This window comes from Pectobacterium versatile (assembly GCF_020166435.1).
In the GTDB taxonomy this organism is placed as follows: Bacteria; Pseudomonadota; Gammaproteobacteria; order Enterobacterales; family Enterobacteriaceae; genus Pectobacterium; species Pectobacterium versatile.
Window position 1 is genome coordinate 1 of record NZ_JAINZP010000015.1, and the last position, 57,671, is coordinate 57,671.

Genomic DNA, 57,671 nt, shown 5'->3' on the forward strand with positions numbered 1-57,671 from the left:
AGTCTCGGAGCCAACCGTAACGGTGATCGCGTCACCGACTTTAACATCGTTATCGACTTTACCGGTCACCGCAATGGTCTGCCCAGACTCGGCAGCGTTAATGACGTTATCGGACGTGACATTATCGATAGAGATCGACGCCGTTGGCGCAACCGTATCCACACCGTAAGTGTGCGAGATATTGGCCGTCGTGATATTACCCGCCGTGTCGCGCGTCGTGACTGTCGCACTCACATCGCTGTTCGCAGCCAGCACGGAACCCGGAACATTGACGCTCCAGGTCTTGCCATCGGTATTCACCGTCGTTTGATAGGTTTCGGTGCCGACTTTCACCGTCACCGCATCGCCCGCTTTAACTTCATTGCCAACTTTACCGGTCACCGCAATGGTCTGACCCGATTCACTGGCATTAATCACGTTATCCGACGTGACATCATCGATGGAGATCGAAGCCACTGGCGCGACGGTATCCACGCCATAAGCGTGGCTGGCATTGGCAGTCGTGACGTTACCTGCGGTATCACGGGTGGTGACAGTCGCACTCACATCACCGTTTGAAGCCAGCACCGATCCCGGAACGTTCACGCTCCAGGTCTTACCATCGGTATTCACCGTCGTCTGGTACGTTTCGGTACCGACTTTCACCGTAACCGCATCGCCCGCTTTGACTTCATTGCCGACCTGACCGGTGACCGCGATGGTCTGGCCGGATTCAGCGGCATTGATCACGTTATCGGACGTGACATCATCAATAGAAATTGAGGCAACAGGTGCAACGGTATCAACACTGTAAGCGTGACTGGTATTGGCGGTGGTGACATTGCCTGCGGTATCACTCGTGGTGACCGAAGCAGAGACATCACCGTTTGCAGCCAGCACCGAACCCGGAACATTCACACTCCAGGTCTTGCCATCGGTATTCACCGTCGTCTGGTAGGTTTCGGTACCGACTTTCACCGTAACCGTATCGCCTGCTTTGACTTCATTACCCACCTGACCAGTTACTGCAATGCTCTGACCGGACTCGCTGGCATTGATCACGTTATCGGACGTGACATTATCAATAGAGATAGAGGCTGTTGGTGCAACCGTATCCACGCCGTAAGCATGGCTGGTGTTCGCGGTGGTGACATTACCTGCGGTATCACGGGTAGTGACCGTCGCACTCACATCACCGTTTGCAGCCAGAACAGCACCCGGAACATTGACGCTCCAGGTTTTGCCGTCGGTATTCACCGTCGTCTGGTAGGTTTCCGTGCCGACTTTAACGGTAATCGCGTCACCCGCTTTCACGTCGTTATCGACTTTCCCCGTCACGGCAATCGTCTGGCCGGACTCGCTGGCATTGATCACGTTATCTGACGTGACGTTATCGATAGAGATCGAAGCGACAGGCGCTACGGTATCCACACCGTAAGTGTGCGAGGTATTGGCGGTGGTGACATTGCCCGCGGTATCGAGTGTGGTTACTGTGGCACTCACATCGCCATTGGCTGCCAGCACCGATCCCAGAACATTCACGCTCCAGGTTTGGCCATCAGTATTGACGGTCGTCTGGTATGTTTCGGTACCGACTTTCACCGTCACCACATCGCCCGCTTTGACTTCATTGCCGACTTTACCGGTGACCGCGATGGTCTGACCGGATTCACTGGCATTGATCACGTTATCAGACGTGACATTGTCGATAGAGATAGACGCCGTTGGTGCAACCGTATCGACACCGTAAGTGTGGCTGGTATTGGCGGTAGTGACGTTGCCTGCGGTATCACGTGTGGTCACGGTGGCACTCACATCGCCGTTAGCCGCCAGCACCGATCCCGGAACATTCACGCTCCAGGTTTGGCCATCAGTATTGACGGTCGTCTGGTATGTTTCGGTACCGACTTTCACCGTCACCGCATCGCCCGCTTTGACTTCATTGCCGACTTTACCGGTGACCGCAATGGTCTGGCCGGATTCGGCCGCGTTAATCACGTTATCACTGGTGACGTCATCGATAGAGATTGAGGCAACAGGGGACAAAGTATCGACCGTTACCGCTTCACTTCCGCCCGTACCAGGAATGCCCGCAGTATCGGTGTAGCTACCGTCAGGGATGCTGACGCGGACTTCTCCCTCAAAATTGGCGGCTGGCGTCAATGTCGCCGTCCAGCGAGTAGGATCGTTAGGATCCTGCACTAGATTGGTTACAGAACCATTTGCTACGGTGATATCACTGAGGTCAAAACCAATAATCGGTTTTGTGAAGACGAAACTTACTGTGCCATCACTGTTTATGACAATGGTGACAGAAGGTGGTGTGGTATCCGTTGCCGCAGCCAGCAACGTGGATGAATCTGCGCCATCCAAAACCGATGAGGCTCTGTCAGTAAACGATATGCCCGCGGTATCATAACCAATTGGCGTCGTAACGACCTCGGCCGTCAAATTCAGAACTACCGTTGGATTGAAATGCCCACCGCCGCCGTCACCCGCTTCTCCGGTGTTGTCATTACCCGCGGCAGTCGCTTCTAATACTTGCGTTGGGTCGGCGCCCTGAGCGATAGCATCCTGTATAGCAGCGACATCACTGGCGACATCCGTATTTTGCTGGGAAGACGCGCTGCTTATATCACTCCAGCGGCTATCACGCCCCAGATCCAGCGTCTTGCCATCAGGTAATGTGATTGAAACCGCGCCGTTGGCACCGGTCACCACTTCTTCACCACGGTAAACCCGATCGCCAGCAACCAGCAGCCTCTGACTCCCATCAAGCGCAACGATAAAAACCTGTCCAATAACGAATTTAATAACGCCAATTACACTATTCAAAATACTGTCTCCTTGATATCTATAATTATTTTTATGATATTGCGATATTGCGGCTATAGATCTTGGCTATCATCCTGATAAGGTTGACTTGCTATGTCGTCCTGACTTTTTTTAAAAAAAAGCGTTACGATAGTGCTGTTGTTGAGTGCAAATGCTTGACTCAATGAACGATATAATAAAAAATTCAGAATATTCTTTCCAGAACTTTACTTACTTTGAGTCACTCTTATTTTTCTCGCATTAGTTTTTCCAGAAAAAATAAGTTAAGATATTGATATAAAATGAATAAAATAAAATAAATTCGTTAGACGCTTATATAACACCCCAACATTTTAATAGGAATAATCACAAATAAAGTTCTTTGTGAAGGAAAATTGCTGATGATGATGTGTAAATACCGTTTTACTTTATTATCTTTTATTACCGTTTTTTCCACCGCAACGTATGCCGACACGATCCAAGAAGCAGTAAAAGGCACGCTCTATACACACCCCGAAGTAAGTGCATCCATTAATAGTCGTTTTTCTGCCGAACACGATTTACGAGCGGCAAAAGGGGGATACCTTCCTTCCATCACACTGAGTGCAGGTGTTGGCCGCGAAGAAACCGATAGCCCCTCGACACGCGCTAGCATCAATAAACGCGTTGAACTCAGCCGCCAAGAGTCGAGCATCAATCTGAGCCAAACGGTATTTGATGGTTTTGCCACCTCCAGCGAAGTGGGCAGACAGCGTGCCACCGTCAATTCACGTGCCTATAAAGTCTTAAATACCAGTGAATCGACGGCGTTAGATACCGTTCAGGTCTATCTCAATGTGCTGCAACGTCAGGAGTTTGTCCGTCTGGCAGAAGCCAACCTTGCAAGCCATGAACGTATTTACGATCAAATCAGGCTACGCAGCGAACAAGGCGTTGGGCGATTGGCCGATTTGGATCAGGCTGAAGCACGTCTTGCACAGGCCCGTAACAACGTGCTGACGGAAAAAACCAATCTGGACGATGCCAAAATCAACTACATGAGCGTTGTGGGCAAGGTGCCGGAGAATTTGGTGATGCCCGATGCTTCTGCGATAAAGCTCCCTGCCTCGTTGGATGAAGCCCAGCGCATCATGCTGGCTAACAGCCCAGCACTGAAGTCTGCAGAATCAGATATTGAAGCCACTCAGCAGCAATACGAGACTTCAAAATCAACGTTTTACCCGCGCCTCAACGTTGAGCTCTCTCGCACGATGGATAACAACGTTGACGGGACGCGCGGTCAAAATAATGAGTGGCAGGCGATGCTGCGGATGCGCTACAACCTGTATGAAGGCGGTAGCAGCAAGGCCAACATGGAATCAAAAGCCTATCAGGTAAAAGAAGCTCAGGATGTCCGAAATAATGCCCTGCGCCTGCTGAGTGAAGAGCTCAAACTAGCCTGGTCAGCGTTAAATAACTCGCGTCAGCAACTGCCGATTGCCGCCGAATATGCCGACCGCAGTATGAAAGTGCGTACCGCCTATCAGAAGCAATTTGGCTTGGGAGAAAGGACGCTACTGGACCTGCTGGACAGTGAAAACGAGCTGTTCACCGCACAGCGCCGTCTGGTCGAGGTTCGCTTCATCTCACTCTACACCGAATACCGGATCGCATCCCGTATGGGAGAGCTATTAAACCGTTTGGCGATCCCAGCGCCTGATGCGGGTACCAGCTTGACAAACGTAACCACTCACGCAGAGTTGCCGAGCCTTAATTAATATATTTCATTGGTCAGACGGCGATCAATTATGGTTTATATGCAGGAGAATTACGTTGCGTAAGGAACGTCCAGTTAAATGAAGTTGCATTCAGTACAAGAGACAAATGGTTCTGATAAATCAGTTGCCCAAGAGCCTGCGGTTCATGAACCGCAGATCGCTCATGAGCCCATCGTTCATGAAAATAGTGACCCTCGCAGCCGTCATGACGACCCGTTATTGGATTGCTTGCTGATCCTCTGCACTTTGCAGGGGAAATCCGTCAGCCGTACCACCCTCACCGCCGGGCTCCCCTTAGCCAATCAGCGGTTATCGGTAAAATTGCTCCCAAGAGCTGCCGCACGCGCGGGGTTGCAAGGGCGCGTACTCAAACGTTCTCTGAATAAAATTTCCGAGATGTCGCTCCCCGCGATGTTGCTGTTACGGGAAGGTCGCGCGGCGATTCTGTTAGGCTGGAACGCTGACGGCAGCGCACGTCTGATGCCCAGTGAAACAGAAGGCGGTGAAATTTCCGTTGAGCACAATACGCTGCAACAGAATTACCTCGGTCTGGTGATGTTCGCCCAGCCTCGCCATCAGTTCGATCTGCAAAACCCGTCGCTGATCCCCCGAACCAAATCCTGGTTCAAAGATACGCTTAAGCTTTCGCGTTCGCTCTATCTCGATGCCGTCCTTGCCAGTTTGCTGGTGAACATTATCGCACTTGCCACACCGCTGTTCGTGATGAATGTCTATGACCGCGTTGTGCCCAATCAGGCAACGGCGACACTATGGGTACTGGCTATCGGCGTTACTGGCGCTTTTGTTTTCGATTTAATTCTCAAAACGCTGCGCGGCATTTGCCTCGATATGGCAGGAAAAAAAACCGACCTGATTATTTCCGCCACGTTATTTGAACGCATTACCGGTATGTCGATGAAAGCTCGACCGCCACGGGTCGGGAGCTTTGCACAGAATATTCATGAATTTCAGTCGCTCAGAGATTTTCTTTCTTCACTGACGCTGACGACGCTGATCGATTTTCCTTTTACGCTGCTTCTGCTACTGGTTATCGGCATCATCGGCGGCCCGCTGGTCTGGGTTTCCATACTGGCCTACCCTATCGCCCTGCTGGCAAGCTGGGCGATGCAAAAACCGCTGTCTGCTACCATTGAAAAAACGATGCACCTTGCCAGTGAACGGCAAGCTACGCTGATCGAAACCTTAAGCTGTCTGGACGCGATCAAGGTCAATAATGCGGAAAGTGAACGGCAGCACCTGTGGGAACAGACCATTGGCAGCCTGAGCAAGCTGGAAATGCGGGCAAAGGCGCTGTCTTCACTGGCGGTAAACCTGACGCAGTGGTTCCAGCAATTTGCTGGCATTGCCATGATCGTCGTCGGTGTCTATATGCTGATTAACGGCAAACTCAGTATGGGTGGGCTGATTGCCTGCTACATGCTGAACGGCAGAGCGCTCATGCCGTTGGGCCAACTGTCTGGCTTGGTCAGCCGTTACCAGCAGGCACGTTTGACGATGCAAACCACCGAACAGATGATGCAGCTGCCGCAAGAGCGTAGCGATAACGAACGTCCGCTGAAGCGCGAAAGCATCCGAGGCGGTATCGAATTTCGCGATGTGACGTTTAATTACCCAGAACAAAAAACCAGTTCGCTGCAAGGCATCAGCCTGACCATCGCCCCTGGTGAAAAAGTGGGTGTCATTGGCCGTAGCGGCTCGGGAAAAAGCTCGCTGCAAAAACTGATCGTAAACCTCTACCAGCCTAATACGGGCAATATTCTGATCGACGGCGTCGATGCACGTCAGTTGGATGTCAGCGATTTGCGTCACAATATAGGCTATGTTCCTCAGGATATTCAGCTGTTTAGTGGTTCACTGCGCAATAACCTGATTAGCGGCGCACGCTATGTCGAAGACGAATCCATGCTGCGAGCCGCAGAAATCTCAGGGGTAAATGAGTTTGCTCGCCTGCACCCCGATGGCTATAACCTCCAGGTTGGTGAACGCGGCCAACAACTCTCCGGCGGGCAGCGTCAGGCCGTCGCGATAGCCAGAGCGCTGCTGCTCGATCCACCGATTCTGGTGCTAGATGAACCCACCAGTTCAATGGATAACACTAGCGAAGACCGACTAAAGCAAGCTCTGGCCCCCGTGATTGCAGAGAAAACACTCTTGCTAGTTACCCATCGGGTTTCAATGCTGGCGCTGGTCGATCGTTTAGTGATTGTCGACAGAGGTAAAATTATTGCTGATGGGCCGAAAGCAATCGTGATGGATGCATTGAAGAAGGGGCAGATCAATGCGTCTCGGTAAATATATCAAACGAATCAAACGGTATTTTGTCGGTGGAGATGAGGAAAGCCTACAAACCATGCCAGAAGTGAGTCGGGCAATGGCTGAAGATTCCCCACGTTCTATGCGCTTTACGCTGTGGGCTATCGGTGCTTTTTTCCTGTTTTTCATCCTGTGGGCTGGGCTCGCGGATATCGATGAAGTTACTCGCGGCGATGGTAAAGCGATCCCATCTTCCCGGCTGCAAAAAATCCAAAACCTGGAAGGCGGCATTATCACGGAAGTGTTCATTCGTGAGGGACAAGTCGTCAATGCCGGCGATCCTTTGCTGCGCCTTGATGATACCCGCTTTGCCTCCAACGTCGGTGAAACCGAAGCTGACAGGCTTTCGCTACTGTCGCGAATTGAACGCCTGAGCGCTGAAATTAACGGTCAAGAGCTCGTGCTTTCCGAAGAAATCACGACGCAAGCGCCTAAAATCGCGGCAGGAGAAAAAGAGCTTTATAACAGCCGCCGCCAGCAACTACATAATGAGATATCCGGTCTGGAAGAGCAGTTGATCCAGCGTCATCAGGAACTGCGAGATTTCTCTACCAAGGAAATTCAGTTCCGCAATAGTCTGGGTCTGCTTCAGCAAGAAATAAAAATGTCAGAGCCATTGATCGCAGAAGGTGCCATTTCTAAAGTAGAAGTTTTACGTCTGCGCCGTGCTGAAGTCGAAACCCGTGGTCAGCTTGATTCCATCAAACTCTCCATACCGCGGGCCGAGTCTGCGATTAAAGAGGGCGAGAATAAAATAGAGGAAACGCGTAGCCGCTATAAAAGCGAGGCGTTATCTCAGCTAAGTGAAGCACAAACCAGCCTGAACAAAATTGAAGCCACAGGTAAAGCGCTCGAAGATCGGGTAAACCGAACGCTGGTCGTCTCCCCTGTTCGCGGTATCGTGCAGCAACTTCTGGTGAATACCATCGGGGGGGTGATTCAGCCGGGTAGCGATCTGGTGGAAATTGTTCCGCTGGATGACAAACTGTTGGTAGAAGCGAAAATTCGCCCTCAGGATATTGCCTTTCTACATCCGGGTCAGGATGCCATAATAAAATTGACAGCCTATGACTACACTATCTATGGCGGTTTAAAGGGTCAGTTGGAACAAATCAGCCCTGACACTGTAACCGATAAAGAAGGGAACAGCTTTTATATTATTCGGCTACGGACTGATAAGAATTATTTAGGTTCAGCCGATAAACCCCTTCTTATCATTCCTGGCATGGTGGCCTCAGTTGATATAATCACGGGAAAGAAAACGATTCTCAGTTATTTGTTGAAGCCAATTATTCGTGCAAAAGCAGAAGCACTGCGAGAAAGATAGAAAAAAGGCGCTCAGCAAAGCGCCTTTTTTCTATTTCATTTATCAGTGGTCGTTCATGCTGTGATAAATCTGAGTTTGACTCCGCCCCATGGCTTTAGCCTGATACATGGCAGAATCGGCATTAATTGCCAGCGTCAGAGAATCGGATCCGTGTTCTGGATACAGCGCAATACCGATACTGCATGATATATCCAGCTTTTTCCCATTGATCTCAAAAGGTTTATTCAATGCGTTATGGATTTTATCTGCAACATAGAGTGTATTATCGATTTCCTTAATACCCTGAAGCAGAATAATAAATTCATCACCGCTGCGGCGATATACCGTATCCGAATCCCGAACCGCACCACGCATGCGAGCAGCAGCTTCTTTTAATAGCAAATCGCCGACAGCATGTCCGAATGAATCATTTATCTGTTTAAATTTATCAAGATCGAGAAACATCAGCGCGATTTTTCTGCCCGTTTGTTTCGATAACAGAATCGCCTGTTCCATTTGTTCGGCGAACGTCAGGCCGTTAGCCAATGATGTTAATGAGTCATAGTGCGCCAATTGCCTATAGTGTTCCTCGCTGCGTCGCAACATATCGATAGCATGATATCGCTCTATGGCGATCGCAATCAGTTGTGCCGATTTCTCTATAGAGAAAATTTCGTCTTCGGTCGGCACATAGACTTTACGATGGTAAACACTTAAAACACCTAATATTTCTTTGTTCTGACCGATGATAGGTTCAGACCAACAGGAACGCAGCCCAGCATATAATGCAAGCCCTTTATACAACGACCAATGTGGATGGACAGAGATATCGTCAGCAATGACACGTTTTCCGGTATGAGCAGCGGTACCAAAAGAAGCGACACCATCGGCAATTTTCACGTTGTGAATAGCATTTTTATAAAAACCCGGTAGGCTAGGCGCGGATCCAAGCGTCAAACATTTCTTGTCTTTATCGACTAGCAATACAGAACAAACGATGCGACCAGGATTTTTTTCCTCAACGCTAAAAATAATCGCATCCAAAATATCCTTCAGCGGCGCGCCACTTGATAACAACTCCAATGCACGATTGTATGAATTATCATGATGTTCCTGTGATTTCCGTTCCGTAATATCTAACTTAATGCCGACATACTGAGTTGTGTTACTCGCCTTATTATATATTTTAACGATATTGGCCTTTTCCCAGTACAACTGCCCATCTTTGCGTCGGTTAACGAACTCACCGCTCCAAACATTACCTTTATTTATGGTAGCCCACAGATCTTCATAGACGCTGGCGTTGGTCATACCAGAGTTTAATATATTCGTTTTTTTGCCAATAACTTCATCCGGCATATAGCCAGACATAGTAATAAACTGACGATTTACGTAAATAATTTCACAATTTTCATCTGCGATCATAATTGAGGCAGGACTATATTCCATTGCAAAGAAAGCCATGTTAAGAAAATCTTGTTTTTTCTGATCATTTTTAAAATTTTGTTTGATTTTTCTATTTTTTACAGAAGAAAATAATAACAGTAGTAATAGCATGGTTATTATAATTTCATACACAATAACACTCTCCTCAGGCCCGAGTGGTCCTGATCGTACAAATCACAATGCTGGCAACGAAAAACCCCGGCAACAAACCGCTACCCCACTGATTTTCGGGATTGATGCATTTCCGGAGAGCAGAAAGGAGGAAAGAGAAAACGCTCCATGAAGCGGGAGTATTTAGAAACATAGCAACGTCAGCATAAAGCCCTCGCATATGACTGTGCGCGAATAAAAATAGCAAATTCAAAAGAGTATCTTAATTTAATAGTAGTAATTGTTCGGGTTATAAGCTTTTCTAATGAAATAATAGAATATTCCTAAAGGTACATAGCGATATATTCTGAACGTCAATTTTTTGTAAGCAAATCAATTATACCAATAAGTATCATTGTTTTAATCAATAAAATCTATCACAAAATGATTTTTGATCGTTAACAGTAAACATTATATTTTTTTACCATTAAAAATCAAATAATTAAAAGAAAAAAATAAAATCATTAACGTAAGCGCCTGATTATATATGTCATAATTTGATGCAAAATCTGCGGTGCCCCTCCCCTTCTTCCCTTTGAAATAAAACACCACCATAACAAACAAAAAAAGAATTAAATAACAAAAATAAAACAAAAATCAGCACTTAACCTTACTAATCAGGATTAAAAGTAGGATGATAGCGCAGGTTTTTTTTACACAAAAAATGAAACATTAATAAATATAATGAATTAATATGGCAGAGGGAAATGGGGAACGTACAATAGTACTTTAAAAAATAAAAACCAAGTTAAAACAACATGTTATTACCTATAATTCAAGTTTTAACGCTTCAAAATTCTCAAACGGCTGAGGCCGAGAGAGGTAATAACCTTGGGCTGCATAGGCATGTGATGCCTGCACAATCGCCCACTCCTCCTGTGTTTCGATCCCCTCAATCACTACATAGTTACAAAAGCGTGATAGCAAAGCGATCAACGCAGGAAAAACAGTCTGCCCCTCACCACTTTGTTGCAGGAGAATAAAAAGTTCGCGCGCCACTTTGATGCAGTCATACTGAGCCAGCATAAGTGATGAAAAATTCGCCATACCGCAGCCAAAATCATCCAGCCACAGTGTTTGAGCCTCAGGGAGTTTGGTTAATATTTCTTTCGGCAGCCCCCCCTGATTTTCTACCATTTCGAAACGAATCCATGGCATTGCCGCAATCAGGCGTTTGGCTTCTGGATTATTTTGCAACGCCAATAACGTCATGCCATCAATATTAACGGAGGCAAAAAGATCGTCACGAGTAAATCGAAAATTCCACTGAGATAAAAGTTGCAGTTGTTCTACAATAATTAGCAGACGGGTTTCAACATCTATATTCGCGAAGTATTTTTCAGGAGAGATAAATTTTTTCGGAAAGGTAGGAGAAAAAACGGAAGTTAGTAACTCGATAGCCATTAATTTACCAGATGTTCGATAAATGGGCTGAAAAGTGTACTGTCGTTGACATTGATGCCAGTAATCAGCGCCTAATGGCTCCACGCTTCCCTGTTGGAAAAATCCTGCCCCAACCTGATTAAGATGACCTTCCTGCTGCACTATGAGTTCCGCCATTAAACTGACACTATTAGTTATAAAGTTATATCATATGGACATGCGTCGCTATCGACTCTCCGTATACAAACGTCATCGGCAATACCGATTAAATCGATGTCCATGATATTGCAAAAATAAGTGGTTCAATATCACAACTAAATTTATTTAAATTGTAAATCAATAAATTAAAACACAAGAAACACAGTCGCACTGGCTTATTCGTACAGTTTAAAGCATACGTATAAAACCAATTTAACGAACAGATGGTAATTTTACCCTGTAACCTCACTATTTATGCAGCCAATAGGTTGCATGCTGAAGGTCTCTGAAAACATGCAGAGCCCACAGCAAACCACCTCAGAAGAAAAATAAGGCGAAGAATAATAGGAGTCAGTCTGACAATATATTATCGATCAATGACACTTACGCGTGTCTAAGCAGTGCTCAGCGGGTATAATCTGTGCCCTATTTGTAAGGTAGAAGAACATCATGGCGTTACTCATCACCCATAAATGCATTAACTGTGACATGTGCGAGCCTGAGTGTCCGAATCAGGCCATCTCCATGGGGATGGACATTTATGAAATTGATACCACTCTCTGCACTGAGTGCGTTGGTCACTATGACACACCTACGTGTCAGAAAGTGTGTCCAATCGACAATACGATCGTCAAAGATCCAAACCATGTTGAAGGCAATGAGCAGTTGTGGGAAAAGTACGTGCTTATGCACCATGCCGACAGGATTTGATAATCCATTTTACGCGCGGTCAGCTTTCGATAATCACCGTCGCACAGGCATAGCGTCGTTCATCAGCCAGTGTAACATGGACATGTCTGACACCCATCAGTTCAGCCAACTCTGCCGCTTTAGCAAAAAACCGCAGGCAAGGTTTACCCAGCTCGTCATTAAAAACTTCAAACTGGTTGAACGCGAGCCCATTACGGATTCCGGTGCCGAAGGCTTTTGCTGCCGCCTCTTTCACGGCAAAACGCTTGGCAAGAAAACGGACAGGCTGCTGATGCTGCTGATAGTACGCCCATTCAGCATCCGTCAGAATGCGGCGAGCCAATCGCTCGCCTGAACGTTCAATCACCGCGTCAATACGGGCGATTTCGACAATATCGGTTCCTAGCCCAAGAATCGCCATCAGCGGCGTGCTTCTCGCATCAGGTTCTTCATTTCGGCAACGGCATCCTTCAGACCGCTCATTACCGCACGCCCGATAATCGCATGCCCAATATTCAATTCGTGCATTTCTGACAAGGCGGCAATCGGCTGAACATTGTGGTACGTCAGACCGTGTCCGGCATTGACCTTGAGCCCCTTCGCTGCGGCGTAAGTCGCCGCATCACGAATACGCTCGAATTCATGCTGGCGCGCTTCATCATCTGGCGCATCGGCATACGCTCCGGTATGGATTTCGATATAGGGTGCACCGCTGGCCACGGCGGCATCGATTTGCCGCTTATCCGCATCAATGAAGAGTGAAACCAAGATGTTAGCCTGGCTAAGTCTGGTTACCGCGTTATCGATTTTTTCCTGCTGCCCTGCGACATCTAGCCCGCCTTCGGTCGTCACTTCCTGGCGTTTTTCCGGCACCAGACAGCAGAAATATGGCTTCACCTCGCAGGCGATGTTTAGCATTTCTTCCGTGACGGCCATTTCCAGATTCATGCGGGTTTGGAGCGTGTCTCTCAGGATCCGTACATCACGATCCGTGATATGGCGACGATCTTCACGCAAATGCACGGTGATGCCATCCGCCCCCGCCTGCTCTGCGACAAAAGCCGCCTGAACGGGATCGGGATACGCCGTTCCACGCGCATTACGCAGCGTTGCAATGTGATCGATGTTAACGCCAAGCAGCAGTTCAGCCATGATAAATCCTCGGTAAAGTCATGCACGATACGTGGCAGTTTACACCGATGTCACGGCGTCAGGGTACTGAGGAGGTGGGATTATTTATCAGAAGATGCGGGTTTGGACAAATTAGCAGCAGGAACAAACTGGCGGAACAGTTCACGACTTTTCAGCGGTTTTCCCCCCAGATACGGCTTTAACGCAATGCGGGTGAAACGCTTTGCCGCCTTCAGTGTGCCGACATCTGGAAATTCACGCGACGCCAGCGAACGTAATTCATGCCCGGTAAAACTTTTGTTATCGACAACCAGACTGGCAATAAATCCCCTTTCCTCTCGATACTGATAAGTCATGGTATCGGCCACTGGTTCGCCGCTACCAGCACAATGCAGGAAATCAACGCCGTATCCCAGATAGCCCAGTAACGCTAATTCAAAGCGTCTTAATGCGGGCTCGGGAGAGGCATCCTGTGCAGCAAGATGTTGTAAACAGTGGAGATAATCGAAGAAAAGAGCGGAGTAATTGGTTTCATGTTCCAGCACGCGAGACAGCAGTTCGTTAACGTATAAACCGCTATAAAGCATCGAGCCAGTCAGTGGTAGCGCGAGCGAGACAGGCTCGGCGCTGCGTAATGTTTTCACTTCTCCCCGCCCACTCCAGCGCACCAGCAGCGGAGTGAAAGGCTGTAAACAGCCTTTCAGGCTAGAGCGTCGGGCTCGCGCGCCTTTGGCAAGCACGCGAACTCGACCATCGCTTTCACTAAACAGATCCAGTAATAAGCTGGTTTCGCTATAAGGTCGCCCATGCAAGACAAATGCGCGCTGCCAGCCTTCCATCGGCGTGAACCTTACAAGTCTTCGCTATAACCCAGGCTGCGCAGGGCACGTTCGTCATCTGCCCAACCGGATTTCACTTTAACCCACAGCTCAAGGTGCACCTTGGCTTCGAACATCTCTTCCATATCTTGACGAGATTCGATACCAATGGTTTTAATTTTGGCACCTTTGTTGCCAATCACCATCTTCTTCTGGCCTTCACGCTCAACCAGAATCAGGCCGTTGATGTCATAACCGCCGCGCTCGTTCGTCACGAAACGCTCGATTTCAACCGTCACGGAATACGGCAATTCTTCACCCAGGAAGCGCATCAATTTTTCACGGATAATTTCCGATGCCATAAAACGCTGTGAGCGATCGGTGATGTAATCTTCCGGGAAGTGGTGCGTTGCCTGCGGTAAGTGTTTACGCACAATGCTGGCAATCGTATCGACATTCGTGCCCTTCTCAGCCGAGATTGGAACGACGTCAAGGAAGTCCATCTGTTGGCTGAGGAACTGGATATGCGGCAGCAGCTTAGTTTTATCCGTGACGTTATCGACTTTATTGATCGCCAATAGCACAGGGAGTTTCTGATCGCGCAGCTTATTCAATACCATATCGTCGTCGTCGTTCCAGTGTGTCCCTTCAACAACGAAAATGATCAGCTCAACGTCACCAATTGAACTGCTGGCGGCACGGTTCATCAGGCGGTTAATCGCCCGCTTTTCTTCAATGTGCAATCCCGGCGTATCCACATAAATAGCCTGATAAGGCCCTTCAGTGTGAATACCCATGATGCGGTGCCGCGTCGTCTGGGGCTTACGTGACGTAATAGAAATCTTCTGCCCCAGTAATTGATTCAGTAACGTCGATTTACCGACGTTTGGTCGACCAACAATCGCGACAAAACCGCAGTGTGTCTGTACTTCGCTCATTCAAGCTCCAGTTTTTTCAACGCTTGTTCAGCCGCAGCCTGTTCGGCTTTACGACGGCTCGATCCTGTACCAATGACCGACTCACTAAAGCCGCTCACCTGACAGTGGATAGTAAATTCCTGATCGTGTGCTTCCCCACGAACCTGCACCACCAAATACGTTGGCAGAGGTAAGTGACGCCCTTGCAGAAATTCTTGCAACCGCGTTTTCGGATCTTTTTGCTTATCGCCGGGACTGATTTCATCCAGACGCGTCTGATACCAGTTCAGGATCAAACGTTCGATGGTCTGAATGTCGCTGTCGAGGAAAATTCCGCCAATCAGCGCTTCGACCGTATCAGCCAGGATCGATTCACGACGGAAACCACCGCTTTTTAATTCACCGGGACCGAGGCGTAAGCACTCTCCCAATTCGAATTCACGCGCGATTTCCGCCAGCGTATTTCCTCGCACCAGCGTCGCTCGCATCCGACTCATGTCCCCTTCATCAACCTTGGGGAAACGGTGATACAGCGCATTGGCGATCACAAAACTCAGGATGGAGTCACCCAGGAACTCGAGTCTTTCATTATGTTTGCTGCTAGCGCTACGGTGCGTCAACGCCTGTAACAAAAGATCGTACTGCTGAAAAGTATAGCCCAGCTTTCTTTGTAAACGATTTATCAGGATGGGATTCATGTGTTACCAATAGATCAACGATGCGTCAAAAACAGCAGCATACGGAACAGCCCTGCTTACCAATTCGGTCAAAACTGTTTCGTTTGCATTGGCTCCCATAGGGAGCCTGCCTTTTTGCCCGTCATACTTCGCGTTGCCTGTACGTTAGCGTGGTTAAAACGCTAACGTGTTGTCCTGCAACTCGTACTATTTAGGGCATGTTCTTTCAAAAAGAGCGTTACAGAAAATATTCTACATCGGACAGCATCAGAATGCTGCCTGTATCTTATTTCGGTTAATGCTTACTTTTGATTAATGCTTACTTTGGTTAATGGATACCACCGATGCGACTCAAACGTACGCCGGTAGGCCATTCACCTTCCTGCTTCTCGAAGCTCATCCAGATAGCGGTGGCTTTACCGACCAGATTTCTCTCTGGAACAAAGCCCCAATAGCGGCTATCCAGACTGTTGTCGCGGTTATCACCCATCATGAAGTAGTGTCCTGCTGGAACAACCCATGTCGCAAGCTGCTGCTGCGATTGCTGGTAATAACCACCGAGCTGATCCTGCTGACCCGGCACCAACAGAATATTATGCGTGACATTGCCTAATGACTCTTTGCGTGCGCCCATGCGGGTCCCTTCCACGCTGTTGTCATTAGCGGGCACCTCATAAAATCCGCTGCGCGATTCCAGTCCTGGTTGGTTGAAGGTCTGAACAAAATCGCTAGGCTGTACGTTACTGTATGTGACCGCCAATGCGGTATCACACGCCTGCTGTCCCTGACAGGATGGACGAATCGTCACCTGCTTGGTTATCGGGTTATAGCTAACGCGATCGCCCGGTACGCCAACCACACGCTTGATGAAGTCCACTTTAGGATCGGACGGGTATTTAAACACCACAACGTCGCCACGCTTCGGGTGACCGGTTTCAATCAGCGTTTTTTGCGTGAAGGGTTCTTTAATACCGTAGGCAAATTTCTCCACCAAAATAAAATCACCGATCAACAGCGTCGGCATCATCGAACCCGATGGAATTTGAAACGGCTCATAAATGAAGGAGCGCACAACCAATACCAAAGCGACAACCGGGAAGACGGACGCTATCGTCTCAATCCAGCCTGGTTGTTGAATCGCTTTCGATGAAACCGCGCCATCAGCCAGATCGGCACCGCTCATCGCAGCAAATTTCTTCCGGCGAGCGGGTGCCCAGACGAAACGTTCTAAACACCAGACAATCCCCGTGACCAGCGTCACCAATGCCAGAATTACGGCAAACATATTGGCCATGCCAACTCCTCAGAATTTATTTACTGTCTTTGCCGACGTGCAGAATTGCCAGAAACGCTTCTTGCGGCAGTTCGACGTTGCCGACCTGCTTCATACGTTTCTTACCGTCTTTCTGTTTCTGCAACAGTTTCTTCTTACGGCTGACGTCGCCACCATAACACTTGGCCAGTACGTTTTTACGCAATTGCTTAACCGTAGAGCGCGCAATAATGTGGTTACCAATAGCGGCCTGAATCGCGATATCAAACTGCTGACGTGGAATCAGTTCTTTCATCTTTTCGACGAATTCACGGCCACGATATTGTGAATTATCACGGTGAGTAATCAGGGCCAGTGCATCAACACGCTCGTTGTTGATTAATACATCAACGCGCACCATGTCTGATGCCTGGAAACGCTTGAAGCCATAATCCAGCGAGGCATAACCACGAGACGTTGATTTCAGGCGATCGAAGAAATCGAGTACCACTTCGGCCATCGGGATTTCATACGTCAACGCAACCTGATTACCGTGGTACACCATGTTCGTCTGCACACCGCGCTTCTCAATACAAAGCGTAATTACGTTGCCCAAATATTCTTGAGGCATCAGCATGTGACATTCGGCGATCGGTTCGCGCAATTCCTGAATATTGTTCAGCGGCGGCAGTTTAGACGGGCTATCCACATAGATGGTTTCTTTAGCCGTCGTTTCTACTTCATACACTACCGTCGGTGCCGTGGTGATCAGCTCCAGATCGTACTCACGCTCCAGACGTTCCTGAATGATCTCCATGTGCAGCAGACCCAGGAATCCACAGCGGAAACCAAAGCCCAGTGCGGTCGAGCTTTCTGGCTCATAGAACAGGGAGGCATCATTGAGGCTCAGCTTGCCTAACGCATCGCGGAATGCTTCATAGTCGTCGGAGCTAATCGGGAACAGGCCCGCGTAGACCTGAGGTTTGACTTTCTTGAAGCCCGGTAACGCTTTTTCAGCCGGATGACGCGCCAGCGTCAGGGTATCCCCGACTGGAGCACCCAAAATATCTTTAATGGCGCACACCAACCAGCCTACTTCGCCGCAGTTCAATACATCGCGGTCAATCTGCTTCGGTGTAAAAATCCCGAGACGGTCGGCGTTATAAACCTGACCCGTACTCATCACCTTAATTTTGTCGCCTTTGCGCATCGTGCCGTTTTTAATACGCACCAATGACACAACGCCAAGATAGTTATCAAACCAGGAATCAATAATCAGCGCCTGCAGCGGTTCATCTGGGCTGCCTTCCGGCGGCGGGATATCACGCACTAAGCGATCCAGAACATCGGGCACGCCAATCCCCGTTTTTGCGGAGCAACGCACCGCATCGGTAGCATCAATGCCGACGATATCTTCAATTTCCTGAGCAACACGATCTGGGTCGGCAGCAGGCAGGTCGATCTTATTCAGAACCGGCACCACTTCGAGATTCATATCCAGCGCGGTATAGCAGTTAGCCAGCGTTTGAGCTTCAACACCCTGCCCAGCGTCAACGACAAGCAGCGCGCCTTCACAGGCGGCGAGCGAACGGGAAACTTCATAAGAGAAGTCGACATGCCCAGGCGTATCAATAAAGTTTAACTGGTAGGTTTGGCCGTCTTGCGCTTTATAATCCAGCGTGACGCTTTGCGCTTTAATCGTTATTCCGCGTTCGCGTTCCAGATCCATGGAATCCAGAACCTGCGCAGCCATTTCACGCTCGGTTAGACCGCCGCAAATCTGAATGATACGGTCAGATAACGTCGATTTACCGTGGTCGATATGGGCAATAATGGAGAAATTTCGTATATGCTTCATTATAAAAATTTTTCTACCTTGATATTCCTGAAATTCTTGCCGATGGGCATGCGCATAGGTGAAAACAGCAGCGATGTCATTCCACCTTAATCGCAGCATTCTACATGCGAGAAGCCTGAAAACCTAGTCATGTCCAGTGCATTCCCCTTGATTATGACGGTTTTATTTGGAATAGCAGAACAACAAGAGGAAAGCAGGAAGTAAAGTGTCATTACGTGGCAAACATCGTGTCGAAAGATAACAAACAAGTAAGCAATGTTTCCGCGCCGCGCGCCGTTTACGCTCGGGTGAACAGGTCAATTTTGTAAGAGAGTACCCGGCAGCGCGATTTGCAGGATAACGGGTTCATAACGTTTATTCTTACCTAGCTGCTTCGCCCAGCGCTTCACGCCGATAAACGCCACGCCACCGCCTAGCAGCGCGCCAATAACCGCAGCCAGATCGGTGCCGAACAGCGTTTGGCATATCACTGCCCCGAACAGCAACCCAAAAAGCGGGACAACATAAACCAGAGCAGCGGAAAACAATAACCGCCCTTCAGAAATACCCAGCTCCACTTTTTGTCCGACTTCCAAAGGCCGATCGTAAGGAACGTACAGCGTATTTTCGGCAGAGAGCCCAAGCTGACTTAATAAACCCGTTCCACACGACGAGCGGGATTTACAGGTGCCACAGCCCGCGCTCGGCTCACACTGCAGCTCCGCAATTCCATCCCGCCATGAAACCACTGTCGCCCACTCTTTGATCACGGTTGCGCCTTCAAAATAATGCTGTCAGCCACACGTTTAGCCGTAGAAGGAGGAATATCGCCGACAACGGTAATCTCTCGGTTGCCTTTCATGACAGTGTGGATCGAACGTCGTCCCGTGAGCACAGACTGTTCCTCGCTCACGTCAGAAGACGGGCTAATGTTAATCGAAAAGCTGAATAAACCATCGCTATACAGACGTGTTTCAATAGGAATGGACGAACCTGGCAATACTTTTTTGTTGTGCGACAGTTCTTTCATCCCAGCAGGCAGCCATTCTGGCACCCAGGTAAAATCACCTTTTTCCGCAGCAGGCGCGGGTAGCGCAGGAGGAAGTTTGATTCCTTCCAGCGGACGCATCACGCTCACCAGATCATCGTCAACAATCAATGATGTCGTTAAGAATTGCTCCAACCGTTTGTCGCCATTGCGATCCTGTAAATCAATGCGCAGTGGAAGTTTGGAGTCCGCATCAATCCACACCGTATAGCTGTAGCGTGTGCCATCGCGTGAGATGACCCGAATGCCTGATGCCAGACGATCGGCAATGCGTACCCGTCCATCAGCAGGAACAAAATCATAATAGGGCGATAGTTTCTGAAAATCAGCGAAGACCAGAGAAGGGAGAGAATCAACGATATGATCGCTGGTGAGCGTAAACGGCTCAAAACCAGGATCGAAATAGCTGATTTCATTACCACGCTGTACGATCTCGCGTCGCGGTCCGTCCATAAACAGCAACTGCGCTAAGGCACGGTTGTTGACTACAGCATGACGATACCGTACCGACTCGAAACCTTGCAGGGTTATGTTAATAAAGGAAATTTCGTAATTCAGAGAACGAGTAGCGCCATTCATCTGTTGCAGCAACGCGCCCGGCTCAACATTCTGAGCCGGGGCGAAAGTAGAATAAAACAGACTGCCAATCAGAAAACAGGCGGCGGACCAAACACGCTTCATTACCGGGGCTGTGTTCCTAATGATTGAGTACCGGGAACCTGAATTGCCGCTTGCTGATCGTCCTGCGGCAGAGCGTGCTCGGCATGCAGCCGACGCTGTAATTCGTAGTCCTGCAAAATGGCGTTAAGGCGATTGCGCTGCATATCGGATTTTTGCTGACCGCTGTTAGGGGCAACATTTTCTGACGGCACGCCCAGACTCACTGGAGAGGCGGTGCCCATAGCAGGTAAGGTGCTGAACACGCCGGATTCCACAACATGTTCAGAAGCATTACCCTGCTGGTAATTTTGTACGCCGACAATCACCGCTAAAGATACGCAGGCTGCGACACCGACTTGCGTCAGTTGGCTGCCCCACGGGCGGATTTTGTGCCAGAAAGGCATCTTCGTCCACTCAACAGGTTGTGGCTGAGATTCAGGCTGCGCTTGTGGAACCAAACGAACAGGTTCTTTTTCGATTGCAGCGGCAACGCGAGAAGCGATGTCCAGGTGGATCACGTTTTCACTCACATCACCACGCATCACATCACGAATCAGATGATAACTTTGCCAACTTTGCTGCAACGCGTCATCCCGTGACAGTGCGCCTAACAGTTCGGAATCTACTGCTTCGCCATCCATTAAAGCGGAAAGTTTCTCTTTCTGCATACCGACACCCTTACCTTGTCAAATCCATCATTAGTCATGCGGATAGCTGAAAACGCTCGCTAGCGCTGAATAAGCGGTTGTACTTTATTATCAATCGCTTCCCGAGCCCGGAAAATACGAGAACGAACAGTGCCGACGGGACAATCCATAATCACGGCGATCTCTTCGTAGCTTAAACCGTCCAACTCACGCAGCGTAATCGCTAAACGTAAATCTTCCGGTAGAGACTCGATAGTTCGGAAAACGATGCTTCGTAATTCCTCTGACAACATTAAATTCTCAGGGTTCGATATTTCTTTCAGTGCGCCCGCATTTTCATAGTTTTCCGCGTCATTAGCATCAATGTCGCTGGACGGCGGACGGCGGCCCTGAGCTACCAAATAATTCTTGGCCGTATTCACTGCGATACGATACAGCCATGTATAGAACGCACTATCGCCGCGGAATGACTCTAACGCGCGATAGGCTTTAATAAACGATTCCTGTACCACGTCCGGCACGTCCCCTTGGGGAACATACCGCGATACCAGGCTCGCTACCTTATGCTGATAACGAACGACCAACAAGTTAAACGATTTTTGATCGCCTTTTTGGACTCGCTCGACCAGAACCTGATCTGCCAGTTGCTCGCTCATCCGAGGTAATCTCTACTCAAACCGTTCTCCACGCGTAAAATAGTACTGCCAGCTATATCAATCATATTTAGAGCAAGCTCCTAATTAGAACCAAGACATTCAATAAAGTTCCGGGTCATCATTTTTCTTTTGCTTAGCGCCGTTACTCGTCTTTGCGATGCGTACCTATGACGCATTCTCTTCATCTGAGGCTCTACGCTCCTCCGAGGATGATACGATAAATCCGGGGCCTTCGCACGATTCAGCATGCCCCTTCCTTCGCTTATTTATAGCGTAGAGATGGGGATAAAAACCAATACAGCAATCAGCCGTTGGGTGCTACCATCGGATTTCCTCTTCTTTTTGCATCCACGACACGACCATGCAAACGACCACTGAATACGTCTGTGATGTTTTAATCATTGGCAGCGGTGCTGCCGGGCTTTCACTGGCGCTGCGTCTGGCTTCACAAGCCAACGTGACGGTATTAAGCAAAGGCCCGCTCAACGAAGGCGCAACGTTTTATGCTCAAGGTGGCATCGCCGCCGTTTTCGATGAAACCGACACGATTGACTCTCATATCGAAGATACCCTGATCGCCGGCGATGGCCTGTGTGAACGGGAAGCCGTTGAGTTTATCGCCAGCAATGCCAAACACTGCGTGCAATGGCTTATCGAACAAGGCGTGCTATTCGATACCGAAACCAGCACCAGCGGCGAAGAACGTTACCATCTCACGCGCGAAGGTGGTCACAGCCATCGTCGAATTCTGCACGCGGCGGATGCAACCGGAAAAGAAGTGGAAAACACGCTGGTGCAGAAAGCGCTATCTCATCCGAATATTCGGATTATGGAGCGCTGCAACGCCGTCGATTTGATTACCTCGAATAAGCTGGGTTTGCCCGGCACACGCCGCATTGTCGGTGCTTATATATGGAACCGTGAACGGGAGCGCGTAGAATCCTGCCGAGCGAAAACGGTGGTTTTAGCGACCGGTGGCGCATCCAAAGTTTATCAATACACCACGAATCCCGATATTTCCTCTGGTGATGGCATCGCCATGGCCTGGCGTGCGGGTTGCCGCGTGGCAAATCTGGAGTTCAATCAGTTTCACCCGACCTGCCTGTTCCACCCACAGGCACGAAACTTCCTGCTAACGGAAGCGCTGCGCGGTGAAGGCGCGTACCTTAAACGTCCTGACGGTACACGTTTTATGCCCGATTTCGATGCAAGAGGCGAATTGGCCCCGCGTGACGTGGTCGCCCGGGCGATTGACCATGAGATGAAACGGCTTGGCGCAGACTGCATGTATCTGGATATCAGCCACAAGCCCGAAACATTCATCAAACAGCACTTCCCCACTATCGATGAAAAGCTACAGTCTCTCGGCATCGATCTGACGCGTGAGCCGATACCGATCGTCCCCGCGGCACACTACACCTGCGGTGGCGTGCTGGTCGATCAGCACGGCCGTACCGATCTTGACGGCCTGTATGCGATTGGCGAAGTCAGCTATACCGGTTTGCATGGCGCAAACCGCATGGCATCCAATTCACTGCTGGAGTGCCTGGTTTACGGCTGGTCAGCCGCTGAGGATATTTTGCAGCGCTTACCGCAAATCAAAGCAGTGAAAAAGTTACCGGATTGGGATGAAAGCCAGGTCGACAACTCCGACGAACAAGTGGTGATCCAGCATAACTGGCACGAGTTGCGCCTGTTTATGTGGGATTATGTAGGGATCGTGCGGACGACTAAGCGGCTGGAGCGTGCACAGCGCCGCATTCAACTCCTTCAGCAGGAAATCAATGAGTACTACGCCCACTTCCGCATTTCCAACAATTTGCTGGAACTGCGTAATCTGGTGCAGGTTGCCGAACTCATCGTCCGCTGCGCATTGGAAAGAAAAGAAAGCCGCGGGCTGCATTACACACTGGACTACCCAGAACAGTTCAACGCCCCAACGCCAACCATTCTGGTGCCGTAGTTCATAAAAAATAACTCATAAAAATAGTTCACTCAGCAAAGGCAGACGCAGCAACAAGGCGTCTGCCATCTACATAAAGAGATAAAAATCTTTTGTCAGCCGCTGGAAAGCCGTCGAGTAGCATCTTTCTGCATCACTAATTACCAGTGAGGAATTCACACATTCTCTTTCCTGACGAGATAGCGCCAGCAAAACGCGATGCGCAGGTTTCTCTTCCTGCTCCGATACGCGAAGCTGCTGGTGAACATACCAATTGTTCTGCTGCGCGAGCGGAATAAAAGACCCAGCAACCTGAACCGGCAGCACCACGCAGAAAAGACCTTCAGGCATTAGCAACTGATGAGCACAGCGTAACAGCGCTTCATGGGTTAACAGGGTGGTATAGCGAGCCTGATCGCGCTGAGCCGATCCGCACGCGATCCCCGGCGGGAAGTAAGGCGGGTTACTGATAATCAACGAATAGTCGGCGGCTCGCGTCTCAGCAAAACCGACGATATCCTCAGCATACACCGTGATTCTGTCAGCCCATGGCGAGGTGGAAATGTTCTCCTTCGCCTGCTGGCTGGCGGCACTATCCAGCTCGACGGCGTCAATCCGAACATGCGATTCAGAACGTTGCGCCAGCATCAGCGCGAGAAGACCAGAACCGCTACCGATATCCAGGATCCGCGAGGCTGAAGACACCGGCGTCCAGGCTCCCAGCAAAATACCGTCGGTCCCCACCTTCATGGCACAGCGATCGTGCGCCACAAAGAATTGCTTGAAGGTAAAACCATCCCGACGCAATGTCAGTTTATTATCAGCCTGATGACTCATGAAAATAAGATTCCAAATGCAAACCGCAGTAGCATAGGTGAAACATCAATGCAGGAAAAGTGCCGATGTCTGCTTAAACAGGTGAAGAAACCGGCCAATCCGTCTATAATCGGCGCCCCAAATAGAGGTAGACCATGACTGTAACCAATTTTTCCGAGCTCGATCTTGATGAAAGCCTGTTAGACGCCCTGCGTGACATGGGCTACGAGCGCCCGACCGTGATTCAGGCAGAGGCGATCCCTCCGGCGATGGAAGGCCGCGACGTCCTAGGCTCCGCGCCAACAGGAACAGGTAAAACCGCCGCCTATCTGCTGCCGGTTTTGCAGCATCTTATCGATTTCCCTCGTAAAAAATCGGGTCCACCTCGTATTCTGATCCTCACGCCAACCCGTGAGCTCGCCATGCAGGTGGCCGATCAGGCGCGAGCGTTTGCTGCACATACGCACCTGGATATCGCCACGATCACTGGCGGCGTAGCCTACATGAACCACGCAGAAGTCTTCAGTGAAAATCAGGATATCGTCGTCGCGACGACGGGCCGTCTGCTGCAATACATTAAAGAAGAAAACTTCGATTGCCGCGCGGTAGAAACGCTGATTCTGGATGAAGCGGACAGAATGCTGGATATGGGCTTCGCCCAGGATATTGAACACATCGCCGGAGAAACCCGCTGGCGCAAGCAAACGCTGCTGTTTTCTGCGACGCTGGAAGGGGACGCGATCAAAGATTTCGCCGAGCGCCTGCTCAATGAACCTGTTGAAATCGAATCCGACCCATCGCGTCGGGAACGTAAAAAAATTCTGCAATGGTATTACCGCGCCGACGATCTCAAACACAAAACGGCGCTGCTCTGCCACCAGTTAAAACAGCCTGACGTAACGCGTTCTATCGTCTTTGTACGCAAGCGTGAGCGTGTGCATGAGCTAGTTGCCTGGCTGCGTGAAGCGGGCATTAACTCCTGCTATCTCGAAGGCGAAATGGTGCAGGCCAAACGTAATGAGGCGATCAAACGTCTCAGTGACGGGCGTGTCAACGTGCTGGTAGCAACGGATATCGCGGCACGCGGTATTGATATTAACGATGTCAGCCACGTATTTAACTTCGATTTGCCGCGCACCTCGGACACCTATCTTCACCGTATCGGTCGTACTGGTCGCGCCGGTCGTAAAGGCTGTGCTATCTCTTTTGTCGAAGCACACGACCATCTGCTGCTGGGAAAAATCAGTCGCTACTTGAATGAACCGCTAAAACCGCGCGTCATTGAAGAACTCCGCCCAGAGACGAAAGCACCAAGCGCCAAAACGACGGGTAAACCGTCGAAAAAAGTACTGGCTAAACGACAAGAGAAAAAAGAGAAGGAAAAAGAAAAGGTTAAGGTAAAAGTTCGCCAGCGCGATGCTAAAAATGTGGGTAAGCGTCGTCAACCAACGCAGAAAACCGACGAACCCTCTGCCAAATAAAATTTATATAAAATAGAGATATAAAAAAGGGAGCCTCGGCTCCCTTTTTGTTAAGGCTTGAATTACAGGCTTGCGGTAAAAGTACGAGCGATAACGTCGCGCTGCTGTTCTGGCGTCAGTGAGTTGAAACGCACAGCGTAGCCAGATACGCGAATGGTCAGCTGCGGATAATTTTCCGGATGCTTAACCGCATCTTCCAGCGTCTCACGGCGCAGAACGTTTACGTTCAGGTGTTGACCGCCTTCCACACGCACTTCAGGTTTGATTTCCAGCGGAATTTCACGATACTCGATCTGACCCAGATCGCTCACCGGAACGATTTGATCTTCGCTATAACCTGATTTAGCACACACGCAACGCGCCTGTGATTTTTCTTCATCCAGCAACCAGAAGGAATTGATCAGCGCGCTGTCGTTAGCCTTGGTGATTTGAATACCAGTAACCATAATTGCCTCCGTAAAACGGCGTGTTATTGTCTTAGTTAAAAACTAACTGAGTAAAAATCGCTATCAGCAAAAAACTGCTAAATTTCGTAACGATCGTATAAAACCGTTTGTATCTGCCTCTTATATACCAGCCTGATAACCAGACATCCTTGACTTAAATCAATTTTAAAACCCCACAGCTTAGCGTACTGATGGCAATATATTGTTTTATATCAATTTTACCAACACACCGAATTGCAAATATTTTTGTAAATTTTCAATTTTTTTTCAAAAAAAGGTCATTTCATCCCGACAATAGCGGTTACGGTTTTACCTCGGGACGATAGATCGGTAAGCTACCGACAACACCATTCAACCTATAAAAAAAAGAGTGCATGATGGCGACCTCTCTCACCTGGCATGACGTGCTGGCACAAGAAAAGCAGCAGCCTTACTTCATTAACACCCTTGAATTCGTTGGGAAAGAACGTGCAGCGGGTAAAACTATCTATCCCCCGCAGAAGGATGTTTTCAACGCGTTCCGCTTTACTGAACTGCATCAGGTCAAAGTCGTCATTCTCGGGCAAGATCCCTATCACGGCCCGAATCAGGCGCACGGGCTGTCATTTTCTGTACGTCCGGGCGTACCCGCTCCGCCTTCTCTGGGTAATATTTATAAAGAATTGGCGAGCGACATCCCTGGATTTGAAATTCCACGACACGGTTTTCTACAAAGCTGGGCAGAGCAAGGCGTTTTACTGCTCAACACGGTATTAACCGTTGAAGCTGGACAGGCACACTCGCATGCTAATTTGGGCTGGGAAACGTTTACTGACCGCGTCATCGCGGCATTGAATGAACAGCGGGAAGGCCTGGTCTTTCTGCTGTGGGGCTCTCATGCACAGAAAAAAGGCAACATCATTGACCAGCAGCGCCACCATATTCTGAAATCGCCGCACCCTTCCCCACTGTCTGCACACCGTGGTTTCTTGGGCTGTAAGCATTTTTCTCAGGCTAATCAGCTTTTGGAACAGCAAGGGCTGTCGCCAATAGACTGGACGCCAAGGCTTCCAGAAGAGGCTTAAGCGATAACGGGTTGGTTGTCTTCAAAAAAACGAAGGCGGCCAACTGTCGTTTACAAAGGATGGTTTACAAAGGATGGTTTACAAAGGATGGTTTACAAGGAATTGTTTACAAGAAATAGCTGACTAATGTATTGAGCAAATAAAAACGTTGATTGAATGCAGATATATCGAGAAAGGGATAAATAAGAGTGAATTCGATGATTTGGTGGAGCTAAGCGGGATCGAACCGCTGACCTCTTGCATGCCATGCAAGCGCTCTCCCAGCTGAGCTATAGCCCCACAACGTGTGGAATGTTCGTGATAATCAACCAAACAGAGGGAGTGTTTGGTGGAGCTAAGCGGGATCGAACCGCTGACCTCTTGCATGCCATGCAAGCGCTCTCCCAGCTGAGCTATAGCCCCGTATCTTACAGCATCACCGCAAAGGCAAGTACTGTGCGAACGCGTCGCATAATATGAAACCCGATTCGCAGTGTCAACGGCTAAATCCGGTTATCCGATTAACCGCTGAAAAAGACGCCAAAGGTGAGGAAAAACAGGCGGCGATTTCGATGTCATCTCATCATAAGCACAATAAAAAAGCTGCTAACGATAACGCGATTTATTATCATCATTTCACGTTACGCTTCTGCCTCTTATATAAGCCTCATCACATGCGCTATTTTCCTATGATTGTATTTTCTCTGATGGTATCTGCCTCTGGCATGTTGCCTGTTCGGGCGCAGCCAACCATTCCTGATATGACCGAACAAGCAAAAGCTCAATTTGAGATCAAGCACGTTGAAATGAAAAGCGATGCACAGCATGTCTATCGGCTTTTCATCGCGCAGCCCCGCCAACCCGCACCTGAAGGCGGTTATCCGGTTCTATACATGCTGGATGGCAACGCTCAGTTTCCCGTTGCCGTAAACAGCTACAATGCAAAAAATGGCGCAGCACCGCTGATTATCGCCATCGGTTATCCAATCGATAAACCTTACGATGTTCCCGCCAGAACGCGCGACTACACGCCGCCGACAACGCTCACCGATCCAGATTTTGCCGCAGGCGGCGAAGCCGAAGCGTTTTATCAATTCCTGCAATCCACGGTAAAGCCCTGGGTTGAAACGAACTACGCTGTAAATAAGCAAAAACAAACGCTGGCCGGGCACTCTTTCGGCGGTCTGTTTACGCTCTATACGCTGTTTAACCACACCGAATTTTTCCAGCGTTATGTTGCCGCAAGCCCGTCTATCTGGTGGGGAAATGGCGTTGTGATTCCGGCAAGAACGCCGCTGCTCGCTACACCACCGCTGTCAATAACCGTCACGGCAGGGGCAAATGAAGATGAGCCAGCCAAAACGCAGGCGGGTAAACCCGTTGATGAAAAGCGGGCAGAACGGATCAGCCAAAGAAAAATGGTGGAAAGAGCAACGGCACTGGTCGCACAGCTCAACGAACAAGGCACAAAAGCCGACTTTATTCTGTTCCCCGGTAAAGGCCACGGCGACGTGATCCCCGATGCCATCGGTAAAGCGGTTGCTATCGCCGGTCAATAATTCCCATAGCACGCCATAAAAAAATGAACCCCAGCTTCTGGCCGGGGTTCATTTTATATAACGCTATTCACGCGATAACGATTACTGCTGCGCTTCGCGCTCGGCGATGAACGCCAGTGCTTTATCAATACGCGCCAGCGAACGCTGTTGACCAATCGCGTGCACCGTAACGTCAACGCCTGGAGACTGACCCGCGCCCGTTACCGCAACACGCAGCGGCATACCGACTTTACCCATGCCCTGGCCCAACTCATCCGCCGTGCCCTGAATGGCGTGGTGGATGTTCTCCGGCGTCCAGCTCTTAATCGCAGCCAGTTTCTCGCGAACCAGTTCAAGCGGCTGACGCGCAACCGGGCGCAGATGTTTCTTCGCGGCATCAGCATCAAACTCAGCAAAATCTTCATAGAAATAACGGCAAGAATCCGCCATTTCTTTCAGCGTCTTGCAACGTTCGCCCAGCAAACCAACCAGCTCGCTCAACTGCGGCCCGGTACGGGTATCAATCCCTGCCTGCTCGATATGCCATGACAGATGCGTCGCCACGTATTCTGCGGGTAAATGGTTAATATAGTGATGGTTCAACCATTGCAGCTTCTCGGTATTGAAAGCACTCGCCGATTTGTTCACAGCGTCCAGCGAGAACAGCGATTTCATTTCATCAATAGAGAAGATTTCCTGATCGCCAGAAGACCAGCCTAAACGCACCAGATAGTTCAGCAGTGCTTCCGGCAAATAGCCGTCATCGCGGTATTGCATTACGCCAACAGCGCCGTGACGTTTGGACAATTTCTTACCGTCGTCGCCCAGAATCATCGACACATGCGCATATTCGGGCACGGGTGCGCCCAGCGCTTTCAGGATGTTGATCTGACGCGGCGTGTTGTTGATATGGTCTTCACCACGGATAACGTGCGTGATTTCCATATCCCAGTCATCGATAACGACACAGAAATTGTAGGTCGGTGAACCGTCAGTACGGCGAATAATCAGATCATCGAGTTCCTGATTGCTGAATTCGATCGGCCCGCGAATGCGGTCATTGAAGATGACAGAGCCTTCCTGCGGGTTGAGGAAACGCACAACGTGCGGCTCATTATCAGCATGATGTTCGTGAGAACCACGGCAACAGCCGTCGTAACGTGGCTTATCACCATTTTCCATCTGCTGCTCACGCAGCGCTTCCAGACGCTCTTTAGAACAGTAGCACTTATATGCCGTACCGTTTTCCAGCATCTGGTCAATAACCGCGTTGTAACGGTCAAAGCGTTTAGTCTGGTAGTACGGGCCTTCATCCCAGTTCAGGCTCAGCCAGTTCATACCATCCATAATGGCATCAATCGCGTCCTGAGTTGAACGCTCCAGATCGGTATCTTCAATACGCAGCACAAACTCGCCGTCATGATGACGGGCAAACAACCAAGAGTACAGTGCGGTGCGAGCGCCGCCGACGTGAAGATAGCCAGTAGGACTAGGGGCGAAACGGGTTTTGATTTTCATTTGGGATTACAGCCTTATTACGCAACGGCTGTCGGCATAAACCGACATAAGCTCAGAGAACAAAAGTGGGCAACATTCTATCACTCTGCTTCGATTCCTCAACGCCGTAACATGCCGCACGTGCTTTTATTCTGCTAGCGATAGCAAGATAACAGGCTGAATTGCGCAAGGATGCAGCACCAACGGCGATAAATACGACGCCTTGACTAATTTTGCAACGAACAATCATTTTAGTTTTAAAAAGCGTTGACTCATATTCAAGGATCCCTATAATGCGACTCCACACAGCGGGGGTGATTAGCTCAGCTGGGAGAGCACCTCCCTTACAAGGAGGGGGTCGGCGGTTCGATCCCGTCATCACCCACCACTCTTTACGAAAGTAAAAGTGTCTCGCTGTGTAGAGTAAGAAGATTTGAGATTGGGTGATTAGCTCAGCTGGGAGAGCACCTCCCTTACAAGGAGGGGGTCGGCGGTTCGATCCCGTCATCACCCACCAATCTCATACCAGCTGGTCTTCTTATTAGAAGTTGAAGTAAACCAAGAAGTAAAAGTAGTTCAGAAGTGGGTGATTAGCTCAGCTGGGAGAGCACCTCCCTTACAAGGAGGGGGTCGGCGGTTCGATCCCGTCATCACCCACCACTTCTGCGGGTCGTTAGCTCAGTCGGTAGAGCAGTTGACTTTTAATCAATTGGTCGCAGGTTCGAATCCTGCACGACCCACCACTTCCGCAAAGTGATTCCTCTCTGAAGTAAATCCACAAAACATTATCTATTGCACGTGTCGTGTAGATCGAATTCTATTCGATTTTTCCGCATTAGTTTTCCCAATATTCGATAAAGTACCGCAGCCTTACTCAGCTACGGCACCTAAATATCATGCCAGTACGGCTAAATCTGCTGCGTCAAAACCGCGTAATTTATCAGTCTGTCCAGAACGCACTTTTTGCACCCATTGCGCATCAGAGAGCAATACCCGACCGACAGCGATCAAATCAAACTCTTCGCGCTCCATCCGTGCATACAGATTGTCCAGCGCTGCCGTACCTGAACCTTCACCGCCAAACGCCGCAAAGAAATCCGAGGTCAAGCCCACCGAGCCAACGCTGATTGTCGCCGCGCCTGTCAGCTTCTTCGCCCAACCAGCGAAGTTCAGCCCTTCTGCACCATCAATCTCAGGGAACTCCGGCTCCCAGAAACGTCGCTGGGAACAGTGGAGAATATCCACACCCGCCTCAACCAGCGGTGCCAACCAGTCCGTCATTTCCTGTGGGGAGGTGGCAAGCCGTGCGCTGTAATCCTGCTGCTTCCACTGACTCACACGCAGGATTAGCGGGAAATCCTGACCAACAGCGGCCCGAACAGCGCGGATAACCTCTGCGGCAAAGTGGGAACGCTCACGGATCGTTGCTCCACCAAAAGCATCTGTACGCTTGTTCGTCCCCGGCCAGAAGAACTGATCGATCAGGTAGCCATGTGCACCATGCAGTTCCAGCGTGTCAAATCCCAAGCGTTTAGCATCGGCTGCCGCACGGGCGAAAGCCGCCACGGTATCGGCAATATCTTCTTCCGTCATCACCACACCACGAGGCTCATCGGGGCCAACCAACCCCGACGGGCTCTCAACAGGGGCATCAGGTTCCCAGCCGCGGCCGCGCGTTGAGCCCGTGTGCCAAATTTGTGGACCAATGCGACCACCAGCGGCATGAACCGCTTTAGCCACCGCATCCCAACCAGCCAGTGCCGCCTCACCATGGAAAAATGGAATCCCTGGCGTGTTACGCGAAGCAGGACGATCGACCACCGTCCCCTCCGTCAGAATCAGTCCTACGCCTCCCTCTGCACGGCGGCGGTAATATTCCGCATTCGCTGGGCCGGGAATCCCCTCTTCCGCCATACTTCGTGTCATGGGTGCCATAACGATGCGATTGGGAAGGGTTAACCCTTTCACCGTGAAGGGACTAAACAGAATATCGTCAGACATGGATATTTCCTTTTAGGGTTTAACGCCATAGCGGCGTTGAACATTGATTAAAAACTCAATTCATGCAGTTAAGCAACCCCCGTTAGCGTTGCCTCTCGTAAAGAGAATGCTACTCTGCTTGCACTTATAGATGATGTGTGACATATATGATAAATGTCAATCAACATTTAAATGAAAGGGGAATGGTATGAAATACACCACTTTTGGACGTAACACGGGCTTACGCGTCTCCGAGCTAGCCCTCGGAACAGGAAACTTTGGCACTGGTTGGGGCTATGGTTCTGAAAAAGATCAGGCTAAACAGGTATTTGATCGTTATGCCAACGCGGGCGGTAACTTCATTGATACGGCGGATGCTTACCAGTTCGGTCAATCTGAGCAAATGGTTGGAGAATTCATTGCCGCCGACCGCGATCATTTTGTCGTGGCGACAAAATACACCTTAAGCGCGATGCAGGAAGCTGGGATATCTCGAACTGGCAATAGCCGTAAGAATATGATCTCATCAGTAGAAAACAGCCTTAAGAGACTGAATACCGATCGTATCGATGTGCTGTGGGCGCACTTTGATGACCAATTAACCCCGCTTGAAGAGATTGTTCGCGCTTTCGACGATCTCATTCGATCAGGAAAAATCCAGTACGCAGGTTTCTCTAATTTCCCCGCCTGGCGCATTGCCCGAGCGGACACCATAGCAGAACTGCGCGGCTGGTCGCGAATTGCCGGTATTCAGGTGGAATACAGTCTGGTGCAACGCACCGCAGAGCGAGAACTGCTGCCGATGGCAGAAGCAATGGGGCTGGCTGCAACGCTTTGGTCTCCGCTGGGTGGCGGCCTGCTAACGGGGAAATACCGCCAAAGTAAAGAAGGTCGTCTGATCGGTTTTGGCGGAAGATTAGTACACACCGAGCAAGACACAACCTTGCTGGATGAGGTATTTCGCGTTGCAAACGAGGTGAACGTCATGCCAATACAGATTGCCATCGCCTGGTTGCGACATAAATCCGCCCGCGCCAGCACCAGCCTGATCCCCATTCTGGGCTCCCGCACTCTGGCGCAGTTGGATGATACGCTGGTTGCATTAGGTGTGACGCTAAGTGACGAGCAGGTCGCACGACTGGACGAAGTCAGTGCTATTTCGCTGGGAACGCCACACGATCAGATCGCAGGTACATTACCTAGGGCTCAGGGAGGTAACAGCGCTCATATCATTACTCCGTGGCCACCACGAGCCTAATCTGGCTATTGATGAAAGGCATCATCTATTGAGTCTGGTTTTTCCATACCCTAAGATGATGCCTGACAGAAAAAGGAGAACAGCATGGCCCGTGTATCAAAACAGCAGATGGAGCGTAACCGAGAGGAAATCATCCAGGTTTCTTCACAGCTCTTTCGTGAACGGGGCCTGAACGGCGTCAGCGTGAACGACTTGATGGCCGCGGCCGGATTAACCCACGGTGGCTTTTATGGTCATTTTGCTTCTAAGGATGAGCTCGCTGCCATCGCCAGCCGAAAAGCGTTTGAGGATTCCGGTGTTCGCTGGCAGGAAATCAGCCAGCGCTCAGATCAACATGACTTGCGAACAATCGTGGAACTCTATCTTTCACCCACCCATCGTGACGGCGCGAAAGATGGCTGTGCGATCACCGCGTTAGCCAGCGACATCGCCAGAGAAAGTGAAGACAAGCCAGTGCGTGAGGTTTATCTCAGCGGTGTCAGAGCCATGCTGGACAGGCTGGAGTCCCTATCCACGATAGAAGATAAAGAACAGCGCAGGCTGCATACTCTGGCGCAATTCGCCCTGTTATCCGGCGCGCTCACGTTAGCACGCGCAACGGCTGGCGATCCTTTGTCGGACGACTTTCTTATCGCCGCCAAAAAAGCGCTGCTTGGCGAAGCATAAACATGTTAATGAAGGAGCCTATCGCATCCAAGATAGGCTCCAAACCGCCCCTTTCTTAACAATATCGCCTTTGTGCCATTCATTCCTCTGTTCATCATCCATTCAAGCTAAGCCCCTTTTTCATAACATCTTGTTATTGCATTATTCCCATCCATCATTAGACCGCCGCAACTGCAGTGTTATGCTTATCTGCGTTTGCCCTGTTCACGTAATTTTTTGACAGAAAATATCAAATTTATTGGTTTTCTATTCTGTCCCTAAATCGACGACACTGCCGCACTATATAAACAAGCATTCCCAGCATTACCAATCAGCATTTTTGCTCACTTATGAGGTTGTCTATTATGATTTCTCAGTTGAATCAGTGGTTCACGCGTTTAACCGATCATCCTGATGCAGGTAAACTTTTACTGCGTTTAACCGTAGGTATTCTGCTGCTGTTTCACGGCGTAGCAAAAGTTGAGCACGGCGTAGGCTGGATCGTACAGATACTGCAAGGCGCAGGCCTGCCAGGTTTTATCGCTTACGGCGTATATGTAGGCGAAATCGTTGCCCCAATCCTGATTATTCTGGGCGTGTTTACCCGCGTTTCTGGCCTGATTGCCGCGCTGACGCTGGTTGTTGCCACGCTGATGGTTGGCACTGGTAAATTCTTCACCCTGACTAACGTGGGTGCCTGGGCGCTGGAAGTTGAAGCACTCTATTTCTTTGCGGGCATTATCATCATGCTGGTTGGCAGCGGTCGCTACTCTGTTGCTTCCAATCCCGCTTATCGCTAATCCCCGCTATCCGGCTGGTATTGACGACAAAAGCAAAAACCCGCGAAATTCGCGGGTTTTTTCATGCCTGAGAGCTGCCGATTAGATTTCCCAATCGTGGCTGTAACGCTTGGGTTTAAACTGAATCACATCGCCTTTCTGTAGCCCATGCAGGCTTGCATCATCTTTTGCGACTTCTGCTTCAATCAGCTCCGACTGCTCGCCCAATTTCAGCGACAGACGCGTTAAGGCACCGAGTGGGCGAATATCTCGCACCGTTACCGCCTGATAGCCGTCCTGAGCCTGAACGGATAACGACACTTCATGCGGACGGAACAGAATCGTCTCTTCCGTTTGCGCCACTTTCAACCGGTTACTGTCGCCAAGGAAATGGTAAACAAACTCGCTGGCTGGGTTGTTATACACCTCCGCCGGTGTGCCGATTTGTTCAATCACGCCTTTGTTCATCAGCACGATGCGGTCAGCGACTTCCATCGCTTCTTCCTGATCGTGCGTCACAAATACCGATGTCAGATCGATATCTTCATGTAGCTGAGACAGCCAGCGACGCAGCTCTTTACGCACCTTGGCATCCAACGCACCAAAAGGTTCATCCAGCAGCAGAATGCTCGGTTCAACGATCAACGCACGCGCCAAAGCAATACGCTGACGCTGACCGCCAGAAAGCTGTTCAGGATAGCGATCCCCCAGCCAGTCCAACTGCACCAGATTCAGTAATTCATGTACTTTCTTTTCAATATCACTCTTCGACGGGCGGATATTTTTCGGCTTCATTCGCAGCCCAAACGCCACATTATCGAACACCGTCATGTGACGGAACAGCGCGTAGTGCTGGAATACAAACCCCACGTTACGCTTGCGCACATCGTGGACGGATACATCCTGGCCGTGGAAAATAATACTGCCGCTATCCGGCTGTTCCAGCCCAGCGATAATACGCAGCAGCGTGGTCTTACCACAGCCCGATGGCCCCAGCAGCGCCACCAGCTCGCCGCTGTGGATCGACAAATTAATCTCGTTCAGCGCCCGGAACTGACCAAATTGTTTATTAATATTGCGAATCTCAATGCTCATTTTTGGCCAACTCCTGTTGTTTCTCTATTTGCTTCGTCAATCGGCTCTCACTCCACTGGCGCAGCAGCAGTACGACCAGTGACATAATTAGCAGCAGGATCGCCACGCTGAAAGCCGCAACGATGTTGTACTCGTTATAAAGAATTTCGATATGCAGCGGCAGCGTGTTAGTCAGGCCGCGGATATGGCCGGAAATAACGGAAACGGCACCGAATTCCCCCATCGCACGCGCGGTACACAACACCACGCCGTAGATCAACGCCCATTTCACATTCGGCAGCGTAATGTGCCAGAACATTTGCCAGCCGTTCGCCCCTAGCAACCGCGCCGCTTCTTCTTCCTGCGAGCCCTGCTCTTCCATCAGCGGAATCAGTTCACGCGCAACATAAGGCAGCGTGACGAAAATTGTCGCCAGTACGATGCCCGGCACGGCGTAAACAATTTGCAGATCGTGTTCGAGCAGAAAGGGATGGAGCGAGCTTTGTGCCCCAAACAGCAGCACATACACCAGCCCTGCAACCACGGGCGAAACGGAGAACGGCAAATCGATCAGCGCCAGCAGAAAGCTCTTGCCACGAAATTCGAATTTCGTCACGCACCACGCTGTCGCCAGCCCGAACACCACATTTAACGGCACAGAAATGACGGTCGCGAGTAGTGTCAGCTTAAGCGCAGAGATCGCATCCGGTTCGGTAATCGCATCCCAAAATGCACCGATGCCTTTATCCAGCCCCTGAGTCACCACCATCATCAACGGCAGCACCAGAATCAGGAAAAAGACGACCCACGCGAGTGAAACCAGAATGTAATAGGCTGCGGGCTGTTTTTTTCTTTTAGCCGCGCTGGCCTGAGCGGAAATAACCTGTTCCATGACGACCAGCCTTTACAGTTTCGGTTGAATGCGGCGCTGCAACACGTTAATCAGCAGCAGCATAATGAAAGAAACCAGCAGCATGAACACGCCGATCCCAGTTGCGCCTTTGTAGTCATACTGATCGAGCTTGGAGACGATCAGCAGCGGCAGAATTTCGGTTTTAAACGGAATATTCCCCGCGATAAACACCACGGAACCGTATTCCCCGACGCCGCGGGCAAAGGCCAGCGCAAAGCCCGTCAGCCACGCGGGTAACAGTGCAGGAAGCAGCACATGACGGAAAACCTGAAGCGGGCGTGCGCCAAGGCAGGCAGCGGCTTCTTCCACTTCTTTGGGAATATCGGCCAACACCGGTTGCAACGTTCTGACCACGAAAGGCAGCGTAACGAAGATCAGCGCTAGTGTGATACCAATGCTGGTGTAGGCAATTTTGAACGGAAACAGCGAACCAATCAGGCCATTCGGCGCGTACAACGCCGTCAGCGCAATCCCCGCCACGGCGGTTGGTAGCGCGAAGGGCATGTCGATCATGGCATCGATCACTTTACGGCCGGGAAAAGTATAACGCACGAGCACCCACGCCAGCAGCGTCCCGAGAATACCGTTAATAAACGCCGCAGCCAGCGCCGTACCAAACGAAAGCCGCAGGGAGAAAAGCACCTGGCGGCTGGTTATCAGATCCCAAAACTGACCGAACGTTAGTTGGCTGGCATACAAAAACATCCCCGCCAACGGAATGAGGACAATTAATCCTAAATAGCTCAGGCTAAACCCTAACGTTAGCCCGAAACCGGGAATCACTGAGGAAGAACGTTGTGACATACCGTGCCTTTAATTTTCATACTCACTATCCAGCCAACAACTGCTTGCCGACGCGCGCTACCTGACAGAATTAAGGCGGCAGGTCCTCTGCCTTCTTAACCTGAAAAAAGCCGCTATGGTGATAGCGGCCTTAATCCGTCAGACATTAGAAACTTACTTATTAATCTCTTTAAAGATGGCGTCGAACACACCGCCATCGTTAAAGTATTTTTCCTGTGCCGCTTTCCAGCCGCCGAAATCCTTATCAATCGTCACCAGATTCACCGGTGCAAACTGATCTTTAAACTCTTCAGCAATCTTGGCATTACGTGGGCGATAGAAGTTTTTACCGATAATACGCTGCGCTTCATCGCTGTAGAGGTATTGCAGATAGGCTTCAGCCTGTTTCTGCGTCCCTTTACGCTCAACCACTTTGTCGACAACGGCAACTGGCGGTTCGGCCAGAATCGACAGAGACGGTGTCACGATCTCAAGCTGATCGCCGCCCTGCTCTTGCAGAGACAGATATGCTTCGTTTTCCCATGCCAGCAGCACATCGCCTAGCTGACGTTGCACAAAGCTGATGGTTGCTCCACGCGCACCGGTATCCAGTACTGGCGCATGGCGATACAGTTCAGTGACAAATTTCAATGCGGTTTCATCATTGCCGCCCGGTAGCGCTTTGGCATAAGCCCATGCAGCCAGGAAGTTCCAACGCGCGCCGCCGGAGGTTTTCGGGTTTGGCGTGATCACTTCAACGCCCGGTTTCACCAGATCGTTCCAGTCTTTGATTTGCTTCGGATTACCTTTACGCACCAGAAAAACGATGGTGGAGGTATAAGGTGTGCTGTTGTCAGGCAAACGCGCCTGCCACTTAGGGTCGATCAGCTGCTGGTTCAGGTTTAATGCATCAATATCACCAGCCAGTGCCAGCGTCACCACGTCAGCCTGCAAGCCATCAATCACCGAACGCGCCTGTTTTCCAGAACCGCCGTGCGAGTTTTTGATGGTGATATCTTCACCCGTGGTCGCTTTCCAATGCTTGATAAACGCCGCATTGTATTGCTGATACAGTTCACGCGTCGGATCGTAAGACACGTTTAATAATTCGGTAGCCGCCGAGGCCACACCAGAAAATAACAGCGCTGCCGTAGCAACAGATAACCCCAGACGACGTATTGACATTCTTATCACTCCCTAAACTTAATGCTTGAAAGTATTTAGATAAAATAATGATGAATGTGGCTGGTTAGGCCGTTTATGCGGTTATCGAACTGACAACGACAATATGGGAGTGACAATAGTGGATATAAGGAAGGGGCAAAAATATTGTTTCGCGATAATTTATGCTATCGCGTTATATTGTTAATGGTTATGTAATAGTTTTCAATCTAAGCAATTTTGTTGCAGCGGCAATCTTTTTACGACTGGATATGAGGTAACCCCGATGCCGTGCGGCATCAGGTGAGTACGGTGGAGGATAGGCTTAGAAGTATAGGCTTAAGTAGGTAGGTACCTTTCTGCTCTACTCTTCTTCATCCAGTTGCAAAGCCACGTACAGCAGCAGGCGGTCGTCGAAATTCCCCAAATCTAACCCCGTCAGTTCAGAGATGCGGTTAAGACGATATTCCAGAGTATTGCGGTGAATAAACAGCGCTTTTGCCGTCGCACCAGGTTGAACGTTGTTACGAAACCAGGCACCCAGCGTCCGACGCAGCAGACCATTGCCGTCCATTGCTTTAAGCTTCGAGAGCGGGCGCACCAGCTCGTTTGCCTGCCAACCGCCGCGCAGGCTGTCCAGCAGCACGGGCAACATCAAATCCTGATAGTAATAACAGCGCTGAGCGGGCATACGCTGTTTGCCTACGCTCATGGTCGTTCGCGCCGTGCGGTAAGAACGCGCGATGCTGCCGGAGCCCGCAAAATAGTTCCCCAGCGCCAGCCGTACCCGCAGCCGACTGCTTTCCGCCATACGCGACATCAGCGTATCCACACGACGCCGGTGTTCCTCTGCATCCCAGCGCCCGTGGCTGTTCAGCGCCGGTTTTAGCACCACCATTTCCGTCAGGGAAACGATAGCGATCAGGTTGTCACGCTCCGGCGTGGTCAGCAACGTCTGCAACTGCTGTAGCTCTGCCATGGCGGAGTCGACACCGAGCTGCCCGCTATCGACTTCGATCACCGCAGCGACGCGGGGCTTATTCATATCGATGCCTAAGCGCTGCGCCCACTCCATGAGAGCGGGAGACAGATCGTCGGTGCGAATCAGGTTTAGAACCAGCTCTTCACGCAGGCGGCTATCCTGCGCTAGCATATGCAGCAGCCTCGCCTGCTCCAGCATCATTTCCGCCGTCATGCAGACAAGCTCGCCATATTGTCGCAGCTGGCTTGGGTTCCCCGTCAGACCAATAACACCAACAATTTCGCCATCAATGCGCAGGGGTAAATTGATGCCCGGACGCACGCCGTGCAGGTGACGCGCGACGGCATCATCAATATCGACGACTCGCCCCTGCGAAAGCGCCAGCAGCGCGCCTTCGTGCAGTTCCCCCAATCGTTCCTGATCGCCACTGCCGATAATCTTACCGCGAGCATCCATCACGTTGATATTGCTATCAATGATCTGCATGGTTCGCGCGACAATATCCTGTGCCATCTTGGCATTGAGATGATACGACGCCATTTTTACCTCTGAGAGGAACATTGACAATTGCACCAGCATACCGCCACTCGGTGCGCCACACATTGTGCAAATTAACAAAGAAACGGGAATTAGGTTAAATCTGTGGAAGAACTCACAAAAGTACTTTCAGGGAGAAGCGAGAGGTAGCCGGGCACCCGCGTGCCCGGCCAAAAGATTAACGTAACAAATTGTCTTAAAAGATAATTATTAACTTACGCGCTAAACAGATCGATTACTGAGCCAACAGGTAAATCGTGCTGTCACCGCGACGCACATTCAAGGCCAATACAGCCGGTTTGCTGTCCAGAATTTTACGCAACTCGCCAATATTCTGTACCGTCTGTTGGTTAACCCCCAGAATAATGTCATCTTTCTTCAGGCCAATTTTAGCCGCCGCAGAACCGGGTTTAACGTTATCTACCTTGACGCCTTTTTTGTCGTCCACCTGAGTATTGCTTAGCTCGGCACCTTCAATGCCAGAGTAGAGATTACCAGAAGCCACCTGAGCCTGATTGCTCTGTTGCAGCGTCACCTCAACCGTCAGCGGTTTACCCTCGCGCAGCAGCCCCAGCGCCACTTTACTGCCCACCGGCAGCGACCCAACCTGCGCACGCAGTGCAGAGAAGCTGCTGACCGCCTTACCATTCAGCGTGACGATCACATCGCCCGCCTTGATGCCCGCCTCATCTGCCGCCGACTTCGGCCGCACCTGGCTCACAAACGCACCGCGCTGTGCATCGACCTTCATCGCCTGTGCCAGTTCGGAGTTCAGCTCCGTCCCGGTGATGCCCAGCTCACCGCGCTTTACTTCACCAAATTCGACAATCTGTGCAACGACGCTTTTCACCATATTGCTGGGGATAGCGAAACCAATCCCGATATTGCCGCCATCTGGAGCAAGAATCGCGGTATTCAACCCAACCAGCTCTCCGTTCAGGTTGACCAGCGCACCACCGGAATTCCCCCGGTTGATCGCTGCATCGGTCTGAATAAAGTTCTCGTAGTTTTCAATATTCAACCCGCTACGCCCCAGCGCGGACACAATGCCCGAGGTCGCCGTCTCGCCCAGACCATACGGATTACCAATCGCTACCGTATAATCACCGACCCGCAGCTGGTCGGAATCCGCGACCTTAATCGCCGTCAGATTTTTAAAATCTTTCAACTGCACCAGCGCGATATCGGAAAGTGTGTCTTTGCCTAACACTTTGCCGTCATACTTGCGGCCATCGCTGAGTCGAACCTGAATCTTGTCAGCGTTATCCACCACATGGCTGTTGGTCACCACATAGCCTTTCTCTGCATTAATCACGACGCCCGCGCCCAGCGCCTGGAAATTTTCCTGCTGCGCTGGCTGGCCGTCGTCGTCACCTTCTCCCTGACACATTGGCGATGACTGGAACGGCGATCCCTCCTGGCAGAAAGGCGAGTTTTCACCCAAAAACGGCTGAAGCTGCGGTGGGATCCCTTCTTTTCCCTCATTTCCCGCATGGGTGGTATGCCCTTCCACATAGATGCTCACCACAGAAGGCATGACGTTTTCCAGCATAGGGGCCAGGCTGGGTAATTGACCCGATGACGCGGCAGACGCCGCTGACTCTGCGGCATTCGCCGTGGTAGAACCCATCGCCATCGCCAGACTTAACGCCAGCGCACTCAGAACCAGTGATTTTCTTTTCATAGGAGGTTATCTCATAGTAATCAACACGCGAGTCTTACGGCCCGTGTACCCGACACCGGGTACACTCAGTGGTCGTGCTGTATGAGATAAATATGGACCAACAAGGTTCCAAAGGGGAAGATCGTGAAGCGTAAGGAAATATTGAACGGCTTTACAAAAGTCGTGATTTCCGTTGCGGCCTGTTCATCGCTAATCTGCCGCCATCAGCTTGCGGTATTCGTCGTAGGCGTACAAATCCGTCATACCGCTGATGTAATCCTGAATCAGGCGCGCCCGATAATAATATTCACGGATGACACGCTCGGTTTCGGGTAACCCTTCCAACTCGGTAACCGCTTCGCAATAGGCCAGACAGTGCTTGCTGGATAGCTTGTGGTAAAGCCGCGTTTCAATCGGATAGCGCTTGTGCGTATCGTCGCTTACAAGCTGGCTGAAATCCTGATAGGGCATCTCGAGCAGCGGGCTATAAATATCTAGGAGGCCGCGAATCACGCGATCCCCCTGTAGCTCCAACTGTTCAACTTCATGATGGTTAAAAACGTGCTTTAAGGCGACGCGTTTGAAAATGCCTAACAGGCGATTCTGCGGGCTGTCGTCCTCAAGCAATGCCTGATTAAACGAACCGGCATAGACTTCCGGCAGGTTATCGATAAAACGCTTCGCGGCATGCGGCACCATCTGCGCCACGGTATTCACGCGAAGATTCATGAAGAACTGATCGTCGTGGCTGCGCCATTTTAAACGTTCACGTCCTTTGTAGGCATGTTCAATCGTTTTAGCGAAAATGTCTTTCTCTGTTCCTTCACCCCAATTTTCACGTAAAAGGTCGTAAAGTTCTTCAATCGTGAGAATATCTTTCTCGACAGCATCCTCGAGATCGGCAATGCAGTAAGACACATCGTCGGCCGCTTCCATAATGTAGCTCAGCGGATGACGGTGAAATTCGCCCATATCCAGCTCTTCACGCAGTGTGGCGACAAACGCTTCCTCTGCCAGATAGTAGCCCGGCTTCTTCATCAAATAATGGTAATCAGCCGGAAGCTCGCCGTGCCAATACGCAGGGCGGGTATATTTCAGGATACAAGCGACCTGCCCGTAGGTCAGATTAAGCTTCAGCAACGTATGCACCAGACGGATCGCCTGTGCGTTGCCTTCAAAATGGCTCAGATCCTGCCGGATCTGCCCGCGCAATTCGTCCAGTCCATCTTGCTGCATCCGCAGCGTAGGGACTCTACAGTCATCGACGCGCTCCGGGGATTCACTGTCCAGATAGTGGCTATCCAGCAATTTTCTGAACCATTGATTAATCGCGGATTCGCCAAAATGCCCAAACGGTGGATTGCCGATGTCATGCATCAGACACGCCATTTCAACTAGGCTTTCAAACGGCGTTTCTCTGTCGTTCAGCCCTAGCGATGCCAGCCGCCCGTCGACTTGCAGGCGGTGTAAAATCTCTTTGGCGATATAGCGGCCAACCTGCTGAACTTCCATCGAATGGGTCAGACGGGAGCGGACGGCCGCATTACGTTCTAGCGGAAAGACCTGAGTTTTTTGCTGTAAACGGCGGATGGCAGCGGAGTTAATAATACGACCCCGATCGCTTTCAAACTGGCGCACAATCGTATATTCATCCTCAGCCGTTTTAGTCCGACTGAAATGGCGCTGAAAGCTCATTTTTTTGGCGAAATCGATACCAGACATACGGTTCTCCATGTCATCCCGCTACAGCACAATGATGGACACTCCATCTCATCCCGCTAGCCATGATAGACTAACGTCCGCGATATACACCTAATGCTGGTCATTTAACGATCGAGATACACGGTGCGGCCACAGGGGTGAGGCATCCCTGCGGGAACCTCCCTCTGTGTTTCCCCTAAAATGGGACTTCAGTGACCAGCATTAGGTATACGCCTTCCATTTATAACAGAATTTGCGGGGAACCTTATGAAAGTCGGTATTATCGGTGCGATGGAACAAGAAGTAACGCTGCTGCGCGATCGGATTGAAAACCGTCAGACCTTCCAGCGTGCGGGTTGCGAAATCTACACCGGACAAATCAACGGCGTAGAAGTCGCGCTGCTGAAATCCGGTATCGGTAAAGTCTCCGCCGCACTGGGCACCACGCTGCTGCTAGAACACAGCAAGCCAGACGTGGTGATTAACACCGGTTCTGCTGGCGGACTGGCACCGACATTAAACGTCGGTGATATCGTGGTTTCCGATGAAGTGCGCTACCACGATGCTGACGTCACGGCCTTTGGCTATGAACCCGGCCAGATGGCAGGCTGCCCTGCGGCTTTCCCTGCCGATGAAAAACTCATCGCGCTGGCGCAGGAAGCGATTGCCGAGTTACAGCTGAACGCCGTGCGCGGTCTGGTTGTCAGCGGTGATGCCTTCATTAACGGCGCAGAGCCGTTAGCTCGTATCCGCACCACATTCCCGAAAGCCATTGCCGTAGAAATGGAAGCCACCGCGATCGCACATGTCTGCCACCAGTTCGCCGTCCCGTTTGTGGTGGTGCGCGCGATTTCTGATGTGGCCGATAAAGCCTCACACCTGAGTTTCGATGAGTTCCTGAGCGTTGCAGCACAGCAATCAACGCGGATGGTAGAAGCGATCCTGGCTAAGCTGGCCACACGCTAATCGTGATTCTCAGGTTCCTCTGCTGGCTGACCGGGCTACTGCTCTGCACCGCCGCTTATGCCATTCCGCAGCGTGTTATCAGTCTCGCCCCCCACGCAACGGAAATGGCCTATGCGGCAGGCATGGGCGAACAGTTAATTGCGGTTAGCGCCTGGTCAGATTACCCACCAGAAGCGGAAAAGCTGGAACAGGTTGCTTCCTGGCAGGGAATCAACCTGGAGCGCATCCTCGCTCTCAAGCCTGATCTGATTCTGGCCTGGCGCGAGGGGAATCCGCAGCGTCCGCTGGAACAGCTCTCCAACTTTTCGATTCCCATCGTTTATCTGGATGCAAAAACGTTAGACGATATCCCGGCGTCACTACGACAGCTGGCGACCTATAGCCGCCATCCTGAACAAGCCGAACAGGCAGCAACAAATTTTCAGCAGGAAATAGGCAAACTCCAGCACGCTGGCGAGAGGCATAACGCCACGCCATTGCGGGTATTCATTCAATTCGGCACTCAGCCGCTGTTTACCTCGTCGAAAGCAACGCTGCAAAGCCAGATCGTTTCACTGTGTGGTGCCGAAAATGTCTTTAGCGACAGTCCGGTGCCCTGGCCGCAGGTCAGTCGTGAACAGGTGTTAAGACGCCAACCGCAGGCCATTATTGTCGGCGGTGCGCCAGAGAGGATTGCCAGTGTGCAGGCGTTTTGGCAGCCGCAATTAGCGGTTCCGGTAATTACCGTCAATGAAGACTGGTTTAGCCGCAGCGGCCCTCGTTTACTATTGGCAGCCCAGCAAATTTGTTCTCAGTTAGCAGAGTTAAGACCCACGCTTTCGTCAGCGAAGTGATTGTTAATTAACAGAGTGAAACCATTCCGCTAACAATAGCTTCATTAGTATACAAATTGTAACACTAACAGGCTTTTATTTCGCCAATAGTTGCCGATAATCTGAACGCAACGATGGAATCATAAACAGCATTCATGGTTTTGATTACCATCTGGCGATAAAGCCAAAGCAAGACGAAATGAGAAAACTTTGAACCGATATCGGTTCCTTTGACACCAGGTAGCTTTAAATATGAAAAATGCGTTGCTTTACGCGGGCTTACTTATGGCGGCCTGTAGCACGGCATATGCAGGGAATCAGGGCGGGCAAATTAACGCTCAACTGACGATACAACCGGCGTGCGGCGTAACGCCTCAATCTGGTCAATATCAAATGAATTGTAACGTAGCCTCTGTACCACAACCTAAAATTACTGAGTCACGTATTCAGGTCGATCAGGCAAAATTTTCGACTTCTGCGGCAAAAACCGCACAGGGTACGGAAACGCGTTTGATTACGGTCGAATGGTAATCACAGTAAAACAGGGGGCGTGTTTTTTTAACGCTTCCTATCATTGTCTTATTGTCTGCGATAAAAAATGTCTGCTATAAAAAAACCGTGTCTCGGCAACAAGACACGGTTTTTATTTTTTTAGTTGGTGAATAACCGCAATGCAGGATCAGACGCTGAAAGAGGAACCACAGCCGCAGGTGGATTTCGCATTCGGATTCGTCACGATGAAACGAGAACCTTCCAGCCCTTCGGTATAGTCCACCGCACCGCCAACCAGATATTGCAGGCTCATCGGATCAACCACCAGCGCCACACCTTGTTTCTCAATGGTCATATCGCCGTCGTTGATTTGATCATCAAAGGTAAAACCATACTGGAAACCGCTACAGCCGCCGCCCGTGATATACACGCGCAGTTTCAGCTCTGGGTTTTCTTCATCAGCAATCAGGTTTTTCACCTTGCTTGCCGCCGCATCGGTAAATTGCAGAGGCAGTGCTGCTATATCATCGCTCATATTTTTACTCCCAACTCAGGGCTTATCAGGTGATAGACCCATATTCATACGCTTATTATCCGGCAGTATGCGAAAACGTTCAAGATTTGACAGCCCTACCCTAAATAATTCGAGTTTCAGGAAGGCGGCAACCGCACGACAAATCGGTCTAAGACCGATTTGAACAGTGCTAGCACTGACCCGAAGGGTGAACCTCATTTATGAGGTTCATCAATCCCCAGGAGCTTACTCAAGTAAGTGACTGGGGTGAGTAAGGACAAATTGGCTAAGCCAATTTGAACGCCGTTTACGGCGGCCCTTCAGGGCGAGGCTCAGAGAGGAGCCGAGTATTGCCAACACACATGCAACTTGAAGTATGACGGGTAGATTGTTGAAATAATCGCCGCATTATGCCGTCTCATACACTGCACAGCCAGTACTCTCTGTGGGTATGATGCGGTGTGTTTTCAAGTGAAAACCCGCACAGCGATTTCATAACGGCGGTCAGTTCATTAGAATACCCCTACATTTTACGATCAAGACCAGTCAGGACCGCGTAATGAACAAATCTGAAAGCCTGTATGCTGCGGCACAGCAACTTATTCCCGGCGGAGTAAACTCACCCGTTCGTGCTTTTAACGGCGTCGGCGGTACTCCGCTGTTCATCGAACGGGCTGATGGCGCTTATCTCTACGACGCTGACGAGCAAGCGTACATTGATTACGTGGGTTCGTGGGGCCCGATGGTGCTGGGTCACAATCATCCGGCAATTCGTGATGCAGTGATCGCGGCAGCAGAACGCGGCCTGAGCTTTGGCGCACCGACAGAAATGGAAGTGCAGATGGCGCGTCTGGTCACCTCGTTGGTGCCGAGTATGGATATGGTGCGGATGGTCAACTCCGGTACGGAGGCCACCATGAGCGCGATCCGACTGGCGCGAGGTTACACGGGCCGCGACAAAATCATCAAATTTGAAGGCTGCTACCACGGCCACGCCGATTGCCTGCTGGTGAAAGCCGGTTCCGGCGCGCTGACATTGGGCCAGCCTAATTCCCCCGGCGTTCCAGCCGATTTCGCCCGCCACACGCTGACCTGTGTTTATAACGATCTGTCATCGGTTCGCGCTGCATTTGAACAATATCCTGACGAGATCGCCGCGATCATTGTCGAACCTGTTGCGGGCAACATGAACTGCGTTCCACCGCTGCCAGATTTCCTTCCCGGCCTGCGTGCCCTCTGCGATGAGTTTGGTGCCCTGTTCATTATCGATGAAGTGATGACTGGCTTTCGTGTTGCACTGGCGGGTGCACAATCGCACTATGGCGTGATTCCTGATCTGACCTGTCTGGGGAAAATCATCGGCGGCGGCATGCCAGTCGGCGCATTCGGCGGCAAGCGTGACGTCATGCAGGCGCTGGCACCGACTGGCCCGGTTTATCAGGCAGGAACGCTGTCCGGCAACCCAATTGCCATGGCCGCAGGCTTTGCCTGTTTGACAGAAGTGGCAAAACCCGGCGTACACCAAAAGCTCACCGAGTTGACCAATCAGTTGGCTGATGGCCTGCTGGCTGCCGCGAAAGCCGAAAATATTCCGCTGGTGGTGAATCAGGCGGGTGGTATGTTCGGTCTGTTCTTCACGGATGCCGAGAGCGTCACCTGCTATCAGGATGTGATGAAGTGCGACGTCGAGCGCTTTAAGCGGTTCTTCCACATGATGCTGGAAGAAGGGATTTACCTCGCGCCGTCCGCGTTTGAAGCGGGCTTTATGTCACTGGCACATACGCCACAGGACATCGAGCGTACCATCGAATCCGCACAGACCTGCTTCTCACGGCTGTAAAAACCAACTTAATACACGACGACGGCGTCACTCACTGACGCCGTCGTTTCAGCGCAAACCAGAAGCACCATTAATCCCCATTCCCCGGCTCGATACCGCTCATTTCACACGCCAGCGCCCCCGCGCGCTTAAGCGCATACGTGTAGCGTTCATCAAACGGGTAGCAGCACGATAGCCGAAGCGCGTGCTTACAGCGGCCGCTTAGCGTATAGAGCTCGCCGGGCGTGACGCAAATTTTCTCTTGCAACAGACGATGGAATAATTCCACCCCATCGACATGACCCGGCAATTCCAGCCAGAAAACAAAACCGCCCTGCGGCTGCGTCGCGCGTGTCCCCTGCGGAAAATGTCGGGCAATCAGCCCACGCGCCTCATCCATCTGCACGGCATAGCGACGACGCAGCGTGCGCAGATGGTGATCGTAACCGCCAGACTCCAGAAACTGCGCTAGCGTTTCCGATAGCAGCGCCGATTCCGCCATTGACGATACCGCTTTCAGCCGCGCCACTTTGGCGCGGAAACGGCCTGACGCCATCCAGCCGATGCGGAAATCAGGCGCCAGCGTTTTCGTGAAGCTGGAGCAGTAAATCACCCAGCCTTCGCGGTCGAAGGCTTTCACCGTCGGCGACAGCGGCCAGGTAAACTGAAGTTCGCTGTATAACCCATCCTCGATAAGCGGCACCTGATAATCGTTCACCAACTTTGCCAGCCGCTTTTTATCCGCCAGCGTCATGCTGCACCCTAACGGATTCTGCGCGTTCGGCATGGCGATAATCGCCTGTAATCGTTGTTCTGACAGCAGCAGCTCCAGCGCATCCAGCGCGAGACCGCGTTGCGGGTCGGTGGGAATCTCCACCGTTTTCAGTCCCAGACTGGCTAGCAGGGGAAAGAGATAAAAATAGGTTGGCGTTTCCAAGCCCACACAGTCGCCCGGCTGCGTAACCGTGCGTAGCGCCAGCTGTAGCGCTTCCATACAGCCGTGGGTGATCGTGATGTCCTCGCGGGTCAATGTCATGCCTAAGTCCATCGCTCGCCGCGCCACTTCTCGCCGCAGCCTTTCACTACCCGGCGGCAGCGCATAGCGACCAATTAGTTCAGGCTGGCGCCGCAGCAAAGAAGCGGCTATACGGCTGATCTTTTCGGTGGGGTAGAAATCGGTATGCTGCGGGCACGCCAGAGAAATATTGGTGTAGTCTGGGTGCGTCTGTGCAGCAAATACCGTATCGATCAGATCTAATTTCTCACTGCCCGGCACAATCACCTGCGCACGGTGAGGCTTACTCTCCGTCAGCGACGGCAGACGGCCCCGAACAAAATAGCCGGACTGCGGTCGTGCCTCGATCAACCCGCGATCCTCAAGAATACGCCAGGCATTTAATACCGTGTTCACACTCACCTGATGCGATCCGGCTACGCGACGAATAGAAGGCAGGCGACTTCCCGGCGCTAACGTCCCTTGATGAATGGCTGTGGCGAAGGTTTCCGCGAGCTGTTGATAGAGCGTACTTTCTTGTGAGTCGATGATGGACACAGTTCCCCCGCCAGCCAATGAGTACAGTTAACGATTAATGCAATTTGTACCCATTACAATAATCATTTTGTGTATCTGTAACCATTTATTTTTTCTGCCTACCATAGTGTTCTCACCCCATCATCAGGATAACACCATGCTCGACCCTTCTTTTTTCAGCTACGTCACCGTCATGTCGATCACGCCGGGACCCAATAATTTGCTGCTGGCGACGTCAGGCGTCAATTTTGGCCTGCGTCGTACCTTGCCGATGCTGATGGGTATTTTAATTGGCTGTGCGCTACAAACGGCGCTGATGGGCGTGGCATTGGAGCTGTTGCTGAGTTGGCTGAGCATGATCCGCCTGCCCCTCACTGTGCTGGGGTGCGTCTATCTGCTATGGCTATCGTGGAAAATCGTGCGCTCATCGGCACCGGAATTACAAGGGCGAGTACAGCCAATGACCGTACTGCAAGGGACGTTATTTCAGGCGGTAAACCCAAAAGCCTGGCTGATGTCCAGCAACATCGCACTGCTGTATACCGCCAGCAACGGTATCCTCCCCACAATGTTCGCCTTTATGGCGCTCAATCTGCCCTGTATTCTCGTTTGGGCCGTGCTCGGCGATCGCATCGGCAAACATCTTCAGGAACCGTGGAAACTGAAGGCCTTCAACGGCATCATGGCGCTTTCGCTGGTGCTTACTACGTTCTGGATGCTGGCCGAAGCCATCAACGTCACGGGTTAATTACACAACTTCGGCGGGCTAATCTACCCGCCGAAGTTCGCGTTATCTCACCTGCTTGCGTAGCAGATAAACAAAGTAAGGCGCGCCAATAAACGTCGCGAGCAGCCCTGCCGGGATCTGCGCCGGAAAGAGGATCATCCGGCCAAACCAGTCAGCAATCACCATCAGTGCCCCACCAATCAATGCCGAGCTGGCGATTTGCGGTAATACGCGGCTAAAGCCCAGCATCCGCGCCATATGTGGTGCCATTAAGCCCACAAAGCTCATCGGCCCAACCATCAGGGTTGCCATCGCGGTCAGTACCGATGCCAGCAGCAACACCAGCAGACGAACCGGTGTGACAGCTACACCAAGCGATCTGGCCGTTGTCGTACCCAGTGGCAAAATACGCAGCCAGCGCTGACAGAGTGGGACGATCAACAGTAGCAGAACCGCAATCACCGCCGTGCGTATCGCGTCAGTCGGTTCGACCGCATAGGTTGAGCCCGACAGCCAGGTCAGCACCGTTCCCATGCGCGGATCGCCACTGGCTAACAGCAGCGCTATGATGGTGGAAAACGCCATACTGAGCGCAATCCCCGCCAACAGCATACGCTGCGTGGAGAACCCACCACGACCGGCGATAATCACCATGACCAGCAGCGTTAACGCCGCGCCCGCGCTACCGGCCGGAAGCAGCCACACCAACGCATTGCCGGGAACGAAGAACAGTAAAACAATGACGCCAAACGAGGCACCAGAGCTAATCCCCAGCACTTCCGGGCTCCCCATCGGGTTGCCCGTCAGCTTTTGTATTAGCGTTCCCGCCACCGCCAGCATCACCCCGGCAGTTAGCGCCGCCAGCACCCGAGGCCAGCGCCATGAGAGCAACTGCGCTAACACATCACCACCGCCCCACTGCCAGCCTTCCGCATCTTTCCCCAACATCAGCGCCGCGATCACCACCATTCCCAGCAGCGTGATGCCGAGTACCAGCCACGTTCCCCACAGGCGGCGTTCAACCGTCGGCGTGCTATTGCTGTCGACCAGAGCAGGCTGACCACTATTACGCAGGCGCGGCAGCAGCCACAGTAGCAGCGGCGCACCAATCAGCGCCGTCGCGGCCCCCGTTGGGACGTCAAGCCACACGCGGCTCAGCCAGATAACGCCCTGATCGGCGACGCCGAGCAGCAACGCCCCGAGCAACGGTGCTAATAAAAGACGGTGAAGTAAACGCCGTGCGCCCAGCATTTTCGCCAGCAGCGGCGCAAACAGGCCGATAAAACCGATAATGCCTGCCGCATTCACCAACTGGGCACACAGGAAAATCCCAAGCCCAAGCGCGCTCAGACGTGCCAGCGACAGCCCAAGCCCCAGATTACGTGCAACGCCGTCATCCAGCCCCAGCAGGGTTAGCGGGCGAATCAACAATAGCGCCAGACAGAAACACACCAGAAGACGCGGGAGAACAAACTGCACATTGCTCCAGTCCTGTTGGTTCAGCACGCCGCTGCTCCACAGGAACAAGCCCTGAAGCTGCTCATGATGGAAAAGCACCAGCAGCTGATTGACCGCGCTACAGTAGAAACTCAGCACCAATCCCGCCAGTATCAGCGTCACCGGCGATAACCGCTTGCCCCAGGCGACGCCAAACACCAGCGCGCCAACCACCAGCGCCCCGATCATCGCAGCAGCCTGTTGGATCCATACGCCACCGGGCAGCGCCCATAGCGTTACCACCGTGATGCCGAGCTGTGCGCCCGTGGCAATCCCCAGCGTTGATGGCTCAGCTAGCGGATTACGCAAGACCTGTTGGAACAGCACGCCACACAATCCCAGCCCCGCACCAATCAGCAGCGCCAGTACCATGCGCGGCAACAAACTGTAGTGAAACAGAAGCTGCTGCATATTGTTCAAGGCGGGCTGTGTCAGCCCCTGAAGCCACTGCGATACAGGCAATTGCTGCTGCAAGTTGTAGCTGCCCATTCCCAGAATCACGAACAGCAGAAAACCGATTAAAACAACAGGCAGCACCAGCGGGTGCACAGCACGCTTGTGCGCGGCAGACAGAGAATTAGGCATGTGTTCTCGCCTCCAATGCCTGATTCAATACGCGACAGAAGCGCATCGCCGAGAGCGTTCCGCCGTACAGCCAGACGGCTGGCACACGTTGCAAACGCTGGTTACGCACAAACGGCATGGCCTGCCAGAGCGGATTATTATCAAGCTGAGCGCTGATGGCGCTATCACCATGTTCGAAACAGAGTACGTTGGCATCGCCGATCTCAGCCAGGCTCTCAATGCCGACAATCGTACTGCCCCAGAAGCTGGTTTCACCACGCCAGGCATTCTCTATTCCGATGTGATCCATCACTTCCTGAAAAAGGCTGTTCTTGCCGATCACCAACACATGGCGGCTGTCGACCAGCGTGATGAGCAACAGAGGCCGCTGGGTGTAAGGCTGGAGTGTGATTTTTTCCTGCTGGAGATACTGCGCCAGCTCCGTCAGGTGCCGTTCTCCGGCCGCTTTCATATTTAGCGCATCGGCCAGTTTCATGACCGAGGCCTGTGCCGACGTCAGCGGTTTTCCCTGTTCGTTGCTGAAGCCAAAGCCCAGCAGCGGAGAAATACGGGACATTTTCGCGACCGAAGGGCCGTAGCCTTCAGAGTAAAGAATCAGGGACGGGCGAATCTGCGTGAGCAATTCCAGATTGGGCTCGGTACGCAGCCCCACATCAATCACCGATTCAGGCAGCGCTGGCTCTTTCACCCACAGGTTATAGTTATGTTTATCGGCAATCGCGAAGGGCGTGATGCCCAACACCAGAAGCAGTTCAACAGGCAACCACTCCAGCGCCACAATGCGGTTTACATCGGGAAATGTGGCAGTGGCTCCCTTGCTCGCCGCTGAATAAACCAGCGGGGACAATAGCAGCGCCGTCAGCAAACGACGGCGTAGCGGATCGGGGGAGGATGGAGAAGAAAAAAGTTCAGGCATCATGAGCAGGAAAACCGAGTTAACAAACGAAGCTGACCGGCGCGCCACCCGCCGGATGAGGCAAAATACCCATGGGAATGCCGTAGATATTTTCCAGCACGTCCCCTTGCATGAGCGCGACAGGCTCACCCTGCGCAATCATTTTGCCGCCGCGCAACGCTACCAGATGATCGCAGTAGCGCGCAGCCATGTTGATATCATGCAACACAGCAATGACGGTGATGCCGCGCTCGCGGCTCATGCGCTGAATCAGCGCCAGCACCTCAACCTGATGCGCAATATCCAGTGCGGAGGTCGGTTCATCCAGCAGCAGGCAGCGGCTATCCTGTGCCACCGTCATCGCCAGCCAGGCTCGCTGCCGTTCACCGCCAGACAGGCTATCCACCAGACGGTTAGCAAACGGCTTTAATCCCACCAGCGTGATGGCTTCTTCGACCTTTTCCCGATCGGCGCTGCCGAAACGGCCTAATGCGCCGTGCCACGGGTAGCGCCCCACAGCAACCAGCTCACGCACGGTCATCCCTTCGGCAGCAGGAAGCTGCTGCGGTAAATAGGCAACCTGACGGGCGAACAATTTGCTGTCCCAGCTTCCGGTCGCCTGTTCACCCAGCAATGCGGTTCCGCTGCTGGCGGACTGATGGCGACCCAGAATTTTCAGCAATGTCGATTTGCCTGAGCCGTTGTGCCCGATCAGCCCACACACTTTCCCCACGGGAAAGGTGATAGATAACGGATGTAGCAGCGTGCGTCCGGCGACGGAAAAGCTGACGTCGTCCAGTCTGAAGGTAGTGTCAGGCAGTACAGTTTGATTTTGCATAGCGCTTTTGGTTTTTTAATGTCACCGAAGGAAAGGGGTGAGCAGAATTCACTATTTCCGTAACCGTCGATCTAAAAGAGAACGATAACGATTACGATAAAGGCAGAATGATAGGCGCAACGGAATGCCAATCGCAAGACTTTTACCTGTCAGCGTTAGAGTGCTCCGGCAGGAAAAGTGGTATCAGGCAGGACGTGACCTTTCTCGAAAAAACGACAGCAGCAAAAAAATACCCCCGGATTAACCGGGGGCAGTGAGAGGAATTTATTGACCAAACATTTCTTTGATCCAGTCAGCGACGCCTTCTCCGTTTTGCTGGTCCTGCTGCGCTGAAGGCTGCGGCTGGCTAGCCTGACACAACGCCTGCGGATTATCCGTCCAGACCGGCAATACGCGTCCGGCGCTGCTGCCGTTGCAGATAAAGTTACCGCTGGCATCCACCGTCATGGTCGTAATGCCTTCCGGCGGCGTCAGCATCAACGGCAGCGGCGTTTGGTTCTCCAGGTAGCGACGATAAATCGTCAGCGCACCGTTCGCCCCAGTCAGCTTGGCCGGGCCGTTGTTATCTCGCCCTACCCAGCTAATCGCCACTTCTTTACCGTCGATTCCAGCAAACCAGCTGTCACGCAGGTCGTTAGTCGTACCGGTTTTCGCTGCCAGATGATAATTCGGGAATTTCACCGCCAGCGAACGCGACGTACCGCGTTCAACAACCTGCTGCATGCCATACAGCGTCAGATAGGCAGCCTGCGCCGGAACCGCGCGTTCCGCCTGCGGGAAGCTCTGATACAGCACCGTGCCATCCTCAGCAATCACCGAACGCAGTGAGGAAAGCGGCGCGCGATTGCCGCCGCTGGCGATCGTCTGATACTCCTGCGCCACTTCCATCGGCGTCAGACTGATCGCTCCCAGTAGCATCGCTGGTACAGGTTGAATCACATTGTCAGGGATCCCTAAACGCTTCAACGTTGCCGTGATCTGATCCAGCCCCACGGCCATCCCCAGATTGACGGTCGGCACGTTCAGCGAGCTCGCCAGCGCATCGACGAGCATAACGCTGCCGCGGAATTCACGATCGTAGTTCTTCGGCTGCCACACCTGCCCGTTAGACTGTTTTATCGACAGCGGCTCATCCGCCAACAGAGTATTTAGACGATAAGTATCCGGCTGGCTCAGCGCCGTCAGGTAGGTTGACGGCTTCGCCAACGACCCGATCGGACGACGCGCCTGTAGCGCACGGTTAAACCCGGCGTACTGCGTTTGAGCACCGCCAACCATCGCGCGAACTTCACCGCTGAAGCGATCGACAATCACCATCGCCGCTTCCAGATCGTTGACGTTACGCCCAGCACGCAGTGCCGGAACCCCGACTTCCACCGCTTTTTCCGCCGCATCCTGCGAAACTGGATCGAGCGTGGTAAAGATCTTCACGCCGGAGAGATCGTTAACCTTGTCGCCAAGCCGCTGTTGCAGTTCCTGACGAACCAGTTGCATAAACGCGGGCTGAGGACTGATTACGCCGCCTTTCGGCTGTACGCCCAATGGACGCGCACTCAGCATATTGTACAGGTCGGCATCAATAACCTGTTGATTTTGCAATAGACGCAGCACCAGATTACGTCGCTCTAACGTAATCTGCGGATTACGCCACGGGTTATACAGCGACGCCCCTTTCACCATGCCCACCAGCAGCGCCTGCTGATCGAGGCTCAGTTCATTCACCGGACGACCAAAGTAATACAGGCTGGCGAGCGGGAAACCGCGGATCTGATCGTTACCGCTCTGACCGAGATACACTTCGTTCAGATACAGTTCAAGGATACGATCCTTGCTGTAGCGATAATCCATGATCAGCGCCATATAGGCTTCGTTAGCTTTACGCCACAGCGAACGCTCGTTGGTCAGGAACAAGTTCTTAACCAGCTGCTGCGTCAGCGTACTGCCGCCCTGTACCGCGCGCCCCGCAGTGATGTTCGCTAAGAACGCACGGCCAATGGAGTACAGGCTGATACCATCGTGTTCATAAAAATGGCGGTCTTCGGTCGCGACCAGAGTATCAACCAGCAGATCGGGGAAACCGGCACGCGGCACGAACAAACGCTGTTCGCCATTCGGCGACTGCATCATGGTGATCAGTTTCGGATCGAGACGGAAAAAGCCGAAGTTACGCTGGTTGTCCAGATTCTGGATCTGTGACAGACGATCGTTGGCAAACGTCAGGCGCGCCTGAATCTGCCCTTCTTTTCCATCAGGGAAATCAAATGGACGGCGCAGCATATCGATGTTGTTGCCACGCACGCTGAATTCACCCGGACGGGTAATGCGGCTCACCTGACGGTATTGCATGCCTTCCAGCAGACTGATCATCTCTTTCTGGCTATAGGCCATGCCCGGCTCAAGGTTAACCATGCGGCCATAGACGGCGGCCGGCAACTGCCAGACTTTACCTTCAATACGGCTACGGATCTGGCTGTCGAGGTACACACCATAGATCGCCATCGCCACAGCAAAGATCAGGAACAGCTTGATCGCCAGCCCCAGCCAGCGCCGTCTTCTCTGCGATTTACGCGTCATGGTGTCATCGCCGTCGTAATCATCATCGTCGTCATAGTCGTCCTGATAATCGTCATAGTCTTCATCATCATAGTCGTCATCCCTGCGACGTCGTATGGCCTGCTTGCGTTCAGGCTTACGTTTTGGCGCTCTCCCTTTGCGCCCGATAGGTTCGCGGTCATCCCGAGACATTACAATAACTTCTCCATCAGGTTGTTCACGGCTATCTGCTCTGCGCTCAAGCCGCCTACTCTGTTTCCAGCCCCTTTTTTGGGAAAGCGGAAACGTCTGAAATTAGTGATTCTGATATTTCTTGGTACGTCTCGTCGGAGCCGTATTTGCCGGATCATCCGGCCAGACATGCTTGGGGTAACGTCCCTTCATCTCTTTTTGCACGTCACGGTAGGTGCCTTGCCAGAATGCCGCTAAATCTCGCGTAATCTGTAGTGGACGCTGTGCGGGTGACAAAAGTTCCAATACCAACGCCACACGCCCTTCCGCCA

Annotated in this window: 48 protein-coding genes and 6 tRNA genes (1 of these 54 running past the window's edge); 20 read left to right on the forward strand and 34 right to left on the reverse strand. The window is 51.5% G+C overall.

Going from position 1 to position 57,671, the window contains the following annotated elements; translation table 11 throughout:
* Window positions 1-2,814: retention module-containing protein (locus tag K7X24_RS15665; protein WP_224555720.1), on the reverse strand; the 2,814-nt coding region annotated here is incomplete at its 3' end.
* A gap of 383 nt (window positions 2,815-3,197) precedes the next feature.
* On the opposite strand from K7X24_RS15665, the gene K7X24_RS15670 reads away from it, so the two are divergent.
* The 3 genes from K7X24_RS15670 (at window position 3,198) to K7X24_RS15680 (ending at window position 8,211) form a co-directional block, all read left to right on the forward strand.
* Window positions 3,198-4,550: a TolC family outer membrane protein gene (locus K7X24_RS15670; RefSeq protein WP_224555791.1), complete on the forward strand. Its 1,353-nt coding sequence runs from the start codon at window positions 3,198-3,200 to the stop codon at window positions 4,548-4,550.
* Window positions 4,551-4,628: 78 nt separating this feature from the next.
* Window positions 4,629-6,863, forward strand: a complete 2,235-nt coding sequence (locus K7X24_RS15675; RefSeq protein WP_224555723.1) for a type I secretion system permease/ATPase — start codon at window positions 4,629-4,631, stop codon at window positions 6,861-6,863.
* A complete protein-coding gene (locus K7X24_RS15680; protein ID WP_224555725.1) occupies window positions 6,850-8,211 on the forward strand; it encodes an HlyD family type I secretion periplasmic adaptor subunit in 1,362 nt (453 codons plus the stop codon). Before K7X24_RS15675 ends, K7X24_RS15680 begins: the two co-directional genes overlap by 14 nt.
* Before the next feature lie 42 nt (window positions 8,212-8,253).
* On the opposite strand, the gene K7X24_RS15685 is transcribed toward K7X24_RS15680, so the two are convergent.
* A complete protein-coding gene (locus K7X24_RS15685) occupies window positions 8,254-9,768 on the reverse strand; it encodes a bifunctional diguanylate cyclase/phosphodiesterase (RefSeq protein ID WP_224555727.1) in 1,515 nt (504 codons plus the stop codon).
* 786 nt (window positions 9,769-10,554) lie between these two features.
* Window positions 10,555-11,346: a cyclic-guanylate-specific phosphodiesterase gene (pdeH, locus tag K7X24_RS15690; RefSeq protein WP_224555729.1), complete on the reverse strand. Its 792-nt coding sequence runs from the start codon at window positions 11,344-11,346 to the stop codon at window positions 10,555-10,557.
* Window positions 11,347-11,817: 471 nt separating this feature from the next.
* Between pdeH and K7X24_RS15695 the strand changes: the two genes are divergently transcribed.
* Entirely contained in the window at window positions 11,818-12,078 is a 261-nt protein-coding gene (locus K7X24_RS15695; RefSeq protein WP_039293116.1) for a YfhL family 4Fe-4S dicluster ferredoxin, read from the forward strand.
* A gap of 19 nt (window positions 12,079-12,097) precedes the next feature.
* Here the strand turns inward: K7X24_RS15695 and acpS are convergent, their stop codons facing one another.
* The 11 genes from acpS to rpoE all read right to left on the reverse strand — a co-directional run bounded on the left by acpS (window position 12,098) and on the right by rpoE (window position 21,700).
* Window positions 12,098-12,478, reverse strand: a complete 381-nt coding sequence (gene acpS / locus K7X24_RS15700) for a holo-ACP synthase (RefSeq protein ID WP_224555731.1) — start codon at window positions 12,476-12,478, stop codon at window positions 12,098-12,100.
* Complete coding sequence (gene pdxJ / locus K7X24_RS15705) at window positions 12,478-13,209, reverse strand: pyridoxine 5'-phosphate synthase (RefSeq protein WP_224555733.1); 732 nt, start codon at window positions 13,207-13,209, stop codon at window positions 12,478-12,480. The genes acpS and pdxJ overlap by 1 nt, the downstream gene beginning before the upstream one ends.
* Window positions 13,210-13,289: 80 nt before the next feature.
* Entirely contained in the window at window positions 13,290-14,027 is a 738-nt protein-coding gene (gene recO / locus K7X24_RS15710) for a DNA repair protein RecO (RefSeq protein ID WP_010280459.1), read from the reverse strand.
* A gap of 11 nt (window positions 14,028-14,038) precedes the next feature.
* Window positions 14,039-14,944 carry a GTPase Era gene (gene era / locus K7X24_RS15715; RefSeq protein ID WP_012822898.1) on the reverse strand — a complete coding sequence of 302 codons (906 nt, stop codon included), beginning with the start codon at window positions 14,942-14,944 and terminating at the stop codon, window positions 14,039-14,041.
* A complete protein-coding gene (gene rnc, locus K7X24_RS15720; RefSeq protein ID WP_010302498.1) occupies window positions 14,941-15,621 on the reverse strand; it encodes a ribonuclease III in 681 nt (226 codons plus the stop codon). Before rnc ends, era begins: the two co-directional genes overlap by 4 nt.
* A 307-nt stretch (window positions 15,622-15,928) precedes the next feature.
* Window positions 15,929-16,894, reverse strand: a complete 966-nt coding sequence (gene lepB, locus K7X24_RS15725) for a signal peptidase I (RefSeq protein WP_010302500.1) — start codon at window positions 16,892-16,894, stop codon at window positions 15,929-15,931.
* A 16-nt stretch (window positions 16,895-16,910) separates the two neighbouring features.
* Window positions 16,911-18,710 (reverse strand): translation elongation factor 4, encoded by a 1,800-nt coding sequence (lepA, locus tag K7X24_RS15730; RefSeq protein ID WP_039284413.1) that lies wholly within the window; start codon window positions 18,708-18,710, stop codon window positions 16,911-16,913.
* A 296-nt stretch (window positions 18,711-19,006) separates the two neighbouring features.
* Entirely contained in the window at window positions 19,007-19,459 is a 453-nt protein-coding gene (gene rseC / locus K7X24_RS15735) for a SoxR-reducing system protein RseC (protein ID WP_103971482.1), read from the reverse strand.
* A complete protein-coding gene (rseB, locus tag K7X24_RS15740) occupies window positions 19,456-20,418 on the reverse strand; it encodes a sigma-E factor regulatory protein RseB (RefSeq protein ID WP_224555734.1) in 963 nt (320 codons plus the stop codon). The genes rseC and rseB overlap by 4 nt, the downstream gene beginning before the upstream one ends.
* Complete coding sequence (gene rseA, locus K7X24_RS15745; RefSeq protein ID WP_039486631.1) at window positions 20,418-21,065, reverse strand: anti-sigma-E factor RseA; 648 nt, start codon at window positions 21,063-21,065, stop codon at window positions 20,418-20,420. The genes rseB and rseA overlap by 1 nt, the downstream gene beginning before the upstream one ends.
* 59 nt (window positions 21,066-21,124) lie before the next feature.
* Entirely contained in the window at window positions 21,125-21,700 is a 576-nt protein-coding gene (rpoE, locus tag K7X24_RS15750) for an RNA polymerase sigma factor RpoE (protein WP_005973561.1), read from the reverse strand.
* 361 nt (window positions 21,701-22,061) lie between these two features.
* Here rpoE and nadB point away from each other — a divergent pair, with 361 nt between their 5' ends.
* On the forward strand, window positions 22,062-23,663 hold the full coding sequence (gene nadB, locus K7X24_RS15755) for an L-aspartate oxidase (protein ID WP_224555735.1): 1,602 nt from the start codon (window positions 22,062-22,064) through the stop codon (window positions 23,661-23,663).
* A 69-nt stretch (window positions 23,664-23,732) separates the two neighbouring features.
* On the opposite strand, the gene trmN is transcribed toward nadB, so the two are convergent.
* A complete protein-coding gene (trmN, locus tag K7X24_RS15760; protein ID WP_224555736.1) occupies window positions 23,733-24,479 on the reverse strand; it encodes a tRNA(1)(Val) (adenine(37)-N(6))-methyltransferase TrmN in 747 nt (248 codons plus the stop codon).
* A gap of 134 nt (window positions 24,480-24,613) precedes the next feature.
* Here trmN and srmB point away from each other — a divergent pair, with 134 nt between their 5' ends.
* Window positions 24,614-25,939, forward strand: coding sequence for an ATP-dependent RNA helicase SrmB (gene srmB / locus K7X24_RS15765; protein ID WP_095700277.1), 1,326 nt, complete (start codon window positions 24,614-24,616; stop codon window positions 25,937-25,939).
* Window positions 25,940-26,001: 62 nt separating this feature from the next.
* Here the strand turns inward: srmB and grcA are convergent, their stop codons facing one another.
* Entirely contained in the window at window positions 26,002-26,385 is a 384-nt protein-coding gene (gene grcA / locus K7X24_RS15770; RefSeq protein ID WP_005973551.1) for an autonomous glycyl radical cofactor GrcA, read from the reverse strand.
* Window positions 26,386-26,762: 377 nt separating this feature from the next.
* On the opposite strand from grcA, the gene ung reads away from it, so the two are divergent.
* Window positions 26,763-27,449, forward strand: coding sequence for a uracil-DNA glycosylase (gene ung, locus K7X24_RS15775; RefSeq protein ID WP_012822888.1), 687 nt, complete (start codon window positions 26,763-26,765; stop codon window positions 27,447-27,449).
* Between the two features lie 203 nt (window positions 27,450-27,652).
* Here the strand turns inward: ung and K7X24_RS15780 are convergent.
* A tRNA-Ala gene (locus K7X24_RS15780) sits at window positions 27,653-27,728 on the reverse strand.
* 47 nt (window positions 27,729-27,775) lie between these two features.
* Window positions 27,776-27,851: transfer RNA gene (locus tag K7X24_RS15785), tRNA-Ala, on the reverse strand.
* A 266-nt stretch (window positions 27,852-28,117) separates the two neighbouring features.
* On the opposite strand from K7X24_RS15785, the gene K7X24_RS15790 reads away from it, so the two are divergent.
* Window positions 28,118-28,987 (forward strand): alpha/beta hydrolase, encoded by an 870-nt coding sequence (locus K7X24_RS15790; RefSeq protein WP_224555737.1) that lies wholly within the window; start codon window positions 28,118-28,120, stop codon window positions 28,985-28,987.
* Window positions 28,988-29,068: 81 nt separating this feature from the next.
* Here K7X24_RS15790 and gltX read toward each other — a convergent pair whose 3' ends face one another.
* Window positions 29,069-30,484, reverse strand: coding sequence for a glutamate--tRNA ligase (gltX, locus tag K7X24_RS15795; RefSeq protein ID WP_130634514.1), 1,416 nt, complete (start codon window positions 30,482-30,484; stop codon window positions 29,069-29,071).
* A gap of 291 nt (window positions 30,485-30,775) precedes the next feature.
* Here gltX and K7X24_RS15800 point away from each other — a divergent pair.
* From K7X24_RS15800 to K7X24_RS15815, 4 genes are all read left to right on the forward strand, one after another.
* Window positions 30,776-30,851 (forward strand) — tRNA-Val (locus K7X24_RS15800).
* Between the two features lie 53 nt (window positions 30,852-30,904).
* A tRNA-Val gene (locus K7X24_RS15805) sits at window positions 30,905-30,980 on the forward strand.
* Window positions 30,981-31,047: 67 nt separating this feature from the next.
* Window positions 31,048-31,123, forward strand: a tRNA-Val gene (locus K7X24_RS15810).
* 7 nt (window positions 31,124-31,130) lie between these two features.
* A tRNA-Lys gene (locus tag K7X24_RS15815) sits at window positions 31,131-31,206 on the forward strand.
* A 151-nt stretch (window positions 31,207-31,357) separates the two neighbouring features.
* Here the strand turns inward: K7X24_RS15815 and K7X24_RS15820 are convergent.
* Window positions 31,358-32,464 carry an NADH:flavin oxidoreductase gene (locus K7X24_RS15820; RefSeq protein WP_224555738.1) on the reverse strand — a complete coding sequence of 369 codons (1,107 nt, stop codon included), beginning with the start codon at window positions 32,462-32,464 and terminating at the stop codon, window positions 31,358-31,360.
* A gap of 187 nt (window positions 32,465-32,651) precedes the next feature.
* Here K7X24_RS15820 and K7X24_RS15825 point away from each other — a divergent pair, with 187 nt between their 5' ends.
* From K7X24_RS15825 to K7X24_RS15835, 3 genes are all read left to right on the forward strand, one after another.
* Window positions 32,652-33,701, forward strand: a complete 1,050-nt coding sequence (locus K7X24_RS15825) for an aldo/keto reductase (RefSeq protein WP_107333292.1) — start codon at window positions 32,652-32,654, stop codon at window positions 33,699-33,701.
* A gap of 84 nt (window positions 33,702-33,785) precedes the next feature.
* Window positions 33,786-34,367, forward strand: coding sequence for a TetR/AcrR family transcriptional regulator (locus K7X24_RS15830; protein WP_103971476.1), 582 nt, complete (start codon window positions 33,786-33,788; stop codon window positions 34,365-34,367).
* Between the two features lie 344 nt (window positions 34,368-34,711).
* The gene (locus K7X24_RS15835; RefSeq protein ID WP_039493355.1) at window positions 34,712-35,146 is read left to right on the forward strand and encodes a DoxX family protein; all 435 of its coding nucleotides are present in this window, start codon (window positions 34,712-34,714) and stop codon (window positions 35,144-35,146) included.
* An 81-nt stretch (window positions 35,147-35,227) separates the two neighbouring features.
* On the opposite strand, the gene K7X24_RS15840 is transcribed toward K7X24_RS15835, so the two are convergent.
* From K7X24_RS15840 to dgt, 7 genes are all read right to left on the reverse strand, one after another.
* The gene (locus K7X24_RS15840) at window positions 35,228-36,220 is read right to left on the reverse strand and encodes a sulfate/molybdate ABC transporter ATP-binding protein (protein WP_224555739.1); all 993 of its coding nucleotides are present in this window, start codon (window positions 36,218-36,220) and stop codon (window positions 35,228-35,230) included.
* Window positions 36,210-37,091, reverse strand: coding sequence for a sulfate ABC transporter permease subunit CysW (cysW, locus tag K7X24_RS15845; RefSeq protein ID WP_039493359.1), 882 nt, complete (start codon window positions 37,089-37,091; stop codon window positions 36,210-36,212). The genes K7X24_RS15840 and cysW overlap by 11 nt, the downstream gene beginning before the upstream one ends.
* A gap of 12 nt (window positions 37,092-37,103) precedes the next feature.
* Window positions 37,104-37,916 carry a sulfate ABC transporter permease subunit CysT gene (gene cysT, locus K7X24_RS15850; RefSeq protein WP_039486599.1) on the reverse strand — a complete coding sequence of 271 codons (813 nt, stop codon included), beginning with the start codon at window positions 37,914-37,916 and terminating at the stop codon, window positions 37,104-37,106.
* A gap of 153 nt (window positions 37,917-38,069) precedes the next feature.
* Complete coding sequence (locus tag K7X24_RS15855) at window positions 38,070-39,074, reverse strand: sulfate ABC transporter substrate-binding protein (protein WP_411909509.1); 1,005 nt, start codon at window positions 39,072-39,074, stop codon at window positions 38,070-38,072.
* A gap of 346 nt (window positions 39,075-39,420) precedes the next feature.
* Window positions 39,421-40,578: a CdaR family transcriptional regulator gene (locus K7X24_RS15860; protein WP_010299502.1), complete on the reverse strand. Its 1,158-nt coding sequence runs from the start codon at window positions 40,576-40,578 to the stop codon at window positions 39,421-39,423.
* A gap of 232 nt (window positions 40,579-40,810) precedes the next feature.
* Window positions 40,811-42,259 carry a serine endoprotease DegP gene (gene degP, locus K7X24_RS15865; protein ID WP_224555741.1) on the reverse strand — a complete coding sequence of 483 codons (1,449 nt, stop codon included), beginning with the start codon at window positions 42,257-42,259 and terminating at the stop codon, window positions 40,811-40,813.
* A 189-nt stretch (window positions 42,260-42,448) separates the two neighbouring features.
* The gene (dgt, locus tag K7X24_RS15870) at window positions 42,449-43,960 is read right to left on the reverse strand and encodes a dGTPase (RefSeq protein WP_211045681.1); all 1,512 of its coding nucleotides are present in this window, start codon (window positions 43,958-43,960) and stop codon (window positions 42,449-42,451) included.
* A 246-nt stretch (window positions 43,961-44,206) separates the two neighbouring features.
* Between dgt and mtnN the strand changes: the two genes are divergently transcribed.
* The 3 genes from mtnN to K7X24_RS15885 all read left to right on the forward strand — a co-directional run bounded on the left by mtnN (window position 44,207) and on the right by K7X24_RS15885 (window position 46,248).
* On the forward strand, window positions 44,207-44,905 hold the full coding sequence (mtnN, locus tag K7X24_RS15875) for a 5'-methylthioadenosine/S-adenosylhomocysteine nucleosidase (protein WP_224555742.1): 699 nt from the start codon (window positions 44,207-44,209) through the stop codon (window positions 44,903-44,905).
* A 2-nt stretch (window positions 44,906-44,907) separates the two neighbouring features.
* The gene (gene btuF, locus K7X24_RS15880; RefSeq protein WP_224555744.1) at window positions 44,908-45,738 is read left to right on the forward strand and encodes a vitamin B12 ABC transporter substrate-binding protein BtuF; all 831 of its coding nucleotides are present in this window, start codon (window positions 44,908-44,910) and stop codon (window positions 45,736-45,738) included.
* Window positions 45,739-45,969: 231 nt separating this feature from the next.
* On the forward strand, window positions 45,970-46,248 hold the full coding sequence (locus tag K7X24_RS15885; protein WP_224555746.1) for a hypothetical protein: 279 nt from the start codon (window positions 45,970-45,972) through the stop codon (window positions 46,246-46,248).
* Window positions 46,249-46,396: 148 nt separating this feature from the next.
* Here the strand turns inward: K7X24_RS15885 and erpA are convergent, their stop codons facing one another.
* Complete coding sequence (erpA, locus tag K7X24_RS15890; protein WP_005969047.1) at window positions 46,397-46,744, reverse strand: iron-sulfur cluster insertion protein ErpA; 348 nt, start codon at window positions 46,742-46,744, stop codon at window positions 46,397-46,399.
* Window positions 46,745-47,282: 538 nt separating this feature from the next.
* On the opposite strand from erpA, the gene hemL reads away from it, so the two are divergent.
* Window positions 47,283-48,563, forward strand: a complete 1,281-nt coding sequence (gene hemL, locus K7X24_RS15895; RefSeq protein WP_224555748.1) for a glutamate-1-semialdehyde 2,1-aminomutase — start codon at window positions 47,283-47,285, stop codon at window positions 48,561-48,563.
* Between the two features lie 70 nt (window positions 48,564-48,633).
* On the opposite strand, the gene K7X24_RS15900 is transcribed toward hemL, so the two are convergent.
* Window positions 48,634-50,094 carry a PLP-dependent aminotransferase family protein gene (locus tag K7X24_RS15900; RefSeq protein WP_224555749.1) on the reverse strand — a complete coding sequence of 487 codons (1,461 nt, stop codon included), beginning with the start codon at window positions 50,092-50,094 and terminating at the stop codon, window positions 48,634-48,636.
* 136 nt (window positions 50,095-50,230) lie between these two features.
* Between K7X24_RS15900 and K7X24_RS15905 the strand changes: the two genes are divergently transcribed.
* Window positions 50,231-50,821 (forward strand): LysE family translocator, encoded by a 591-nt coding sequence (locus K7X24_RS15905; protein ID WP_224555751.1) that lies wholly within the window; start codon window positions 50,231-50,233, stop codon window positions 50,819-50,821.
* Window positions 50,822-50,863: 42 nt separating this feature from the next.
* On the opposite strand, the gene fhuB is transcribed toward K7X24_RS15905, so the two are convergent.
* The 5 genes from fhuB to hrpB form a co-directional block, all read right to left on the reverse strand.
* Complete coding sequence (gene fhuB, locus K7X24_RS15910; RefSeq protein ID WP_224555753.1) at window positions 50,864-52,882, reverse strand: Fe(3+)-hydroxamate ABC transporter permease FhuB; 2,019 nt, start codon at window positions 52,880-52,882, stop codon at window positions 50,864-50,866.
* A complete protein-coding gene (gene fhuD / locus K7X24_RS15915) occupies window positions 52,875-53,801 on the reverse strand; it encodes a Fe(3+)-hydroxamate ABC transporter substrate-binding protein FhuD (protein ID WP_224555755.1) in 927 nt (308 codons plus the stop codon). The genes fhuB and fhuD overlap by 8 nt, the downstream gene beginning before the upstream one ends.
* 16 nt (window positions 53,802-53,817) lie before the next feature.
* Window positions 53,818-54,615: a Fe3+-hydroxamate ABC transporter ATP-binding protein FhuC gene (fhuC, locus tag K7X24_RS15920; protein WP_010299547.1), complete on the reverse strand. Its 798-nt coding sequence runs from the start codon at window positions 54,613-54,615 to the stop codon at window positions 53,818-53,820.
* Window positions 54,616-54,879: 264 nt separating this feature from the next.
* Window positions 54,880-57,360, reverse strand: coding sequence for a bifunctional glycosyl transferase/transpeptidase (gene mrcB / locus K7X24_RS15925; protein ID WP_224555757.1), 2,481 nt, complete (start codon window positions 57,358-57,360; stop codon window positions 54,880-54,882).
* Between the two features lie 102 nt (window positions 57,361-57,462).
* Window positions 57,463-57,671, reverse strand: the 3' end of a protein-coding gene (hrpB, locus tag K7X24_RS15930) for an ATP-dependent helicase HrpB (RefSeq protein ID WP_224555760.1). 2,254 nt of this gene lie beyond the right edge of the window; the window shows 209 of its 2,463 coding nt (coding positions 2,255-2,463); the start codon falls outside the window, past its right edge; its stop codon occupies window positions 57,463-57,465.

Coding starts and splice junctions, on each gene's coding strand:
- gltX (WP_130634514.1), bottom strand. CDS start 30,484: ATGAAAATCAAAACCCGTTTCGCCCCTAGTCCTACTGGCTATCTTCAC.
- rnc (WP_010302498.1), bottom strand. CDS start 15,621: ATGAATCCCATCCTGATAAATCGTTTACAAAGAAAGCTGGGCTATACT.
- K7X24_RS15670 (WP_224555791.1), top strand. CDS start 3,198: ATGATGTGTAAATACCGTTTTACTTTATTATCTTTTATTACCGTTTTT.
- pdeH (WP_224555729.1), bottom strand. CDS start 11,346: ATGGCGGAACTCATAGTGCAGCAGGAAGGTCATCTTAATCAGGTTGGG.
- acpS (WP_224555731.1), bottom strand. CDS start 12,478: ATGGCGATTCTTGGGCTAGGAACCGATATTGTCGAAATCGCCCGTATT.
- erpA (WP_005969047.1), bottom strand. CDS start 46,744: ATGAGCGATGATATAGCAGCACTGCCTCTGCAATTTACCGATGCGGCG.
- era (WP_012822898.1), bottom strand. CDS start 14,944: ATGAGCGAAGTACAGACACACTGCGGTTTTGTCGCGATTGTTGGTCGA.
- K7X24_RS15885 (WP_224555746.1), top strand. CDS start 45,970: ATGAAAAATGCGTTGCTTTACGCGGGCTTACTTATGGCGGCCTGTAGC.
- trmN (WP_224555736.1), bottom strand. CDS start 24,479: ATGAGTCATCAGGCTGATAATAAACTGACATTGCGTCGGGATGGTTTT.
- fhuC (WP_010299547.1), bottom strand. CDS start 54,615: ATGCAAAATCAAACTGTACTGCCTGACACTACCTTCAGACTGGACGAC.
- hemL (WP_224555748.1), top strand. CDS start 47,283: ATGAACAAATCTGAAAGCCTGTATGCTGCGGCACAGCAACTTATTCCC.
- rseA (WP_039486631.1), bottom strand. CDS start 21,065: ATGCAGAAAGAGAAACTTTCCGCTTTAATGGATGGCGAAGCAGTAGAT.
- K7X24_RS15905 (WP_224555751.1), top strand. CDS start 50,231: ATGCTCGACCCTTCTTTTTTCAGCTACGTCACCGTCATGTCGATCACG.
- K7X24_RS15675 (WP_224555723.1), top strand. CDS start 4,629: ATGAAGTTGCATTCAGTACAAGAGACAAATGGTTCTGATAAATCAGTT.
- fhuB (WP_224555753.1), bottom strand. CDS start 52,882: ATGCCTAATTCTCTGTCTGCCGCGCACAAGCGTGCTGTGCACCCGCTG.
- K7X24_RS15790 (WP_224555737.1), top strand. CDS start 28,118: ATGATTGTATTTTCTCTGATGGTATCTGCCTCTGGCATGTTGCCTGTT.
- srmB (WP_095700277.1), top strand. CDS start 24,614: ATGACTGTAACCAATTTTTCCGAGCTCGATCTTGATGAAAGCCTGTTA.
- rseB (WP_224555734.1), bottom strand. CDS start 20,418: ATGAAGCGTGTTTGGTCCGCCGCCTGTTTTCTGATTGGCAGTCTGTTT.
- grcA (WP_005973551.1), bottom strand. CDS start 26,385: ATGGTTACTGGTATTCAAATCACCAAGGCTAACGACAGCGCGCTGATC.
- ung (WP_012822888.1), top strand. CDS start 26,763: ATGGCGACCTCTCTCACCTGGCATGACGTGCTGGCACAAGAAAAGCAG.
- K7X24_RS15840 (WP_224555739.1), bottom strand. CDS start 36,220: ATGAGCATTGAGATTCGCAATATTAATAAACAATTTGGTCAGTTCCGG.
- rpoE (WP_005973561.1), bottom strand. CDS start 21,700: ATGAGCGAGCAACTGGCAGATCAGGTTCTGGTCGAGCGAGTCCAAAAA.
- cysW (WP_039493359.1), bottom strand. CDS start 37,091: ATGGAACAGGTTATTTCCGCTCAGGCCAGCGCGGCTAAAAGAAAAAAA.
- K7X24_RS15825 (WP_107333292.1), top strand. CDS start 32,652: ATGAAATACACCACTTTTGGACGTAACACGGGCTTACGCGTCTCCGAG.
- K7X24_RS15695 (WP_039293116.1), top strand. CDS start 11,818: ATGGCGTTACTCATCACCCATAAATGCATTAACTGTGACATGTGCGAG.
- K7X24_RS15860 (WP_010299502.1), bottom strand. CDS start 40,578: ATGGCGTCGTATCATCTCAATGCCAAGATGGCACAGGATATTGTCGCG.
- dgt (WP_211045681.1), bottom strand. CDS start 43,960: ATGTCTGGTATCGATTTCGCCAAAAAAATGAGCTTTCAGCGCCATTTC.
- nadB (WP_224555735.1), top strand. CDS start 22,062: ATGCAAACGACCACTGAATACGTCTGTGATGTTTTAATCATTGGCAGC.
- fhuD (WP_224555755.1), bottom strand. CDS start 53,801: ATGATGCCTGAACTTTTTTCTTCTCCATCCTCCCCCGATCCGCTACGC.
- mtnN (WP_224555742.1), top strand. CDS start 44,207: ATGAAAGTCGGTATTATCGGTGCGATGGAACAAGAAGTAACGCTGCTG.
- K7X24_RS15820 (WP_224555738.1), bottom strand. CDS start 32,464: ATGTCTGACGATATTCTGTTTAGTCCCTTCACGGTGAAAGGGTTAACC.
- K7X24_RS15830 (WP_103971476.1), top strand. CDS start 33,786: ATGGCCCGTGTATCAAAACAGCAGATGGAGCGTAACCGAGAGGAAATC.
- lepA (WP_039284413.1), bottom strand. CDS start 18,710: ATGAAGCATATACGAAATTTCTCCATTATTGCCCATATCGACCACGGT.
- K7X24_RS15835 (WP_039493355.1), top strand. CDS start 34,712: ATGATTTCTCAGTTGAATCAGTGGTTCACGCGTTTAACCGATCATCCT.
- degP (WP_224555741.1), bottom strand. CDS start 42,259: ATGAAAAGAAAATCACTGGTTCTGAGTGCGCTGGCGTTAAGTCTGGCG.
- pdxJ (WP_224555733.1), bottom strand. CDS start 13,209: ATGGCTGAACTGCTGCTTGGCGTTAACATCGATCACATTGCAACGCTG.
- mrcB (WP_224555757.1), bottom strand. CDS start 57,360: ATGTCTCGGGATGACCGCGAACCTATCGGGCGCAAAGGGAGAGCGCCA.
- lepB (WP_010302500.1), bottom strand. CDS start 16,894: ATGGCCAATATGTTTGCCGTAATTCTGGCATTGGTGACGCTGGTCACG.
- recO (WP_010280459.1), bottom strand. CDS start 14,027: ATGGAAGGCTGGCAGCGCGCATTTGTCTTGCATGGGCGACCTTATAGC.
- cysT (WP_039486599.1), bottom strand. CDS start 37,916: ATGTCACAACGTTCTTCCTCAGTGATTCCCGGTTTCGGGCTAACGTTA.
- K7X24_RS15680 (WP_224555725.1), top strand. CDS start 6,850: ATGCGTCTCGGTAAATATATCAAACGAATCAAACGGTATTTTGTCGGT.